The organism is Flavobacterium sedimenticola, from assembly GCF_030053345.1.
Classification (GTDB): domain Bacteria; phylum Bacteroidota; class Bacteroidia; order Flavobacteriales; family Flavobacteriaceae; genus Flavobacterium; species Flavobacterium sedimenticola.
In genome coordinates, this window is record NZ_JASGBP010000006.1 from 115,343 (window position 1) to 173,013 (window position 57,671).

At 39.5% G+C, this 57,671-nt stretch carries 50 protein-coding genes and 1 tRNA gene (2 of these 51 running past the window's edge); 20 read left to right on the plus strand and 31 right to left on the minus strand.

The features are described 5' to 3' along the window. The 7 genes from QHT84_RS10410 to QHT84_RS10440 all read right to left on the minus strand — a co-directional run. Positions 1-292 carry the 5' end (the start) of a sodium/sugar symporter gene (locus tag QHT84_RS10410; protein ID WP_283239500.1) on the minus strand. It extends 1,379 nt beyond the left edge of the window, so the window shows 292 of its 1,671 coding nt (coding positions 1-292); its start codon is at positions 290-292; the stop codon falls past the left edge of the window. Between the two features lies 1 nt (position 293). Then, positions 294-1,346 carry a UDP-glucose--hexose-1-phosphate uridylyltransferase gene (locus QHT84_RS10415; protein ID WP_283239501.1) on the minus strand — a complete coding sequence of 351 codons (1,053 nt, stop codon included), beginning with the start codon at positions 1,344-1,346 and terminating at the stop codon, positions 294-296. A 149-nt stretch (positions 1,347-1,495) separates the two neighbouring features. Then, positions 1,496-2,665: a galactokinase gene (gene galK / locus QHT84_RS10420; RefSeq protein ID WP_283239502.1), complete on the minus strand. Its 1,170-nt coding sequence runs from the start codon at positions 2,663-2,665 to the stop codon at positions 1,496-1,498. Further along, positions 2,665-5,073, minus strand: coding sequence for a beta-galactosidase GalA (galA, locus tag QHT84_RS10425; RefSeq protein WP_283239503.1), 2,409 nt, complete (start codon positions 5,071-5,073; stop codon positions 2,665-2,667). The genes galK and galA overlap by 1 nt, the downstream gene beginning before the upstream one ends. A 5-nt stretch (positions 5,074-5,078) precedes the next feature. Further along, positions 5,079-6,098: a glycoside hydrolase family 53 protein gene (locus tag QHT84_RS10430; protein ID WP_283239504.1), complete on the minus strand. Its 1,020-nt coding sequence runs from the start codon at positions 6,096-6,098 to the stop codon at positions 5,079-5,081. Then, complete coding sequence (locus QHT84_RS10435) at positions 6,098-7,168, minus strand: glycoside hydrolase family 53 protein (protein ID WP_283239505.1); 1,071 nt, start codon at positions 7,166-7,168, stop codon at positions 6,098-6,100. Before QHT84_RS10435 ends, QHT84_RS10430 begins: the two co-directional genes overlap by 1 nt. Positions 7,169-7,170: 2 nt before the next feature. After that, positions 7,171-8,217 carry an aldose epimerase family protein gene (locus QHT84_RS10440; protein WP_283239506.1) on the minus strand — a complete coding sequence of 349 codons (1,047 nt, stop codon included), beginning with the start codon at positions 8,215-8,217 and terminating at the stop codon, positions 7,171-7,173. 104 nt (positions 8,218-8,321) lie between these two features. Here QHT84_RS10440 and QHT84_RS10445 point away from each other — a divergent pair, with 104 nt between their 5' ends. Beyond that, positions 8,322-9,320 (plus strand): GntR family transcriptional regulator, encoded by a 999-nt coding sequence (locus QHT84_RS10445; protein ID WP_283239507.1) that lies wholly within the window; start codon positions 8,322-8,324, stop codon positions 9,318-9,320. 5 nt (positions 9,321-9,325) lie between these two features. On the opposite strand, the gene rpe is transcribed toward QHT84_RS10445, so the two are convergent. From rpe to QHT84_RS10490, 9 genes are all read right to left on the minus strand, one after another. Continuing rightward, a complete protein-coding gene (gene rpe / locus QHT84_RS10450) occupies positions 9,326-9,988 on the minus strand; it encodes a ribulose-phosphate 3-epimerase (protein ID WP_283239508.1) in 663 nt (220 codons plus the stop codon). Positions 9,989-10,373: 385 nt separating this feature from the next. Next, complete coding sequence (locus tag QHT84_RS10455) at positions 10,374-11,237, minus strand: sigma-70 family RNA polymerase sigma factor (protein ID WP_026711939.1); 864 nt, start codon at positions 11,235-11,237, stop codon at positions 10,374-10,376. Between the two features lie 174 nt (positions 11,238-11,411). Next, a complete protein-coding gene (locus QHT84_RS10460; RefSeq protein ID WP_283239509.1) occupies positions 11,412-12,833 on the minus strand; it encodes an outer membrane beta-barrel protein in 1,422 nt (473 codons plus the stop codon). After that, the gene (locus tag QHT84_RS10465; protein WP_283239510.1) at positions 12,826-13,377 is read right to left on the minus strand and encodes an RNA polymerase sigma factor; all 552 of its coding nucleotides are present in this window, start codon (positions 13,375-13,377) and stop codon (positions 12,826-12,828) included. The genes QHT84_RS10460 and QHT84_RS10465 overlap by 8 nt, the downstream gene beginning before the upstream one ends. A gap of 10 nt (positions 13,378-13,387) precedes the next feature. Continuing rightward, the gene (locus QHT84_RS10470) at positions 13,388-14,695 is read right to left on the minus strand and encodes a hypothetical protein (RefSeq protein ID WP_283239511.1); all 1,308 of its coding nucleotides are present in this window, start codon (positions 14,693-14,695) and stop codon (positions 13,388-13,390) included. A 226-nt stretch (positions 14,696-14,921) separates the two neighbouring features. Next, positions 14,922-16,193 carry a hypothetical protein gene (locus QHT84_RS10475; RefSeq protein WP_283239512.1) on the minus strand — a complete coding sequence of 424 codons (1,272 nt, stop codon included), beginning with the start codon at positions 16,191-16,193 and terminating at the stop codon, positions 14,922-14,924. A 122-nt stretch (positions 16,194-16,315) separates the two neighbouring features. Next, entirely contained in the window at positions 16,316-18,493 is a 2,178-nt protein-coding gene (locus tag QHT84_RS10480; RefSeq protein ID WP_283239513.1) for a polyribonucleotide nucleotidyltransferase, read from the minus strand. A 139-nt stretch (positions 18,494-18,632) separates the two neighbouring features. Further along, positions 18,633-18,902 (minus strand): 30S ribosomal protein S15, encoded by a 270-nt coding sequence (gene rpsO, locus QHT84_RS10485; RefSeq protein WP_129464726.1) that lies wholly within the window; start codon positions 18,900-18,902, stop codon positions 18,633-18,635. A gap of 106 nt (positions 18,903-19,008) precedes the next feature. After that, positions 19,009-19,464 carry a GAF domain-containing protein gene (locus tag QHT84_RS10490; RefSeq protein WP_283239514.1) on the minus strand — a complete coding sequence of 152 codons (456 nt, stop codon included), beginning with the start codon at positions 19,462-19,464 and terminating at the stop codon, positions 19,009-19,011. A 70-nt stretch (positions 19,465-19,534) separates the two neighbouring features. Here QHT84_RS10490 and xrtF point away from each other — a divergent pair, with 70 nt between their 5' ends. The 9 genes from xrtF (at position 19,535) to QHT84_RS10535 (ending at position 27,231) form a co-directional block, all read left to right on the plus strand. Further along, entirely contained in the window at positions 19,535-20,092 is a 558-nt protein-coding gene (gene xrtF, locus QHT84_RS10495) for an exosortase family protein XrtF (protein ID WP_283239515.1), read from the plus strand. Then, entirely contained in the window at positions 20,067-20,513 is a 447-nt protein-coding gene (locus tag QHT84_RS10500) for an exosortase F system-associated membrane protein (protein WP_283239516.1), read from the plus strand. The genes xrtF and QHT84_RS10500 overlap by 26 nt, the downstream gene beginning before the upstream one ends. A 44-nt stretch (positions 20,514-20,557) precedes the next feature. Then, entirely contained in the window at positions 20,558-21,388 is an 831-nt protein-coding gene (locus QHT84_RS10505) for a restriction endonuclease (RefSeq protein ID WP_283239517.1), read from the plus strand. Between the two features lies 1 nt (position 21,389). Further along, on the plus strand, positions 21,390-22,745 hold the full coding sequence (locus QHT84_RS10510) for an MBL fold metallo-hydrolase (RefSeq protein WP_283239518.1): 1,356 nt from the start codon (positions 21,390-21,392) through the stop codon (positions 22,743-22,745). Positions 22,746-22,796: 51 nt separating this feature from the next. Continuing rightward, positions 22,797-23,237, plus strand: coding sequence for an HYC_CC_PP family protein (locus tag QHT84_RS10515; RefSeq protein ID WP_283239519.1), 441 nt, complete (start codon positions 22,797-22,799; stop codon positions 23,235-23,237). A 55-nt stretch (positions 23,238-23,292) separates the two neighbouring features. Then, positions 23,293-25,314 (plus strand): TonB-dependent receptor plug domain-containing protein, encoded by a 2,022-nt coding sequence (locus tag QHT84_RS10520; RefSeq protein ID WP_283239520.1) that lies wholly within the window; start codon positions 23,293-23,295, stop codon positions 25,312-25,314. Positions 25,315-25,334: 20 nt separating this feature from the next. Next, positions 25,335-25,676, plus strand: a complete 342-nt coding sequence (locus QHT84_RS10525; RefSeq protein WP_283239521.1) for a heavy-metal-associated domain-containing protein — start codon at positions 25,335-25,337, stop codon at positions 25,674-25,676. Positions 25,677-25,743: 67 nt separating this feature from the next. Continuing rightward, positions 25,744-26,463 (plus strand): DUF2490 domain-containing protein, encoded by a 720-nt coding sequence (locus QHT84_RS10530; RefSeq protein WP_283239522.1) that lies wholly within the window; start codon positions 25,744-25,746, stop codon positions 26,461-26,463. A 78-nt stretch (positions 26,464-26,541) separates the two neighbouring features. Further along, positions 26,542-27,231, plus strand: a complete 690-nt coding sequence (locus tag QHT84_RS10535; protein ID WP_283239523.1) for a DedA family protein — start codon at positions 26,542-26,544, stop codon at positions 27,229-27,231. A gap of 26 nt (positions 27,232-27,257) precedes the next feature. Here the strand turns inward: QHT84_RS10535 and QHT84_RS10540 are convergent, their stop codons facing one another. From QHT84_RS10540 to miaB, 9 genes are all read right to left on the minus strand, one after another. Further along, complete coding sequence (locus tag QHT84_RS10540; protein WP_283239524.1) at positions 27,258-29,627, minus strand: hypothetical protein; 2,370 nt, start codon at positions 29,625-29,627, stop codon at positions 27,258-27,260. A 113-nt stretch (positions 29,628-29,740) separates the two neighbouring features. Further along, positions 29,741-31,372, minus strand: coding sequence for a chaperonin GroEL (groL, locus tag QHT84_RS10545; protein ID WP_283239525.1), 1,632 nt, complete (start codon positions 31,370-31,372; stop codon positions 29,741-29,743). A gap of 51 nt (positions 31,373-31,423) precedes the next feature. Beyond that, positions 31,424-31,699, minus strand: a complete 276-nt coding sequence (locus tag QHT84_RS10550; protein WP_283239526.1) for a co-chaperone GroES — start codon at positions 31,697-31,699, stop codon at positions 31,424-31,426. A 141-nt stretch (positions 31,700-31,840) separates the two neighbouring features. Continuing rightward, positions 31,841-32,152 carry a preprotein translocase subunit SecG gene (secG, locus tag QHT84_RS10555; protein WP_283239527.1) on the minus strand — a complete coding sequence of 104 codons (312 nt, stop codon included), beginning with the start codon at positions 32,150-32,152 and terminating at the stop codon, positions 31,841-31,843. Between the two features lie 12 nt (positions 32,153-32,164). Further along, positions 32,165-32,989: a tetratricopeptide repeat protein gene (locus QHT84_RS10560; RefSeq protein WP_283239528.1), complete on the minus strand. Its 825-nt coding sequence runs from the start codon at positions 32,987-32,989 to the stop codon at positions 32,165-32,167. Between the two features lie 51 nt (positions 32,990-33,040). After that, positions 33,041-33,547, minus strand: a complete 507-nt coding sequence (locus tag QHT84_RS10565; protein ID WP_283239529.1) for an LptE family protein — start codon at positions 33,545-33,547, stop codon at positions 33,041-33,043. Between the two features lie 37 nt (positions 33,548-33,584). Then, positions 33,585-34,424 (minus strand): hypothetical protein, encoded by an 840-nt coding sequence (locus QHT84_RS10570; RefSeq protein ID WP_283239530.1) that lies wholly within the window; start codon positions 34,422-34,424, stop codon positions 33,585-33,587. A 54-nt stretch (positions 34,425-34,478) separates the two neighbouring features. Beyond that, positions 34,479-35,741, minus strand: a complete 1,263-nt coding sequence (locus QHT84_RS10575) for a sigma-54 interaction domain-containing protein (RefSeq protein ID WP_283239531.1) — start codon at positions 35,739-35,741, stop codon at positions 34,479-34,481. 29 nt (positions 35,742-35,770) lie between these two features. After that, positions 35,771-37,219, minus strand: coding sequence for a tRNA (N6-isopentenyl adenosine(37)-C2)-methylthiotransferase MiaB (gene miaB, locus QHT84_RS10580; RefSeq protein ID WP_283239532.1), 1,449 nt, complete (start codon positions 37,217-37,219; stop codon positions 35,771-35,773). Positions 37,220-37,549: 330 nt separating this feature from the next. Between miaB and topA the strand changes: the two genes are divergently transcribed. The 7 genes from topA (at position 37,550) to QHT84_RS10615 (ending at position 47,271) form a co-directional block, all read left to right on the plus strand. Then, positions 37,550-40,081 carry a type I DNA topoisomerase gene (gene topA, locus QHT84_RS10585; RefSeq protein WP_283239533.1) on the plus strand — a complete coding sequence of 844 codons (2,532 nt, stop codon included), beginning with the start codon at positions 37,550-37,552 and terminating at the stop codon, positions 40,079-40,081. Positions 40,082-40,084: 3 nt separating this feature from the next. After that, positions 40,085-41,236 (plus strand): formimidoylglutamase, encoded by a 1,152-nt coding sequence (locus QHT84_RS10590; protein WP_283239534.1) that lies wholly within the window; start codon positions 40,085-40,087, stop codon positions 41,234-41,236. 262 nt (positions 41,237-41,498) lie between these two features. Continuing rightward, positions 41,499-42,914, plus strand: coding sequence for a T9SS ring complex lipoprotein PorK/GldK (gene porK / locus QHT84_RS10595; RefSeq protein ID WP_283239535.1), 1,416 nt, complete (start codon positions 41,499-41,501; stop codon positions 42,912-42,914). Between the two features lie 53 nt (positions 42,915-42,967). Then, positions 42,968-43,600, plus strand: a complete 633-nt coding sequence (gene porL / locus QHT84_RS10600; RefSeq protein ID WP_283239536.1) for a type IX secretion system motor protein PorL/GldL — start codon at positions 42,968-42,970, stop codon at positions 43,598-43,600. Between the two features lie 49 nt (positions 43,601-43,649). Next, positions 43,650-45,200, plus strand: coding sequence for a type IX secretion system motor protein PorM/GldM (gene porM / locus QHT84_RS10605; RefSeq protein ID WP_283239537.1), 1,551 nt, complete (start codon positions 43,650-43,652; stop codon positions 45,198-45,200). Between the two features lie 49 nt (positions 45,201-45,249). Further along, positions 45,250-46,164: a type IX secretion system ring subunit PorN/GldN gene (gene porN, locus QHT84_RS10610; RefSeq protein WP_283239538.1), complete on the plus strand. Its 915-nt coding sequence runs from the start codon at positions 45,250-45,252 to the stop codon at positions 46,162-46,164. A 57-nt stretch (positions 46,165-46,221) separates the two neighbouring features. Beyond that, positions 46,222-47,271 carry an NAD(P)/FAD-dependent oxidoreductase gene (locus tag QHT84_RS10615; RefSeq protein ID WP_283239539.1) on the plus strand — a complete coding sequence of 350 codons (1,050 nt, stop codon included), beginning with the start codon at positions 46,222-46,224 and terminating at the stop codon, positions 47,269-47,271. On the opposite strand, the gene QHT84_RS10620 is transcribed toward QHT84_RS10615, so the two are convergent. Then, positions 47,261-47,644: a DUF983 domain-containing protein gene (locus QHT84_RS10620; RefSeq protein WP_283239540.1), complete on the minus strand. Its 384-nt coding sequence runs from the start codon at positions 47,642-47,644 to the stop codon at positions 47,261-47,263. The genes QHT84_RS10615 and QHT84_RS10620 overlap by 11 nt on opposite strands. 67 nt (positions 47,645-47,711) lie before the next feature. Here QHT84_RS10620 and QHT84_RS10625 point away from each other — a divergent pair, with 67 nt between their 5' ends. Beyond that, the gene (locus tag QHT84_RS10625) at positions 47,712-49,628 is read left to right on the plus strand and encodes an ABC-F family ATP-binding cassette domain-containing protein (RefSeq protein ID WP_283239541.1); all 1,917 of its coding nucleotides are present in this window, start codon (positions 47,712-47,714) and stop codon (positions 49,626-49,628) included. An 18-nt stretch (positions 49,629-49,646) separates the two neighbouring features. Here the strand turns inward: QHT84_RS10625 and QHT84_RS10630 are convergent, their stop codons facing one another. Both QHT84_RS10630 and QHT84_RS10635 read right to left on the minus strand, forming a co-directional pair. Beyond that, positions 49,647-50,705: a GNAT family N-acetyltransferase gene (locus QHT84_RS10630; RefSeq protein WP_283239542.1), complete on the minus strand. Its 1,059-nt coding sequence runs from the start codon at positions 50,703-50,705 to the stop codon at positions 49,647-49,649. A gap of 154 nt (positions 50,706-50,859) precedes the next feature. Next, positions 50,860-51,336: a DUF1761 domain-containing protein gene (locus QHT84_RS10635; RefSeq protein WP_283239543.1), complete on the minus strand. Its 477-nt coding sequence runs from the start codon at positions 51,334-51,336 to the stop codon at positions 50,860-50,862. A gap of 212 nt (positions 51,337-51,548) precedes the next feature. On the opposite strand from QHT84_RS10635, the gene QHT84_RS10640 reads away from it, so the two are divergent. Next, entirely contained in the window at positions 51,549-52,403 is an 855-nt protein-coding gene (locus QHT84_RS10640; RefSeq protein WP_283239544.1) for a leucine-rich repeat domain-containing protein, read from the plus strand. A gap of 148 nt (positions 52,404-52,551) precedes the next feature. Then, positions 52,552-52,624: transfer RNA gene (locus QHT84_RS10645), tRNA-Met, on the plus strand. A 445-nt stretch (positions 52,625-53,069) separates the two neighbouring features. Here QHT84_RS10645 and QHT84_RS10650 read toward each other — a convergent pair. The 3 genes in view from QHT84_RS10650 to QHT84_RS10660 are tightly spaced (at most 36 nt apart) and all read right to left on the minus strand, a layout consistent with a single transcriptional unit that may run on beyond the window. Then, positions 53,070-56,132: a T9SS type B sorting domain-containing protein gene (locus QHT84_RS10650; RefSeq protein ID WP_283239545.1), complete on the minus strand. Its 3,063-nt coding sequence runs from the start codon at positions 56,130-56,132 to the stop codon at positions 53,070-53,072. A 10-nt stretch (positions 56,133-56,142) separates the two neighbouring features. Further along, positions 56,143-56,589 carry a hypothetical protein gene (locus QHT84_RS10655; RefSeq protein ID WP_283239546.1) on the minus strand — a complete coding sequence of 149 codons (447 nt, stop codon included), beginning with the start codon at positions 56,587-56,589 and terminating at the stop codon, positions 56,143-56,145. A gap of 36 nt (positions 56,590-56,625) precedes the next feature. Further along, positions 56,626-57,671, minus strand: partial view of a T9SS type A sorting domain-containing protein gene (locus QHT84_RS10660; protein WP_283239547.1) — the 3' portion only. 352 nt of this gene lie beyond the right edge of the window; only the last 1,046 of its 1,398 coding nucleotides appear in the window; its start codon lies off the right edge, out of view — the gene reads right to left on this strand; it ends in the stop codon at positions 56,626-56,628.

Consider the following 57,671-nt stretch of genomic DNA (forward strand, 5'->3'; position numbering starts at 1 on the left):
AGAAAATAGCCACTATGATTAACGTGGCGGCTGCCATCCATTCGTAGGTTGCAATAGCCAGTCCCATTTTGAATCCGCTGCCGCTCATCCCGATAAACTGTTCGGCACTGATGTTACTGGCAATTAATGACGCGCCAATTGCCCACCAGGTCAAAGACCCCTCGGCCAAAAAATAATCGTTACTGCTGGTTTGCGCTTTCTTTTTTCGGTTGTAAATCCATAAGCCGTATCCGACAATGATGACAAAATACGCGAAGAAGACAATGTAATCCTGGGTGGCTAAAGTTTGCATACTATTGGTTTTTGGTTTTATAATGTTGGTTAGGCAATTCTCTTAAAATTTTGGCGCTTTGTTCCGGTGCAATATCACGCTGGGCTTCGCCCAGCATTTCGTAGCCTACCATGAACTTTTTGACAGTAGCACTGCGCAGTAACGGCGGGTAAAAATGCATGTGGAAATGCCACTCGGGATGGGCCACTCTGTCGGTTGGTGCTTGATGAATACCGGAGGAATACGGGAAAGACGTTTCAAAAAGGTTGTCGTATTTTGTGGTAATACCTTTGATGATTTCGGCAAACGCTCGGGTTTCTTCTTGTGTCATGGCGATGATATTGCTGAAATGCCTTTTAGAGATAATCAAGGTCTCGTAGGGCCAGGTTGCCCAAAACGGAACCAAAACGACAAAGTGCTCATTCTCTAAAACGATGCGCTCTTGCTGTTTTAATTCTTGCTCCAAATAATCTTTGAGCAAGCTGGTTTTGTTTTTGTCATAGTAAGCACGCAGATTTTTTTGCGTTTTTTCGATTTGCGTCGGTAACGACGATTGGGCCCAAATTTGCCCGTGCGGATGCGGATTGCTGCAGCCCATGACACTGCCTTTGTTTTCGAAAATTTGAACGTAATTGATAAAGTCGTGGCTGCCCAATTCGAGGTACTGTGCTGCCCAAGTTTGGACTACTTTTTCGATGGCTTCGACTTCCATTTCGGGTAAGGTGAGGTTGTGTTTGGGTGAAAAACAAACCACTTTATTGATACCGCGTTCCGGTTTTAATTGGAAAAGCGATGGTTCTTTGCTTTCAAAATTAACTTCGGTAGTAAGTAGCGCTGAAAAGTCGTTTTCAAAGACATAACAATCTGTGTACTCCGGATTTTTTTCGCCGTTGGCACGGGTATTTCCGGCACATAAGTAGCAATTGGCGTCGAGTTCCGGCCTATTATCTTCGGGTAGGGTTTCCTTTTGTCCTTGCCATGGTCGCTTGGCACGATGCGGAGAAACCAGTATCCATTCGTCGAGTAACGGATTGTATCTTCGGTGCGGATGTTCGTTAGCGTTGAATTGTTGCATATTTGCTTTTGTTTTGCGTTAGGGATTGTAGCTTTGTTTGAGCTCTTTTTGTTTTGTCCTTCGGCAGGCTCAGGATGACAAAACAAAAAAGCGAGTGCGGAAAGCCCGACCCCTTTCGGCAGGCTCAAGGCAGGCCGAGGGGTAACGCCCTATTTCATTTTATATTTTGTTGTTCCTTTTGAAATCTTTACTTTATAGGCTTTTAGTTGGATGCCGAATTGGTTTCGGTATTGTTTTGTGATTTTGGCGATGACCTCTTTTTCGGTCCCTTTTTCAATCAGATTGATGGAGCAGCCGCCGAAGCCACCACCCATCATGCGTGCCCCGAGCACGGATTTTTCTTCTTGTACGGCATGGACTAAAAAGTCGATTTCGGGGCAACTTACCTCGTACTCTTCGGACAATCCTTGGTGGGTTTCCGATAGTAATTGGCCTAATTTTTTAAAATCGGAATTCTTTAATGCCTCAGCGGCCTCTTGAACCCTTTGAATTTCTTTAACCACAAAATGACAGCGTTTGTAAATAGTTTCACCGAGTTGATCTTTGAGACCAAGTAGCATAATTTCTTGGCAATCGCGGAAGGTTTTGACCTCAGGAAAGTTTTGTTTGATGATGGTTAAGCCTTGTTCCACCTCTTGTCTTCTATCGTTGTAGCCCGAAGTTAAGTGTGTGTGTTTGACATTGCTGTCCAATAAAAGTAACGCATATTTTTTGAAATCGGCCTTGTAGTATTCGTATTCCAGGGTATTGCAATCGAGTTTGATGACACGGTTTTTTTTTCCGAAAACGGAAGCAAATTGGTCCATGATACCACAATGCACACCCACGAAAGTGTGTTCCGATTGTTGACCGATGTGCGCCATATCTTGTTTGGTTAAACCTAAGTCGAATAGTTTGTTCATGGCATAAGCCACACCACATTCTAAAGCAGCGGAAGAGGATAAACCGGCGCCCATCGGAATCGTACTGCTGAAAACAATGTTACAACCCGAAGATAAGCCTTTGCTTTTTAATTGATGGAGCACGCCTAAAATGTAATTTACCCACATGGTATTCACAGGTTTTAGGTTGTCATTCAAATCCAATTGGTAAGCTTCGTTGAGATCTTGGGCAATAAGGGTGAAGTGGGTATCGGCGTTTTTTGAAATGGCAAAACAAATGTATTTATTGATGGCGGCGGGCATCACAAATCCGTCGTTATAATCGACGTGTTCCCCGATGATATTGATGCGTCCTGGAGACAAGAAAATATGCTCGGGTGCTTTTTGAAATACGTTCTGAAAGTGTTCCGAAGTATGTTGGATAAGCTTTTTCTTCATTATTGGATTTGTATGGTTGCAGAAGCTGTAAATAATCCGTTAGACTTGGCTTCGAGGGTAACTGTTCCCGGCGTTTTTCCGGCCAAAAGAATCACTTGACATTTGCCGTTAAATGCACTGCGTTGCCAAGCGCCTTCGGCACATTTATCGGGTTCGTGCGAACTTGGGTCGCCGTTGCCGACCCCAATGATTTTAGCATCTCCGGAGAGAGCGAATAGCACTCTGTTATCCGCTACCGGTACTTCTCGGCCTTTATCGTCTACTATGGATACGTTGAAAACGGTCGCATCTTTTCCGTTGGCTGTGAGTATACTTTTATCGGTATTGAGTACCACTTTGTATGGTGTGCCGGTGGTTTCTACTTTTGAGGTGATTTTTTTACCTTTCTTATAGCCGATGGCTTCCAGTGTTCCCGGTTCGTAGTTGACTTGCCATTTGAGGTGGCTGTTTCTTGGCATGACTTTTTTGCCTACCGTTTTTCCGTTCAGGAAAAGTTCGATTTCATCAGCATTGGAGTTGACCCAAACTTCTATAGGTTGGCCTGTTTTTTCCGGCCAGTTCCAATGCGGTGAAATGTGCAAAACATCCTTATCGGTCCACCAACTTTGATAGTAGTAGTAAATGTTTTTCGGGAAGCCACACACATCCATAATGCCGAAATGCGAGCTGATGTTAGGCCATTTGTATGGCGTTGGTTCGCCGCGATAATCGAATCCGGTCCATACAAATCCGCCTAACCAATAATCGTTTTCGGCGGCGAGTTTCCACCAAGTTTCGGCTTTGCTGGCCCACCAAGGATGTGTAATGTCTTGGTCGGGAACATAAGCCCTGATTTCGTCTTTTTCGTAAATGCCGCGCGTGGTTACGGTGCTTCCCATTTCGGTTCCTAATAACGGTTGGTTGGGATGGTCTCGGTGGTAATCGGCTACGGCGTATTCGCGGTAGTTGAATCCGCGAATCGGGATGACTTCGTTGACGCCTTTAAATTCGTTGGCCATATCGGCCGCATAGGTACTGGTTCGGGTTGGATCTAACTCTTTTTGAATGGCGAGTAAGGTTTGTGCAATTTTTTTGCCGTAGTCATTGCCTTGAATGTTTTGCTCTTCGTTACCAATAGACCACAAAAACACGGAAGCATGATTTCTGTCGCGTTTGATTAGGCGTTGGAATTGGTCGATATACTCCGGGCTGCTGTTCAGCAAACGTTGCTCATCGATAACCAACATGCCCAAACTGTCACAAGCTTCCAAGAGTTCAGGTGTTGGGGCATTGTGACTAGCTCTGTAGGCGTTAGAGCCCAATTCTTTTAACAGTTTGATGCGATAATATTGCAAGTAATCGGGTAGAGCGCTGCCAATGCCGGCGTGGTCTTGGTGGTTGTTGGTGCCCTGAATTTTGAGGTGTTTTCCGTTTAAAAAGAAACCTTCATTGGCATCGAAGCGCACTGTTTTGATACCGAATCGGGTTTGAGCTTGGTGAACGATATGGTTTCCCGACTTCACTACAGTAATGACTTTGTACAAATACGGGTCGTCTACAGACCAGAGTCGGGCATTGGTCAATTTCATTTTTTGTTTTATGGTGATGTTTTTTCGGATACCTAAGTTGATTTTATGCTCCGAAGTTTGGACCAGTATTTTTCCGTTTCTGTCGGTGATTAGGTTGTAAACGGTGCCGTTGGTTGTAATGAGATTGTTATTTTGCAAAGTAGTTTCTATGGTTACCGAGGCGTTTTTGCCTTGAACTTCCGAATGCACAAAAATGCCGTCTTGAGGAATATGGAATTTATTAGTGACATTAAGCCAAACGTGGCGGTAAATCCCGGCACCTTCGTAAAACCAACCTTCAGCTTGGGTAGCATCTACACGAACCACCAAAACATTATCGCTTTCAAAATTCATATAGTCGGTTACATCGAACGAATTACCGACATAGCCGCTGAAGTTGGTACCCACATAAAAGCCGTTAATCCAAATAGTCGCATTTCTGTAAATGCCGTCAAATTGGAGTTCGAAACGCTTGTTCGCATCTTTTTTATCAATGGAAAAATGTTTTCGATACCAACCGATGCTGGTTTCCGGATAAGCACTACCAACCGGTTTGTAGCCGTGCGTGTCCATTTCATGAGTGGTCGATTTTACAAAAGGCAATTCGACAACCCAATCGTGTGGTACATTGATTTTACGCCAAGTAGTGTCGATGAATTTAGGGTTGACTACCGTAGTTTCAAACACATTGGATTTGTGGAATAGTAGTTTATTGCCATAGTCAAAGTCTTTGTCCGGATTGGCTGCGTGGCCGAACTGGAATCTCCAGTCGTCATCAAGACTGATTTTTTGCTGAGCTGATGTTATAAAACTCAGTGCCAAAAATAAGGCGGTGAGGTATTGTTTTTGAAAGTTTTTCATTGCGATTAATTTTCTTTAAAAGCGTTTAATGCCGGAGATGGTTTGCCGTCCGCTTGCCAAGCGCTCAGGGCATAATGACTCCAGCTTCGGGCGCCTTGCGGTTCCCAATAAAGCACGCCGATGCCTTTATTGTTCGGTACGTTTTTAACGGCTTTAATGGTGGCTGTTAATAGTTCATAGGTGTTTTGTACTTGATTATCTTCGCCGCCCACTTCTACGACCATGACTTCTTTGCCGTAGCGTTTCGCCATATCATTGAGATTGAACTCCAGATCGGCTATGGTTTCGGTATAATCTTTTTTAATCCAATACGGATAATAAGACAAACCAATTACGTCATATTTTACTTTCTGCGCTGTAGCATTGTCAAAAAAGATTCTGAATTTTTCGTTGTTGTTGCCTTCGTCAACGTGTACAATGACTTTGATGTTTTTATCGACTGCTTTTACCGCATCATAACCTTTGTTTAATAGCTGTCCGAGTTGCGGCCAATTGTCGGTACTGCCGTCGGGCCACAGCATACCGCCCGGAATTTCATTGCCTACTTGAACCCATTCGGGTGTGACGCCGGCTTGTTTTAAAGAATTGATAACGTCATACGTATGGTTGTAAACATCGTTTAACAATTCGGCAAAGGAATGTTTTTCCCAGTCTTTCGGTTTGAATTGTTTGGCCGGATCTGCCCAGGAGTCGGAATAATGAAAGTTAATCATGATTCGGAACCCCAATTTTTGAGCGCGTAAGGCCATGACTATAGTTTCTTCTTTACTGCAATGGCCGCTCGTTTTATCATTTGAAGGATTGACCCAAACCCGTAAACGGATGGAGTTCATGCCTAAGTCTTTTAGTATTTGCAGGCAATCCGCTTCTTTACCGTTGGTGTCGTAGAATTTGTATCCTGTGGCTTCCATTTGGGGTAGCCAACCTACGTCGGCACCTTTAGCGAAAACTGTTTCTTTTTTTTGCCCGAAATTTAATCCGGTAATTAAAAGCAGGAGTAAGGTTATTGCGTTTCGTTTCATCATCAATTAGCATTAAATACTTCCAGGGTTGGAAGCGAATTGTTGTTAAAATCCCATAAAGCTTGATTTTCCCAGGAAGAACCGTTGGTTGCTGTTGGCCCTCGGAAAGCGACCCATTCGCTACCCCAATAACAAAATCCTAAGCCGTAATTGCTTTGTGTGACGGTGTTTTTGATGGCAGAAAGAAATCCTTTTTGACCAGTTGGAGTAGCCGGGAAAGCCGGTAAAATTTGGTTGGGTAAACCAATGATGTTGTTGGTGTAATCGTTGTAATCAAAGGTAAACGGATAGGCTGTTTCCGCAATAACGACCTTTTTGTTGTACAATTGGCCCAAAGCGTTCATCGTATTTTGTAGTGTTACCAAATTGGTTCCATGCCAAATAGGGTAATACGACAAGCCGATGTAATCATAATCGATGTTGGCGACTTTACTGAAATACCAATCCGAGCCGGATATACCGGCGTGGTGTAACATGATTTTTGCGGTTGTTGATTTACTTCTGATGGCCGCACCGGCAGCAGAAACGAGTTCCAAATATTGATTTTCATTAGTGGAAAGTTTGCCTTCCGGCCAAAGCATACCGTCGTTGGTTTCATTGCCGATTTGAATGATATCAGGATTGATTTCGGTCATGACCAAATTCGTATAATCGGTAACGGCTGTTTTCAAAGCAGCAAACGGTAAACTTTGCCAAGCTGCAGGTTTGGTTTGATGTGCCGGATCGGCCCAAGTGTCCGAATAATGTACGGTTAACCATACCTTAAGTCCGGCTGCTTTGACTCTTTGAGCAAAAGTTTTTACTTCGGCCATCCCCGAATGCCCGTCGGATGGATTTTGCCATAAACGAATTCGGATGGTATTGCAGCCAGCATTTTTTAAGGTTATGATGGCGTCTTCATTGTTACCGTTGTGTTTGAAAACCGTGCCTTCGCTTTCAATTAAAGGAAGATAAGACATATCGGCACCACGGAGAAAAACATCTTCATTCACCGGTGATTGCGTATCTGAATTGCTGTCGGAAGAACAGGAAAACAATGAAACGGATAACAGGAGTAATACTACCTTTTTCATAGCTATAGATTTTCAAATTTGAATATAGTTTGATGGGAGTACCATTCGTTTTTCCCTAAAACAGCAGTAGGGAAATGACTGTGGTTGGGAGCGTCCGGAAAGTTTTGAGTTTCAAAACAAATCCCGCTGGTTTTGTGATACTCCGTAGCTTCTTTTCCTTTAATTTGATCAAAGCAATTGCCGCCAACATAAACATGGACTGCCGGTTGGTTGGTGATAACTGTCATTTTAATTTTTGATTTTTCACCATACATTGTAGCTGCTTTTGTATCGTTTAATACAAAGGTGTTATCAATGATTGCCGGACAATCTTTGGTTGTTGAAAAATCGTAATCATGATTTTTTAAAGAGATAAATTTACCTGTCGGGATTAATTCTTCGGTTGTTTCCAGCATGGTATCGGCATTAATAGTAATTTTTTGATGGTTGATGTTTTCTTGATGACCATTTAAATTAAAGTAACTGTGTTGTGTGAGGTTTACTATGGTATCTTCGGTGGATTTTGCAGAAAATTCCACTTTTAGTTCATTTTGGTCAGTTAAGGTATAAGTTACTCTTACGCTTAATTCTCCCGGAAAATTTTCTTCATTGTCAACGCTCAAATACTCTAAAATAATGGATTGCGTTTCCTCTGAGGGAATGCTTTTGACTGTCCATACTTTTTGGCTGAAACCAACTGAACCACCGTGAATTTGATGTCTGTTGTGGTTACTGGTCAATTGGATTTTTTCCCCGTTTAATATAAAAGAGGCATTGTTAATTCTGCCGGCATATCTGCCTACAACGGCTCCCAAATAAGGTGCGCTGGGTAAGTTAAATGAATTGATATAGCTTTCCAATTTGTCGAATCCCAAAACCACATCGGTTTTTATACCATTTGAATTCGGAATTTTTATTGAGGTTATTGTTGCTCCGTAATTAATTACACTTACTTCCATACCCTGTTTATTGGTTAATGTGTAGCAAAATACCTCTTGGTTCTCCGGTGTCAATCCGAAGAATTTTTCATTTAGACTTGGGTTGTTTTGTGAAATATGGTTTTTAAACATGGTTTTTTTATCAATCTTATAACGAAAGTATCGTTTTATCTTTTTCATCCATACCACTACCTACCGGTTTTTTCGTAACTTACCACCAGTTAATTGTATGGAGTATGAAAATCATCACGATAAACAATCAATCGGCACAGCCTAAATACAAACAAATCGTACTGTCTGTTGAAATGGCCATAGCGGAGAAGCGATTAAAAAGAGAAGATAAATTACCGTCGGTAAACAAAGTCAGTTTGGAATTTTCTATTTCAAGAGATACCGTTTTATTGGCCTATGATGAATTAAAGAAGCGCGGCATTATTTATTCGGTTTTGGGAAAAGGTTATTATGTGAAGCGTGTTGCCTTTACTTTGGAGCAACGCGTTTTTTTACTGTTTGATGAATTGAATGCGTTTAAAGAAGATTTGTATACTTCTTTTCTCTATCACGTGAATAAGAATTTCCAAATTGATATTTTCTTTCATCATTTTAATTTGGAGATGTTCAAGAAGTTAGTAGAGGAGAGCAAAGGCAACTATTCTAAGTACATCATTATGCCTTCCAACCTGGAAATTCCGGTAGATTTGGTTAGGTCGTTGCCTTTGAACGATACTTATATTTTAGACCAAACGAATGAAAGTTTCAAGGAGTTTCCGGCGGTTTATCAGGATTTTGTGGCCGATATGTATGATGCGTTAACTTTCGGGTTGGATAAGGTGAAAAAATATACCGAGTTGATTTTGATTTTTCCCGGAGAGAAAGAACCGACCGGTATGGTGAGTGGTTTTTTGAAGTTTTGTGTTGAAAATAACAACAAGCATTCTGTTATTTCTTCTTTTGAAGACAATGAGATACAAAAAGGCAGTTTGTTTATTATTCCCAATGACCGGCATTTGGTAAACGTGATAGAACAAGCAAAGCGGCAGGGTTTCATTTTAGGGGTTGATTACGGCATCATATCCTACAACGATACTTCGTTGAAAAAAGTGGTAGAGAATGGTATTACAACCATTTCCACAGATTTTAATGCCATGGGAAAAACATTGGCACAAATGATTAATACCAATTCGAAATCAAGTATAAAAAATATCTCTAGGTTGATTATGAGAAATTCACTTTGAGATGCTTATAAGGCAGTGATTTTTTTTAAATCGGCTATGGTTTGTATTGGGTTTTTAGCCCCGAAAACAAAACTTCCTGCTACCAAAACATCGGCTCCGGCCTGAACTAATTGTTTCGCATTTTTATCGGTTACACCGCCATCAATTTCGATGACTGTCGGAGCATTTTTACGGATAATAAGTTCTTTTAACTTCTCGACTTTGATATAGGTATTTTCGATAAAGGATTGTCCGCCGAATCCGGGATTGACACTCATCAGACATACTAAATCGATGTCTTTGATTACATCCTCAAGTAAACTGACGTTGGTGTGCGGGTTTAGTGCAACGCCGGCTTTCATGCCTTCGGCTTTAATGGCTTGTAAAGTTCGATGCAAATGAGTACAAGCCTCGTAATGAACGGTTAATATATTAGCGCCCAACGAGGCAAAAGTTTTGATGTATCGGTCGGGATCCACAATCATTAAATGCACATCAACGGTTTTTTGGGCATGCTTTGAAATAGCTTGTAAAACCGGCATTCCAAACGAAATATTAGGAACAAAAACACCATCCATAATGTCGATGTGAAACCAATCGGCTTCACTCGTATTAATCATTTCGATGTCGCGTTGTAAATTGGCAAAATCGGCTGCCAGAACTGATGGTGCAATAAGGGTGTTTTTCATTTTGATCATGTTGTGTGTTGTTGGTGCAAAATTAGTTTATTCACCGCAAAGTCAGCAAGGTTTTTTTCCGAAGTTCGCAAAGAAAGTTTTGGGTTAAATTACGGCAGAGCTTGCGTTAGGGATAGGAACGGAAATCCTTTTTTAGGATTACCCGAAGCTTGCGTAGGGAAATACAATACTAAAAAAGATTGTAGTGGATAGCCCGGCCGTAGGCAACGCCCAAATAAGAGGGTGTTTAAAAAATAAAACTCCGGGAAATCGAGCAAAGCGAACAGACCGGAGTTTTATTCCTCATACAAAAAATAAAACTCCGGTAATCAGCCGGAGTTTCAATCATCAATCAAAAAACGAACAGTTAATCAGACTGTTGTTGCGGTTATTGGGATTATCCCAAGTATGTTTTTAATATTTTACTTCTGGAAGTGTGTTTTAGTCGACGTATGGCTTTTTCTTTAATTTGACGCACACGCTCGCGGGTTAAATCGAATGTTTCTCCGATTTCTTCTAACGTCATCGGATGTTGGTCGCCTAAACCGAAATACAAACGTACAACATCTGCTTCACGTGGCGTTAAAGTTTCCAAAGATCTTTCGATTTCCGTACGTAATGATTCGTGAATCAATTCTCTATCGGGATTTGGAGATTCTCCGGAACGCAATACGTCGTATAAGTTAGAGTCTTCTCCTTCTACTAATGGCGCATCCATGGATAAATGACGGCCTGAGTTTTTCATGGACTCTTTTACGTCGTTTACGGTCATATCAAGCTCTTTGGCAATTTCTTCAGCAGAAGGGGCGCGTTCGTTAGATTGCTCTAACAAGGCGTACATTTTGTTGATTTTATTGATAGAACCGATTTTATTCAATGGCAAACGAACAATACGCGATTGCTCGGCCAAAGCCTGAAGGATGGACTGACGAATCCACCATACAGCATAAGAAATGAATTTAAAACCACGGGTTTCGTCGAAACGTTGTGCCGCTTTAATCAATCCTAAATTCCCTTCGTTAATCAAATCCGGTAACGTTAATCCTTGATTTTGGTACTGTTTAGCCACCGAAACCACGAAACGAAGATTGGCTTTGGTTAATTTTTCTAAAGCTCTTTGATCTCCGGCTTTGATGCGTTGTGCTAATTCCACTTCTTCATCTGCTGTAATCAAATCTACTTTCCCGATTTCTTGTAGGTATTTGTCTAAGGATGCGGTTTCACGATTGGTAACCTGTTTGGTGATTTTGAGCTGTCTCATCTAAATTTCTCCTTTTCTTTAAAGTATTCAGGCTGTTGTACGTTGTGAGTTTCAAAAAAGTTACAATATGTGAAATATTTTTTTCTTTTATTGATTTCGAAATCAAGCAGCATGAGTATTCCCTGCATAGGGTAGATGGAATTTCATTAGAAATGTATGGAATAAGTTTAAAAATTATTTGTTTAAGAAAGTATACCGAATGCCGGTGTGAATCCCAAAATAGTAAGACTTGTAATTGTTATTGTCAAACGATTTGACCTGATAATTGAATCTTGGTTCTGCAACTATTTTGGTGTTTTTGAAAAGTTCGTAAGACAGTCCTACTCCGAGGTTTACGGTAAAAGACATTTGAGACAAATATTTAGACTTTCCGATTTCTTGTGAAAAGCCATTGTCGGTTGTAATGCTTACAACATTTTCGCTCAATGCCAAATAGCTAAAGCCTGCTATACCGTCGAGTCTTAATTTGTTGTCTGAAATATTGTAGTTCACTTCAAGTGGAATTTCCGTGTAGGCTATTTTTTGACTGATATCCATTTTTTCGGCGTTCCCCGATTGGGTGTAAATGGAATTGTTGGTAATATTTGATTGATAGCTGATGCCGCTGTAGTTTGGGGTGTTTACGGGTGCATTTTTGGTAACGTATTGTAAATTGGTTTTGGTATAGCCAATGCGTACAGCGATTTGATCTGTTAATTGGTAGCTCAATCCAATGCCGTAGCTCCAGGAAATTTCTGTTTTTTTTGTCAGAGAATCAAGATCTCGGTCCAACGTTGATTTTTTAGCGAAATAGCTGTAATACGTTGGTGACACAAAAACATCAACGTCAAATTTCCGATAGGTTTTAGTGCTGTCCTTTTCTTTTTTGTCTTCAGGCCGCATGGTGATGTTTTTTACTTTGTCTTTGTTTTTTTGAGCCACAAGAGAATCTTTTTTTGTTGTCGGAATATGTTCTTTACCTTCTGTTTTGTTTCCGTCTTGTAAGAGTGACAAATTGGGAGAAGCTATAATTCTTTGAAGTATAGCATCGCCCTTTTTGCTTATATTTTCATCAGAAGTTTTAAACTTTGTTTTTTTCTTGCGGGTCGTTTTTTTGAACTTTGTTGTAGAATATTGACCCGATTTTCCTTTAGAAAATTTTGATTTTTTTGAAACGGTAGTTTTCTCCGAAAGAATAGGGTTAGAAGTGCTTTTATTATTGATGGTATTTTGATTATTTGTGGGATTGAGATTTAAGTTTTTAATATTGTCATTTTCTAATGCTGAGTTGCTTTCTTTGGCCGACGTATCGTTAGGGAACACATTTTCTTGGTCCTGAGCCGTTTGGGGATGGTTTTCATTAACTGTGATGTTTTCTTTGGAGCGGTTTGGAAACGACGAATTGTTTGATTGATATCGGTATACATACCAGATTGTCAAGGCGCCGAAGATAAAAAATCCGATAATTTTTGTCCAAAAGAAAAAGAAACCGATTCTTCTTTTTCTCTTTTTCTGAAGCTCAATGCTGATATTGTTCCATACGTTGTCACTTGGAGATTTTTCCAAGGCCCGTAACTTCTCATTAAAGATTTTACCGATGTCTTTTTTATTATTCATACTTCATATTCACTTTAGCAACAGGCTTATTCGATTTGATTTGCTCTTTCAAAATCATTTTGGCCCGGTGTAGGTTTGATTTGGAGGTTCCGACAGAGATTGACAGCATCTCGGCAATTTCGGCATGCGAAAAATGATCGAGTTCATATAAACTGAATACTAACCGGTACTGATTTGGTAGTTCCTGAATTAGCGATAAAATGTAATCTAATGAAAAGTTTTCCATCTCACTTTCGTCAATCTCTGTGTCCGGAAAGGTATGATTGCTGATGGGAATCATTTGACAGGCTTTTTTATAACTATCAATGGCTTTGTTGATGGTAATGCGTTTCATCCAGCCTTCAAACGAACCCGTGTGGTTGAACTTTTTGATGTTGTTGAAAATCTCTAAAAAAGCATTTTGCAGATTGTCTTCTGCTTCTTCTGTGTTTTTACAATATTTAAGACTAAGTACAAAGAGAGTATCCTTGTAACGATTGTACAATTCTTGTTGGGCCACAATATCGTTTTTGGCACACTTTTTTATGAGCTGCTCTAAGTTCAAAAAAGGGTGTTTAGAAATAGCGAATACATCTTGTTTTTACAGAACCGCTTACCGGTGCTTTACTGGTGTTATACATTTGTCCATCCGAAAAATCTATGGTTTTAACCGTAGCGGCATCATTCTCGGTTGAACTCCAGTATACCGTATTGCTGAAATTTCCCAGGTTTTGCTGATGCAAATTAGTATAAAGCAACAACAATTCATAATGACTCGGTAAAAACCAGTCTTTTACGCCGTTAATTTGATAGCCTAATGTTTCTCTTGCGGCAACAGTTCCATTGTTAGCGACATCGCAAACGGATGGATTTGTATAAAAGTTAAGTATCGTATCGTGAAAGTTTAGGATACTACCGGAGTTGTACATTCCCTTTCCTATGTTGTTGTTTTGTGTGTTTGTAATCGATGACGTAACACATCCCCATTGAAAGTCGGCTAAATCTGCCGTGGCGGTTTCGGCATAACGCCAACCGTCGCTATACGAGCCTTTGTCATAAAATACGATGCCTCCGGCCGGACCAACATCACCAATAACATAGGTGTTTATAGTTTGACAAGATTTTTTCAGGTGAATGTTTTTAGGCAGGTTATCTATAATAATTTCATCGCCGGCAATAATGACTTTTCGGTCTATATTCCAATCCAAGGCCACCTGAGAAGTTCCTACCAAATTGATGTTGATATGGAATTCATCATTGACAAATAAAAATGTCCAGCTGCCTAAGTATTGTTGGCCGTTGTAATAAAAATTAATTGTTCCGTCAACATTGGCGTCAAAATATCCGCTTAGATAGCGATTGTCTCCATTGATGTCATACTGTATTTTCCAAACGCAGGGAGTGGTTATGCTTGGGCTCGAAGTGCAAAAAAAACCATTGCAATAACTGATAATGTCTTCTCTTGAACAACTGTCGATGGCCAGTTTGAGTTCGGAATTATTGTTTACCGTAAACTCAGTTCCATCCTCTAGTGTAGTCGAAATAGGGTAGCTGATACTCAGGGATTGGTCGGGTTGCAGGATGCTCAGGAAAGCGCTGAAATTGTCATCGCCTATAATGGTCACGGAGCCTATTGAATTTAAATTGGCATCATAAATCACCAAATGCAGCGGGTAAATAAAGTCGATGCACACAATGTCTTGCAAGGGGTCATCTTCCTCTTTGGTGACACGCTCCAAAAGATTAAAAAGTTCCGAATCTTTTTGAATTAAATCTTCGGCATTAGGTAGCGATATTGTATCATCTATGTCTTTGCAGCTATTGATGCATAATGTCAGCAACAATAAAAAAGGTACTCTGGCAAGGCGAACTAAGTTTTTCATACGGTTGGTCTTTTTAGTGAAGTCTGAGGTAAATGAAAAGGTTGCGTTGTAATCCTAAAAAAATATTCTAAAAACGACTTTTTGTCACATTGCGCATCTGTTTTTTGAAGATTGATGAGCTATTGGTCTTGTGATGACAATTTTTTTTCGGTGCAAAATAAAACCTCAACTGATGAAAGTTGAGGTTTTGAAAAAGAATTAACCTAAAATATAATAATCAATACGATTAGAAATAACGAATAAGCCTGGTTTTTATATTGGCATCATTTTTTAAAGCAGTATTGGATTCCCCAACAGAGAAATTAAAGCATTTTGCTTCGGTTGAACTAAATTCAGATGAACTCCAGTAGTTGGTGTTTTCAAAATTACCTAAATTCAAAGGGGTTAAGTTTTCATGAATTTTTTCGAGCTCCCCGATAGATGGAATAAACCAATCATTAGTGTTTACTGTTTGCATTAATGCAGTTACAGCGGTAACTGTTCCGTTGCTGGATATACTGCAAACGGACGGATTAAGATAAAAGCTATTCAGATTGTTATGGAATTGAGCAATTGCTATAGTGTTTTGATAACCCGTTCCGATATTTTCGTATTGAGCGCCTTCAATCTCAGCGTTGTTACAGCCCCATTCCTCGATTATCAAATCGCTAGTAGCGACTTCTATATATCGCCAACCATTGGAGTATTCTCCTTTGTCATAGGCAACAATACCACCATTCGGACCAACTTGTCCTAATTCATAGATGATATTGTTAGAACACACTTTTTTAAAGTTTCGCGGAGTATTATTGTAGCTTATTTGCATGGTGCTTCCGTAAAGTGAGTTAATCAAGTAATTATGATTCCATTCCTGAGCAACGGTAGAAGTTCCTTCGAGGTTAATGTTGAGATAAAGACTGTTGTTTAAAAATAAAAATACCCAAGTGCCTAAATAATCAGAGCCTCGGTGGCGAAAGGTAATCGTGCCGTCATCATTTGCTTTAAAAACCGATTCCGCAAATTCGCTATTGGAGTTTTGCGGATAGGGCATTTTCCAAACACAAGTTTGATTGCTAAACAGACCATTGCAATGGGCTATAATATCTTCTCTGGAGCACGAGTCCAATGCCAGTTTCAGTTGTTGGTCATTGTTAACGCTAAAAATAGTGCCATCGGGTAATGCAGTTTGTATCGGATAGCTGATGCTTATGCTTAGATCGGGGTTTAAAGTGCCCAATAGTTGGCTGAATTCATCGTCACTGTGTACGCGAACAGTGCCTTGCGGATGAAAAGCGGCGTCATATAGAAAAAGAGTGAATGGGTAAACAAAATCGATACAAACGGTGTTTTCAACAGGGTCGTCTCCCCGTTGTAATACGGCCTCAATTAATTGGAAGAGTTCACTGTCTTGTGGTATGGTGACACGGGTCAAATCGGCAGGTTCATTCTGGTCATTACAGCCGGATGTGATAAAGAATACGGCTAAAATTAGTAAAATGATTTTCTTTGGTTTTTTCATAGATTAGGTCTTTAGTCGTTAGTAGTCAGATAGCCCTATCGATTAAAGGTTGCGTCTAAGTCCAATAAAAAATCCGCTTCTTTTGGAAACGGATTTGATATGAATTAATAAAAAAATGGGTATTAACCTTTCGGAGTGTCTTTTTTATCTTCCCTCGGCGGACGATTTTCGTCTCTTGGCGGTCTTGGTAAAAGTGCTTTTTTAGACACTTTCTCTTTGCGTGTTTTAGGGTCGATACCTAAGTATTTTACCATAAACACATCACCCAATTTTACCACATCAGATACATTTTCGGTTCTTTCCCAAGCCAATTCCGATACGTGAAGTAATACTTCGTTACCCGGTGCTTTGGTATATTCTACAACCGCACCGAAATCAAGCATTTTAATTACTTTTACTTCGTAAGATTCTCCTACTTCCGGTTTGAAAATAATAGAATCGATTTTGGCTAATACTGCAGCAATTCCGTCCGGATCGGTACCTAAGATTTCCACGACACCTTGTTCGTCTACTTCATTGATTACAATGGTAGTTCCGGTAGCTTTTTGTAATTCTTGAATCACTTTTCCGCCCGGTCCGATTAAGGCACCAATGAAGTTGCCCGGAATAGTACGCATGATGATTTTCGGAGCGTGTTTTTTAACATCCGGTCTTGGTGTAGCAATGGTTTCCACCAATTTGCCCAAGATATGCATACGACCTTCACGAGCTTGGTTCAACGCTTGCTCCATGATATCATAACGCAATCCGTCGATTTTGATATCCATTTGACAGGCTGTGATTCCGTCTTTGGTTCCGGTTACTTTAAAGTCCATGTCACCCAAATGATCTTCATCCCCTAAGATGTCTGATAAAACAGCAAACTTTTGACCGTCGGTAATTAATCCCATAGCGATACCCGAAACCGGTTTAATCATTTGAACTCCGGCATCCATTAAGGCCATAGTTCCCGCACAAACGGTAGCCATGGATGATGAGCCGTTAGATTCTAATACTTCAGATACAATACGTATGGTATACGGACAATCAGCAGGAACCATGTTTTTCAAGGCGCGTTGTGCCAAGTTTCCGTGACCTACTTCTCTGCGGGAAGTACCTCTTAAGGGTTTGGCTTCACCGGTTGAGAATGGTGGGAAATTATAGTGTAAATAGAATTTTTCTTCTCCTTGCTCTGATGGTGAGTCGATTTGGTTGGCTTCTCTGGAAGTTCCCAAAGTTACTGTGGCTAAAGCTTGTGTTTCACCACGGGTAAATAAAGAAGAACCGTGTACAGAAGGCAAGTAATCCGTCTCACACCAGATGGGTCTGATTTCGGTCGTTTTTCTACCGTCTAAACGAATCCCTTTTTCCAAGATCACATTACGTACGGCTTCTTTTTGTGTTTTGTAGTTGTATTTGCCAACCAATTCGGCCAAATCCGGATTTTCGGCATACTCTTCTTCCGTAAATAAAGCTTTTACTTCTTCTTTTACTGCTGCGAATTTTTCACCTCTTTCACTCTTGGCCGAAGCTTCTTGCGCAATCGCATAATATTTGTCGTAAGCAGCTGCTTTCACTTTTTTGTAAACCGCTTCATCCTCTTTTTCACCTTCATATTCGCGGTAAGCAGGCGAACCCACAGCAGCTCTTAATCGTTCTTGTGCTTGGATTTGTATTTTGATAGCTTCGTGAGCAAATTTGATGGCTTCAACCATTTCATGCTCTGAAATCTCTTTCATTTCACCTTCTACCATACAAACGGAGTCGGCAGAAGCACCAATCATCATGTCGATGTCGGATCTTTCTAAATCAGCTTTGCTTGGATTAATCACCAATTTTCCGTCTACACGGGCTACGCGTACTTCAGAAATTAAGTTGTAAAAAGGAATATCGGAAACCGCTAGGGCAGCAGAGGCAGCCAAACCGGCTAAAGCGTCAGGCATTACATTTTCGTCATGCGACATTAATTGAATCATCACCTGAGTTTCAGCGTGATAATCATCGGGGAAAAGCGGACGCAAAACGCGGTCCACCAAACGCATCGTTAATACTTCGCTGTCGCTGGGACGCGCTTCTCTTTTGAAAAAACCTCCGGGAAAACGTCCGGCGGCGGCAAACTTTTCACGGTAATCTACGGTTAATGGTAAAAAATCAACACCAGGGTTGGCTGTTCTGGCCGATACGGCTGTGGCTAGAAGCATACAGTCGCCTAATCGTACTACTACAGCACCGTCGGCTTGTTTGGCTAATTTGCCGGTTTCGATTAAGATGGTTCTCCCATCTCCCAAATCGATTGTTTCTTGGGTTACTTTTGGAATCATAAAAATTAATTCGTTTAAACTATTAGGTTAGTTGTGTTGTTGTTGTGTGTGCTAGTAGTTGTTGTAACCCAATGAAAAACCGAAACTTTCTTTTTTGTTTAAAACAAAAAGAGGCGCGCAGGCACCTCTTTAGTATTGATTATTTTCTAATATTCAATTCTTTGATGATCTCACGATATCTGTTGATATCTTTTTTCTTTAAGTAGTCAAGAAGGCTTCTTCTTTTACCCACCAATAGAACTAACGAACGCTCTGTGTTGTAATCGTGACGATTTTTTTTCAAGTGCTCAGTTAAGTGTGAGATTCTGTAAGTAAACAACGCAATTTGCCCCTCGGCAGATCCCGTGTTTTCCGCTTTTCCTCCGTGTTTTGCGAAGATTTCAGCTTTAGTTTCTTTAGTTAAATACATTCCAATATTTATTTAAATGATTATTATGTATGAATTAAGGCTTTCTCAATTCGTGTGCAAAGGTAATTTTATTTTTTGATTGGGCAAATAAAAATACGACTGCCTTTTAAAAAAGTTTGGCAACTTCCTTATTTACAAACTCTAAAAATCGTTCATCTGCCTCGGTAAACGGATCGAGGACGTGACTGTCGATGTCAATTTGACCAATATTCACTCCATCGACAAACAACGGCACCACGATTTCTGACTTCACAGTGAAGCTGCATGCAATATAATTGTCTTGAGCCGCTACATCAGGCACCACAAAGTTAGCATTTGATTCGGCTACTTGACCGCAAATCCCTTTTCCGAACGGAATTACCGTGTGATCGGTTTCGGCACCAACGTAAGGGCCAAGGTGCAAGGTTTTGGTTTCGTGATTGGCAAAATAAAAACCTACCCAGTTGTAGTAGGGAACACTATCGGAAAGAAATTGACACAGTTTCTTTAACTTCAAATCTCTCTCAGCGTTTGATTCGGAGAGGATGCGGATGACTTCCAGATGTAAATTTTCAAAATTCATTTTCAATTTTTTCTGCAAAAGTAACGACTGCACTTTTTTTATTTTGTATAAATTTGTTAAAAATTTAGCCTTGAAAAACCTATTGTTGCAATACAAACCCTTTTTGCTTTTTTTGGGAAAGTTTCTGTTGACGTATTTGGTTTTGACGATGGCGTACCAATGGTATTTGAGTCGCTTTGACTCCCACAAACAAGAGGTTGATGCATTTACGCAATCGGTAGCCCAACAAACGGTCGCGGTATTGCAATGGTTTGGTTCCGAATCCTACACCCAACCGCATCTTAAGGAACCCAGCGTAAAATTAGTTTACCAAGGGAAATATGTTTCCCGGATTATTGAAGGGTGTAACGCCATCAGTGTGATTATTTTGTTTGTTTCTTTTGTAATGGCGTTTACCGGGAAATTAAAAAGCACATTACTCTTTATACTTTTCGGAACAGTCCTGATTCATTTGTTAAACATTGCTCGTATAGCCTTACTTAGTGTTGCTTTATATCATTATCCCCAATATGAACACCTACTGCATGGGGTCATTTTTCCATTAATCATTTACGGTACCGTATTTTTGTTATGGGTGCTTTGGGTAAACAAATTTTCATTACATGCTACAACAACTCCTACAAAATAAAAAGAGGGTATTTTGGTCTATAGTTTTGGTTTTCCTGATGGTGCTTATCAGGGTTTTTGAAGACCAATTGTTTTACGATCCGTTTTTAAATTATTTCAAGGGTGAATATGCAAATATGCCGTTACCACCCATCAATATCTATAAACTATTCTTCAGTCTGGGCATTCGCTTTTACCTCAATTCGGTGCTTTCGTTGTTCTTGCTGTATGTTATTTTTAAAGATACTCAAATCGTTAAGTTTTCGATATTATTGTACATGATTCTCGGTTCCATATTGATGATTAGTTTTGTTTTTGTATTGAATTTTTTCGGAGAAGAACACAAAATGACGCTTTTTTACCTTAGACGCTTTTTGATACAACCTATTTTTATTCTGCTTTTTATTCCTGCTTTTTATTATCAGAAACGACAAAAGCCATAATAACTTTCGTAACTTTATCCTAATCAAAGCCAAAACAACCGATTATGAAAGTGGTCAAACATTCGGGTTCTATAGTCGATTTTAACCGTGATAAGTTAAAAGCGTCTTTGCTCAAATCGGGGGCTTCAATTCAGGTTGTTGAGGATGTTTTGGCGGCTATCGATAAAGAAATCTACGAAGGAATTTCAACCAAAAAAATTTATAAGCTGGCTTTCGGATTGTTAAAAAAGACTTCAAGTTCTCATGCCGCTCGTTATAATCTGAAATCGGCTTTGCAAATGCTGGGTCCGACAGGATTTTTCTTCGAAAAATTTGTGGCTCGTTTATTCCAGGCTGAGGGCTATCTTACCCAAACCAATCTTTTTCTTTCCGGTAAATGTGTGGGTCATGAAATAGATGTGGTCATTAATAAAAATGATTACCTGGAAATGATAGAGTGTAAATTTCATGCCAAAAACGAAACCAATTCCGATGTCAAAGTACCGATGTATATTCTGTCCAGATTTAATGATATTAAAGACAGAAAGCATTTGATTTTTACCAAGAATGATACGTTGTCGGGGTGTTGGATTGTCACCAATAATCGATTTACCGGCGACGCCATGGCTTTTGCGCATTGCTCGGGTTTGCAATTGTTAAGTTGGGATTATCCGGTTAAAAACAACCTTCGAAATCGCATCGATCAGCAGCAACTTTATCCGGTAACGTGCTTAACTACCTTATCATTAGCCGAAAAAGATAAATTGTTGGTGTTGGATGTCATACTGGCGCGTGAAGTATTGGATAATTTTGAGGTTCTCGAACAAATCGGATTGAGTTCCAATCGCATTAAAAACGTGGTCAAAGAAGTGTCTGAACTCTGTAAATATATTTAGAATGAAAATCAAATTCCTGGGCGGTGCCGGTACGGTTACCGGTTCCAAAACGCTGATTGAAACCAACGGAGTCCGAATCCTGATTGACTGCGGCCAGTTTCAAGGGATCAAACAATTGCGTGAACTCAATTGGGAATCGCTGCCCATTGAACCCAAAAGCATCGATTTTGTGTTGCTTACCCATGGTCATTTAGATCATTGCGGCTGGTTGCCTCGATTGGTTCATCAGGGATTTGAAGGAAAAATTTATTGTACATCACCTACCAAAGATATTGCCAAGTTAATTCTTCTCGACAGTGCTAAAATACAGGAAGAAGAAGCCGAAATGGCCAATAAAAATCATTTTTCAAAACACAAAATAGCCGAGCCGTTATACGATGTAGCCCAAACCGAAAAAGTATTTCCGCTGTTCAGAGTCATCAAAGAAAAGGAGCCTTTTGATTTAGATCCGGAAATCACAGCGGTTTTTCAAAATGCCGGTCATATTTTAGGCGCTTGTTCGATAACGCTCACCATGGAAGGGAAAACTTTGGTTTTTTCGGGAGACATCGGGCGCGATGACGATGTGTTAATGTATCCGCCGACAAAGCCTCAAAAAGCCGATTATATTTTTCTGGAAAGTACGTACGGCAACAAACGGCATCCCGATGAAGACGTAAAACTGTCTTTGGAAACCTACATCAACAATACGTTCCGAAAAGACGGAACAGTTATTATACCAAGCTTTGCTGTTGAAAGAGCGCAAACCATAATGTACTTGCTTTGGCAATTGATGCGAGAAGGCAGATTGCCCGATATTCCTTATGTTATCGATACACCCATGGGTATTGATGTGCTTAAACTGTTTCAAACAAACTCGAGTTGGCACAAATTAAGACCCGACGAGTGTATCGAAATGTGTCAAATGTTCACCATGGTTTCCGATTATGAAGACACTATAAAAATGATTTACACCGTTCAGCCTAAAGTTATTATCGCCGCAAGCGGTATGATTACCGGAGGAAGAGTGCTCAGTTATTTGGAACGATACATCGGAAAACCGGAAACCACGGTTATTATTGTAGGGTACCAAGCCGAAGGAACCCGTGGAAGAAAATTATTGGAAGGAGAAAAAGAGATTAAAATGCACGGTAAAATATACCCGGTAGAAGCTACTATTTTAGAAATAGAAGGATTATCGGCACACGGAGACCAACACGATTTGTTGCATTGGTTGTCCGCGTTGGAAAACCGTCCGGAAAAAGTCTTCTTGGTTCATGGGGAGAATGAACCGGCCGATGCATTGCGTTTTCAAATTCAGGAGAAATATGGCTTCGACTGTATGGTTCCTTTTTTGGGACAAGAAATAACATTGTAACTTTAATAGTATTTTAAGTTTTTTATTATTCTAATTCTATAATTTTGCAACATGATTCTAAAGAAGCAACTTAGTGTTTTAATTGCCTTGCTGGTTTTGGTTTCCAATTCCGGTTTAGCTTTTAACGTACATTACTGTGAGGGCGAAATTGCTTCCATCTCTTCTGTTTTTACCCAAGAAGAGATTTGTGATACGGATGCGGAAAGTCAGGCTAGAACGATAACCGTTGAAGATACTTGCTGTGCCAAAATTGAAATTACTCATAATAAATGTTGCTCAGACAAAAAGGTAGACCTCAAAAGCAAAACCGAAAAAATTGTTATTAAAACCATTTCATTCGACTTTGAGCCTGCTTTTTTTGCTGAATATCACAATCCTTTTTTTGTAGCGGCTAACACCGTAAGCACCACTAAGGAACCGGTTGCTTTTTACTGTGATTCTAATGCGCCGCCGCTCTACCAACTATACTGCCAATATACTTTTTACGCCTGATTTTAGTATTCGTTAGTTACATAGTCTCTATTTACGAATATTAAAATCTTGTATAATGAAAAAAATAATGCAAATTGCTGTGTTGCTGCTTTCTGTGATAGGATGGTCACAAGAAGCTGTAAAACAAGACACCCTGAAAACCGTTACGGTGCAAGGCAGCAAAAGAAGTATCAAAAAATCACTCAATCTTACGGCCAATACTACTTTGGTCACCAGCAAAGAGTTGCTCAAAGCAGCCTGCTGTAATTTGGCGGAAAGTTTTGAAACCAATCCGTCTATCGATGTCAACTTTTCCGATGCGCTCACCGGTACCAAGCAAATCAAAATGCTCGGATTGACCAGTCCGTATATCATGATTACCGAGGAAAATATTCCGTCGGTTCGCGGCGCCTCTCAGGCCTATGGGTTGTCGTTTACACCCGGAACGTGGATAGAAAGTATTCAAATTACCAAAGGCGCCGGCAGTGTGGTGAATGGTTACGAGAGTATTTCGGGGCAAATTAATAGCGAGCTAATCAAGCCGATGAACGACATTCCGTTTTTTGTAAATGCGTATGGTGATACCGGAAGTCGTTTTGAACTCAACACCCATTTCAACAAAAAAATATCCGATAAATGGGCGACCAGTTTGTTTGTTCACGGCAATGCCCGTGTGGCCAAAAATGATATGAATGACGACGGCTTTATGGACAATCCGTTAGGAAAACAATTCAATGCGGTCAATCGTTGGCAGTATTCCAATCCCGAAACCGGTTGGGTTTCGTTTTTGAATGTTCGTTACATGAACGACCAAAAGCAAACCGGACAGCTTGATTTTGATCCCGACAGTCATCGATTAACCACCAATTATTGGGGTTCTGAAATCAACACAGAACGTATCGATTTGTCCACTAAGATTGGCTATGTTTTCAAAGACATGCCGTATCAAAGCATCGGTTTTCAGAATGCCTTCAGCAACCATAATCAACAATCCTATTTTGGGTTAAACCAATACGATATCAAGCAGCAAAGCTATTATTCGAATCTGATTTTTAATTCCATTATTAATAACACCCGAAATAAATTTGCGACCGGATTGAATTTTACGTATGATAAGTATTCGGAGTTTGTGAATTTGGCGGATGTGAGTCGAATAGACAATTCGGTTGGCGCTTTTTTCGAATTTACCCATGATAATAACGATAATTTCAGTTACATCTTGGGTGGTAGATTCGATTATCACAACCGACTGGGCGCATTTTTTACGCCGCGTTTGCATGTAAAATACAATCCTTGGGATAAGGCTGTTTTGCGATTCTCGGCGGGAAGAGGGAAACGTGCCGCGAATATTTATGCCGAAAACCAAAATTTATTTGCCAGCTCCAGAGTTTTTTCAGTACTGGATTCGAATGGCAAAATCTATGGTTTAAATCCGGAGATTGCTTGGAACTACGGCATAAGTTTCACGCAAAACTTTTTGCTGTTCGGTAAAAAAGCCGATGTAACCGTCGATTTTTATCGTACCGACTTCCAAAATCAAGCGGTAGTCGATGTGATGAATTCACCACAGCAAGTTTTGTTTTATAATTTAGACGGTAAATCCTATGCCAACAGCTTACAACTCGATTTTAATCTCGAGATTATCAAACATTTCAACCTAAGAACAGCCTACAAATACTACGATATTACAACCGATTATCTTTCGGGAGCTTACCAAAGACCGTTGCAGGCCAAGCATCGTTTTTTCGGGAACTTGGAGTATGAAACGCATATTGTAGAGAAAGGGAAGCAATGGAAATTCGATTTTACCTGGAATTGGTTAGGGAAACAGCAATTGCCTTTTACAGAGAGTAATCCGCATCACGACCGGTTACCCGAGTTTTCGCCGTCATTCTCTACGATGAATGCGCAAATCACACGAACTTTTTCGAGTACTTTTGAAGCGTATATCGGTGGTGAAAACATCGGAAATTATACCCAGCACAAGGCTGTTTTAGGTGCCGACGATCCTTTTGGCCCCAATTTTGACACCTCCATAGTGTACGCTCCTGTTTTCGGAGCGATGTATTATGCCGGAATACGATTTAAAATAAAATAAAAACAATAAAAACAGAAAATATGAAAAGTATACTTTTAGGAGCGCTGTTGTTTTTGGTTACGCTACCATCAATGGCACAAGACAAAAAAAACAAAAACGCGAAGTACGAAATAGAAGTCAACGGTAACTGCGAGATGTGCAAAAAGCGTATCGAAAAAGCCGCGTTTTCGGTTGCCGGTGTTAAAAGTGCCGAATGGCACATTGATAATCATATGCTGCATTTGATTGTTAATGAGGAAAAATGCTCTCTTCTTGAGGTGAAAAAGGCTATTGCAAAAGTAGGACACGATACTGACGATGTGAAAGCCACTCAGGAAGATTACAACAAATTGCACGGCTGTTGCCAGTATGAACGAAAGTAATTAAAAAAAAACTCCTTGCCGATGTAAGGAGTTTTTTTATGCTTACTTTTATCAAAATTTTGATGCCTTGAAGATAAAAATTCTTTTCCTATTGATGATTTTCTGCCACGTCAGCTTTTCTCAAACCCAACAAGATCAGCGTGTATGGATGGCTTATACCGGTCAGTATAAGGCTTCGCCTAATTTGGGTTATCATATGGAAGCTCAGTTTAGGATGGATAATCAGCTGGAGCAAAACCAACAAAATTTATTTCGGGTCGGGGTTATTTATCACTTTTCCGAATCTCAAAACGCAACTGCCGGTTATGCATTAGTGAACACTTTCAGTGCTGCACGGGATGATTTTTTTAAAGAAAACCGTATTTGGGAGCAGTATCAAATCACGAAGAAATGGTCTAAGGATATTCTCATTAATCGATTTCGATTGGAACAGCGCTGGGTAGAACAGCTACGGTTCTCTGAATTGGAAGGCGTCACCTCCGAAACAGCGTATCAAAATCGATTTCGGGTTTTGAATCGGTTTTTATGGTATATGACGCACTTGAAATCGGAAAAAGAATCCTTTTATTTTGTTTTGCAAAATGAACTTTTTGTCACTTTGGGGGAAAACGAGGTGAATTCAAAAGTATTGGATCAGAACCGACTTTTGGTGGGATTCGGACTCAATTATAACAATACCATTCGATTAGAATTGGGCTACCTGAACCATTATATTACCTCTTCAACGGCAAACGATTTGATGAATCATACGGTTTCGATTTCCTTGTTTCACAATATCGTGTTATAAAAACCCTAAAGTAGCCGCTATCCCAAAAAATATCCTTAATTTCACGCTCGAAATTTTTACCCTTAATTTGAATACTCCATGAGTGATTTTGATTGGATGCAATTGCTGAATCCCGAGTTTTACATAACCATGTCTATTGGCGGTGTAAAAGTTGGTTTGTGGATTGTGTTGTTTATAGTATTTGCCGAAACCGGTTTGTTTGCCGGATTTTTTCTGCCCGGAGACAGTTTACTTTTTTTAGCCGGAATTTACAGCCGTGATTTGGTGGAAAACTTTACCTTTATTGAAAGTGACCTTTTGAATGTAACCCTATTGGCAGTTTTAGTAGCCGTAGCCGGAATTTTAGGGAATATGGTCGGTTATTGGTTTGGTGCCAAAAGCGGTTACTATTTGTATAAAAAAGAAGACAGTTTTTGGTGGAAGAAAAAATACCTAATCCAATCGAAAGATTTTTTTGAAAGATATGGCGGAAAAGCTATCATATTTGCTCGTTTCTTGCCTATTGTAAGAACTTTTGCGCCTATTGTAGCCGGAATTGTGACTATGGATAAAAAGAAGTTTATGTTTTATAACATTCTTAGTTCTTTTTTATGGTCGTTTATTTTGATTTTTTCCGGTCACTATTTATACGGAATGTTTTTGGATAAATTCGATATCGATTTAAAACATCATATTGAGAAAATCGTCATCGGAATTATTTTGATTTCTACCTTTCCGGTGTTCCTTAAAATGATTAAGAAAACACCCAATACAGAATCACAAGAATAAAAAAAGCCTCTGAAAAGAGGCTTTTTTTATTGTAAGTCAATCACTCTTTCTTCGTGAAAAAACTGACCTTCAGCGGTCATGCCTTCAATAATAAATTTACCGGTTTTGAGGTTGTAATTGCCAATTTCAAAATAGAACTGTCCGTTGTCTTCGCTCTTTATCTTCGGAATCCAATGTATTAAGCCGAAGTTTTCAAAACCCACGCTTTGTGTGTTGCTGTAATCAACATTATGAAAATCGAAATAACGAGCAAAACCATCTTTAATATAAAATGAATTTGGATCTGTTTTTTGAATATAACTGTTCTTAGTATTGGTCTTTCTGTAGATTTTAATAACACCTTGATTGTTATTCATGCTGGCAACAATAGCATAAGGATCCAAATAAACTTCGTCAACTTCGTCACTACTCATCATATCTAACTCGTCTAAAGACAATACTTTTCGTTCATCAATATAAACCTCAGGAGTTGATTGTGCAGCATTCAAAGAGCTTCTGATTTTTGAATAAATTTGCACATCTCCTCTGTTTCTGATAACGGTAAAGCCATTCATCTCAATAAAACTAAGAATATCTCGAAAATGAACTGATTCGTCAATTTTATAAGATCTCAGATTGCCGTTACCGATTCTGTTTTCATAGGTTAGTTTTCTTTTCTTATTCTGCACTTTAACTTCCTCCAGTTGAATAATTCCGGCGCTCAACTTTGGGAGGTCAAAATCGGTTATATATTCGATGTTCTCTTCATCGGCACAAAGTGACAAGGTGTTTTTGAAAGGTTTGTTAAAGCTTCGTTTTCGGCCGATTACCTGCGGTCGAATTTCTGTTTTAATCGATTCAAAATCGGGAAGTTTTTGCAAGGACATGCTCACATACGTCGAATCGGCCAATAGAATATGGTCAAAGTGATACTCTCCCAGTTCCGTAATGTCGGATTGCATCATGATAAAATCTTTGAATGAAACTAATTTGGCCTTGTGATAGGTTTTTTTTGAGATTGATTCGTCAATTTTTCCTTTCAGGGTTATACCGACATCAAAGGAGTAGTGGGTTTTTGGAGCGCCAATTTTCATGGTTTCCCAATCGTATTTGGTTTTTTCCTGATGGAGTAACACCAAGTCCAATTCGTAGCGCTGTAAGCGCCCGGGATTGTTGAGGTAATAACTGGCATTTTCGAGCGCAGCGGTCAAATACGGATTTACAGTGAGTCCGGCAATGATGGAGTTGTTGTGGTACGATTTCGTTTCTTCGGGTAAAACCGAAATGCTCAGGGAGGAATTTTGATAGGCGCTGTACCCAACCAATTTAATTTTCCCTTCGGCATTTTTATTTTTGGCTACCGAAAAAGAAGTATCTCTTTTCGGAGTGATATAAATGAGTCGTTCCGCCCATTGTTTTAAATGGCTGTCAATGATTCTGACGGTGTTAATACCTTCAAACAATTCGGTGTTGTTCAGTACAATTTCAGCCTCATGCGTTGTCGGATTAAGTGCAATATCGTATAAGCTGTATTTTTGATCCTGATGCACGGCGAGATATAATGTATTCGAAACAAGAGAAGATACAGTGTTCTGATTTGATCTGATTTTGATGATGGTTTTTCCTTCTACGGTAAAATTGTTGATGTCTAATATGCAACCTATGGCTTCGGGACTTGGCAACCGTTTTTCGATGATTTTGTCTTTGAAACTCAGGCTGATTTTCAGATTGTCCTGCGTCGGAATAATTTCAAATTTTCCGTATCCGAATTTGTTGAGTTTTATGGTTTTCAGTATTTCATTTTTGTCGTTTTGTAATTGTACTTCTGTGTTTTCCGGAGCATTTCCTCTGCAATCCTGCAATTGAATGGCCATTTGATTCGGAATTCCCAAAACATAACTATTGCCTTCAGGAGTTAATTTTAGCGTCAAAGTTTCAGCGTTAATTTTAGCATAGTTTTTTAATCCTTCGTTAGGGTTAATGACGTGTATTTTAGTAACTGTAGATTCGTTTTCACTAAAATTATTCATCCAATTGGTGTAGGCCTGAATGTAATAAAGACCCGATTTTAATTTGGGTCCGAGCTCGATCTTTCCAAAAAAAATACCATTGCTGGCGTATTGCAATTTCTCAGAAACTGGATTCCCGTTTTCGTCATACAACACCATAAAAACATTGGTGGTAAAGTAAGGTTTATTGGTTTTTCGATTTATAATATAACCTTGATACCAAACGGCTTCGTTATTGATGAAGGTTGATTTGTCCAAATGCAAGTGTATGGCTTCTCGCTCCAAATCGAAATAATTTTCCAATACCGATGCAATTTTAGCTTTGTCGTCAGTGGCATTATTTTGAGCGCATAATGTGCCCAAAGCGGTAAGCAGGAAGAAGAGCGAGAGGTGTTTTTTGAGCGGCATAAAGTTGTATTTAACAGCTAAAATATAAAAAAATAGTTACAAAAATAAAAACGCCTCGAATTTCGAGGCGTTTTTGTAAACCTAATCAATAGGCCTTATTTTGAGTGGAATTTTTACATCATTCCCGGCATTCCGCCGCCCATTGGCATTCCACCGCCGGCGTTTTCTTCTTTAATTTCCACCAAAGCACATTCGGTGGTAAGTATCATTCCTGAAACGGAAGCCGCGTTTTCTAAGGCAACACGCGTCACTTTTTTAGGGTCGATAATACCGGCTTTAAGCATATCTACATATTCATCGGTTTTGGCATTATATCCAAAGTGGTCTTTTCCTTCCGATACTTTGGCTACTACTACAGAGCCTTCCAATCCGGCATTTTCCACGATGGTTCGCAACGGGGATTCTACCGCACGGGACACAATTTGAATACCGGTTGCCTCATCAGCGTTGTCGGCTTTTAACTGACTTAAAACCGATTTGGCTCTCAATAACGCCACACCGCCACCGGCTACAATACCTTCTTCTACAGCGGCACGAGTGGCATGCAAAGCATCATCCACACGGTCTTTTTTCTCTTTCATTTCAACTTCAGAAGCTGCACCTACGTACAATACGGCCACACCACCGGCTAATTTAGCCAAGCGCTCTTGGAGTTTTTCTCTGTCGTAATCAGAGGTTGTAGTCTCCATTTGGGCTTTGATTTGGTTCACACGGTTTTTAATCATATCGGCATCGCCGGCACCGTTAACCACGGTAGTATTGTCTTTGTCAATTGTTACTTTTTCGGCAGTACCCAACATTTCCAAAGTGGCATTTTCAAGGGTATAGCCGCTTTCCTCCGCAATTACGGTTCCACCGGTTAAGATGGCAATGTCTTCTAACATGGCTTTTCTTCGGTCACCAAATCCGGGTGCTTTTACCGCTGCAATTTTCAAGGCACCGCGTAATTTGTTTACTACCAAAGTAGATAAAGCTTCACCGTCAACATCTTCGGCAATAATCAATAATGGTTTCCCAGATTGGGCTACCGGTTCTAACACCGGTAATAATTCTTTTAAAGAAGATACTTTTTTGTCGTAAAGTAAAATGTAGGGTCTTTCTAATTCCACTTCCATTTTCTCCGGGTTGGTCACGAAATAAGGTGATAAATAGCCTCTGTCGAACTGCATTCCTTCTACAACATCCACATAAGTATCGGTTCCTTTGGCTTCTTCTACAGTAATCACCCCTTCTTTACCAACTTTACCGAAAGCTGTAGCAATCAAATCACCAATAACTTCGTCATTGTTGGCTGAAATAGAGGCTACTTGTTTGATTTTTTCGGAAGAACTTCCTACTTCTTGAGCTTGTTTTCCTAAGTCGGCTACAATGGCTTCCACAGCTTTATCAATCCCGCGTTTTAAATCCATTGGGTTGGCACCGGCCGCTACGTTTTTCAATCCTTCTTTTACAATGGCTTGTGCTAAAACGGTGGCGGTGGTGGTTCCGTCCCCGGCCAAATCATTGGTTTTAGAGGCCACTTCTTTTACCATTTGAGCACCCATATTTTCGAGCGCATCTTTCAATTCTACTTCTTTCGCCACAGAAACACCGTCTTTTGTTACGGTAGGTCCGCCAAATGATTTTGAAATGATAACGTTTCTGCCTTTTGGGCCTAAGGTTACTTTAACCGCATTGGCTAACGCATCTACACCGCGTTTTAAACCATCGCGTGCTTCAATATCAAATTTTATATCTTTTGCCATTTTTTTATTGTTTTTTGTCTTACTAATTAATACTCAAATCTTAATACCAACTTAGATGATGGCAAGAATATCATCTTCACGCATAATGAGATAATCTTTACCGTCGAATTTCAAATCGGTACCGGCATATTTTCCATACAATACCGTGTCACCAACTTTTACGGTTAACGGTTGGTCTTTTTTGCCGTTACCAACAGCCACTACAGTGCCTTTTTGTGGCTTTTCTTTGGCTGTGTCCGGGATGATAATCCCTGAAGCTGTTTGGGTTTCTGCCGGAGCAGGCTCCACAATGACTCTGTCTGCCAGAGGTTTAATGTTTAATGCCATAATACTATATTTTTAATGTTATTATAATTTTGTTGCCATCGGTTTTTCAGAAATTATGCCAATGGGTTTTTACTGTCATTTTTTCCTAAAAAAAATGCCAGCATGTCAGCGCTGGCATTTAAGAGAGAACCTTATGGGTTCTTATTTTTTCGGTTGCTCTACCGGTTTGGCAGGAGCAGGAGCTGCTTTTTCGGTTTGATCAATTACTTTGGAATCTGATTGACCGCCCATGGTTGGGAAACTCAAACTGGATAATAAAATCAAAATAATCAAAGCCGCACCTAATGTCCAAGTACTTTTGTCTAAGAAGTCGGTTGTTTTTTGAACACCACCCAACATTTGGGATCCGCCTAAAGAAGAAGACAATCCTCCGCCTTTAGGATTTTGCACCATGACAGCGATGATTAATAAGAAACAAACCAATGTTATTAATGCTAAGAAAATGGTAAACATAATGTATTGTAATTAATTATTATTTTGTTGTAAAACTTTAATGTCTGAAATTCGGTCTGCAAAGAAACTACTTTTTTCCGGATATTTCAAAATTAATATTTCATATGCTTGAATTGCCTTCGAATATTTTTTTTGTTCCAGATACACTCGGGCTAAGGTTTCGGTCATCAAATGAGACGTATCCTCAATTACAGGCTCTATTACCGGAGTTGTAGCTTCTTTTGAAACCGCAGGAATTTTCGGGTTGCTTTCAATGAATTTATCGATTAACTCCAATTTTCGCTGTTTTTCATCTTGCTGCGGAAAAGTGTTTTTCGGAATTTCTTCTCTTTGAATCGGTTTCAAACGCGATAATTGTAACCATTCTTGAAAAGAGTGTTTTTCGTTTTTAGAAAATTCCAATGGTTTGCCAATAGACAGTTTTTCTGATGCTTTTTGCTCTTCCTCGCCTCCGGCTTCTTTGATAGAAGTTAAAATAGATTGCTCCAAGGAATTAACCGCTTGTGGTTGAGAGGCTACAACGACATGTTCACTGCCGATAACACGCATATTCATTAACTCTTCGAGTTTTTTTTCGTACAAGCCTTTTTGAACCGATACAAAAGAATCAGAAGTGATAAAGTCAAATAAAATACTTCGATCTGTGGTGTAAGCAGCCGTAACTTTCAAGGCATAATTGTATTGAAAACTGTCTTGATTGTACAAGTGTTTTAACTTCAAGACACGCGCACTCTGGAAATAAGGGAAACTGCTCAAAACATCATCCAATGTTTGGGCATAACGATCGTTAATCGCTTCCGGTTTGTTGAGTAAATAAGTGTAATCGGTTAAATTCACAATCTTTTGTTTTCAATATTCTGGATAGGACGAGAATTGATAAAAGTCATTCTACCATTTGGCCAACGATTCATTAAAAATATCTTGTGTAATACGCTCAAAAATAACATCTAAGGCTTCCGACAATTGTGAGCCTACTAATTGATTATTACCACTGTAATCGTAAAAGAAAGAAAATCGTTTTTCAAAATTATCGGCTTCTTTGTTTTTATTAATAAAACGAACGTTCACGGCAATAGACAATCGGTTTTGTGCTGCTTTTTGATCAGCGGTTGCTGTCATGGGAGAGACACGGTATTCCACAATTTCGCCTTCATACAGCAAGTCACCGTTGGAATTGGTTAAATTGAGATTGGTTTGATTCTGAATCAAATCCTGTAATCGGAGCGTAAAAGTTCGTTCAATACCGGGTTCCACCAATTGGGCGTTATTTTGAAAATAATTCACCTGAAAGGTTTTGGCATTAATGCTGCCGGTGGTTCCGGTCAAATTGTATACGCCGCAACCATTTAGGCTGAATATAATGAGTAAGAGTAAGAAGCTTTTGAAGAATTTCATGAACAGATAAAAAGCAAAAGTAATTTTTTATTTTCGATTACGGTAAAATATCACCTTGATAGTAGAATTTGGCAAAGGTTGTGGTATTTTCATAAACCCCCAAATAATAATTATCTCGGGTTAGTGTTAGTGGCAATTGATTCGCATTGTACGTGTAATTGAAAACCTCGCTTTCAGGATCTTCCGAGCAATAGTCGTGTGATAACGGATTGTTGATGGAATTGTAATGACCGTTTATCCAAGGCGCGCTTTCCACAAAACTAAAGGCTCTGCAAATGGCCAGCGTTGCACTTCGTAACGGATTGGTGGTATTATCATAGGTAAAAGAGTTACAGCTGTTATTGGGTGAAAACCCCAATATATTATTGTTACTTGAGTAATTAACGGATACTTCATCCCAAACCACTTCATAGGCATTGCCATTGTCGTCATAATCTATAAAAGCTGTTTTTCCGTACGTTATCAGCTTCTCACTGTTAATTTTTGTCAACCTGTAGTTTTGAGTTAAATCTCCGGTGTAATAGGCGTCTAAGCCGGCATCATAAGTCAAAACTTGACCGTTTACACTAGTGACAAAGTTAGTGTTATCGTAGGTAAAAGTGTAGGTTTGATTGGCGCCAACGTCATTAAAAATTGTCGAACTGATGAGTCTGTTGTTGGCATCATACGTAAAATTTTGTACTACGGTTCCGTCGGCTTTTGTAATGTTACTCAATAAACCATCCGTATTGAAGTTCCATCGTCTTTCAATGGTCAATCCGGGATGAAAATCTACTCTTTGGAGTAGGTCGGTGTTATCCGGATTTTGTTCTGCGGTGTCATTGCTGCAAGACAGAATTGCAAATACCGAAAATAAAAACAAGCATAACTTTTTCATAATGAATAATTTCGTGCTTTAAAACTAACAAAATAATTTAGAATAAGGGTCGACTTACAAATCAAATTGTTTAATTTTTCGATACAAGGTTCGTTCCGAAATGCCTAATTCATCGGCAGCGGCTTTGCGTTTGCCTTTGTTGCGTTCCAGTGCTTTTTTAATCAGCTCCAGTTCTTTGGCTTCCAAACTCAAGGTTTCCTCTTCCTCAACCGTTTCGGCATCCAAGAAGTTGTGGTCGTCTTCATCGTCAAAATCGGTTTGCTGCGTTGGTTGAACCGAAGGAATCACATTCACACGAGGTGGTTCTTCGAATACAATTTCACTGTCATTGTTCGCCGAACCGTATACTTTTTGAATCAAACTCGGATTAATATCCTGTACTTTAGCGCCGTTTTTCATCAGTTCTAAAGTCAGCTTTTTCAAATCGTTTAAATCGCTTTTCATATCGAAAAGCACTTTGTATAAAATATCCCGTTCCGTAGCAAAATCACTTTCCGATTTTTTGCCGCCAACTACCGATGGCAACGTACTGCCTTCCATCGGCAGATAAGATTGTAAGGTTGCCAAAGAGATGTCGCGGTTGGTCTCTAAAACCGAAATCTGCTCCGCTACATTGCGCAATTGACGAATGTTTCCGCTCCAGCGATAGCGTTGCAAAAACTGAACAGCCTCATCACTTAACTTAATCGGTGGCATTTTGTATTTGTGTGCAAAATCGGATGCAAATTTTCGGAACAACAAATGGATGTCGTCTTTGCGATCCCGCAACGGCGGTAACGTAATATCTACGGTGCTTAAACGATAGTACAAATCTTCGCGGAATTTTCCTTTTTCAATCGCATCAAACATATTGACATTGGTTGCTGCTACAATGCGCACATTCGTTTTTTGGACTTGTGAAGAACCCACTTTAATAAACTCACCGTTCTCTAATACACGAAGCAATCTTACTTGAGTCGTCAGCGGCAATTCGCCTACTTCGTCCAAGAAAATGGTTCCGCCATCGGCCACTTCAAAATAGCCTTCGCGCGTGTTGGTCGCTCCGGTAAAAGCGCCTTTTTCGTGCCCGAATAACTCACTGTCAATGGTTCCTTCAGGAATGGCACCACAGTTAACGGCGATGTATTTGCCGTGTTTTCTGTGGGACAGCGAATGGATAATTCTAGGAATACTTTCTTTACCCACACCGCTTTCACCTACTACCAATACCGAAATGTCAGTCGGAGCGACTTGTATGGCTTTTTCTATAGCGCGGTTGAGTTTCGGGTCGTTCCCGATAATCTCAAAACGTTGTTTGATGCTTTGAACGGATTCCATGTTTTTTGTTTCAGGTTTCAGGTTTCAAGTTACTGCATTGGACTATAACCTACCGCTTCCCCAATTAAAGTGGCTGTGGTACAATCGGTGACTTTTACCAACACAAAATCACCTTCTTTGTAATGTTCTTTCGGGAAAACGGTAACTACATTTTCTGAGTTTCTGCCACTCCAGTGTTTGTCGGACTTCTTCGATTCTTTTTCAATTAACACTTCTACGGTTTGGCCCAAGAAACGCTTGGTTCTTTTTTCGCTTAATAGTTGTTGTAAGTCTACAATTTCTTGTAAACGTCTTTTCTTTACTGCTGCAGGAACATCGTCTTCCATTTTACGCGCCGCCAAAGTACCCGGTCTTTCGGAGTAGGCAAACATATAGCCGAAGTCGTATTCCACATATTCCATCAAACTCAAAGTGTCTTGGTGGTCTTCTTCTGTTTCAGTAGGGAAACCGGCAATCATATCTTGTGAAATCGAGCAATCCGGAATAATGCGTTTGATTTTATCCACCAATTCCATGTATTCTTCACGGGTGTGCTGACGGTTCATTTCTTTTAAAATTCGGGTACTTCCGCTTTGTACCGGTAAGTGAATGTAGTTGCAAACGTTGTCGTATTTGGCAATCACATGCAACACTTCTTCGTGCATATCCTGCGGATTCGAAGTCGAAAAACGAAAACGCATTTTCGGGAATTGCACGGCGCACATTTCTAACAATTGCGCAAAATCAACGGCCGTGGCTTTTTGCATGTCGGTGGCTTTGTCAAAATCTTTCTTCAAACCGCCGCCGTACCAAAGGTAGCTGTCCACATTCTGACCCAATAAGCAAACTTCTTTAAAACCTCTTTCCCATAAATCTTGGATTTCGGCCATGATACTTTGAGGTTCTCTGCTGCGTTCACGACCACGAGTAAAAGGCACTACGCAAAACGTACACATATTGTCACAACCTCGTGTAATCGAAACAAAAGCATTCACACCGTTGCTGTTCAAACGCACCGGAGAAACATCGCCATAGGTTTCATCTTTCGAAAGAATCACGTTAATCGCGTCGCGACCTTCTTCCACTTCTTTTAATAAATTCGGTAAGTCTTTGTAGGCATCCGGGCCAACGACCATGTCCACGATTTTTTCTTCTTCGAGGAACTGACTTTTCAACCGCTCGGCCATACAACCCAAAACACCCACTTTCATCCCCGGATTAATACTGCGTTTTACCGCTTGGTATTTTTCCAAACGCTTGCGCACGGTTTGTTCTGCCTTGTCTCGAATAGAGCAGGTGTTGACCAAAACCAAATCGGCTTCTTCTAATTTTTGAGTGGTGTTATACCCTTGTTCGGTTAAGATGGAGGCTACAATTTCGCTGTCCGAAAAATTCATCGCACAGCCGTAGCTTTCTATAAAGAGTTTTTTGCTGTTTCCTTCTTTGTGTTCTAAAACCAAGCTCGTGCCTTGTTTTTTCTCGTCAATTTCCTTTTCCATAAAATGATTTTCGCTTAATCGGATAGCAAAGATAATACTAAATTCGGAAATCTGACAAGTTGACAGTAAGGGTTTAACAAAAGTTTTGGAGCGAATGATTAGGGTTTACTTGGTAGCGGTATTCCCGCTGTTCGCTTTGCGCGGCATCGCTTCCATCGGGGCTAAAAAGGGTTTGTCTTTTGTTTCAGGAAACTTCCGGAAAAGGAACTTTTTAAAAGCAACATATATTAAGGTATACGCATCTCTTATTTGTCAATCACCGTTAAAAAGTAACACTAAATCGATATTTTAAAAAAAACGTTTACTTTTGTCCGCACAAACAATTGGGCTATGGCAAAGAATTTAGTTATCGTGGAGTCGCCGGCAAAGGCAAAAACAATCGAAAAATTTCTCGGAAGTGAATTTCAGGTAGAATCGAGTTACGGCCACATAGCCGACTTACCTTCCAAAGAAATAGGAGTAGACGTTGCCAACGGGTTTAAGCCCAAGTATGAGGTGTCTTCTGATAAAAAAGCTCTGGTCAAAAAACTGAAAGATTTATCTAAAAATGCGGAAACCGTTTGGTTGGCTTCCGATGAAGACCGCGAGGGAGAAGCCATTTCGTGGCATTTAGCGGAAGAATTGAAATTAGACAAAGCCAAAACCAAACGTATTGTTTTCCACGAAATTACCAAATCGGCCATTCAAAAAGCGATTGAAAATCCGCGCGGAATTGATTATAACTTAGTCAATGCGCAACAAGCCCGAAGAGTACTGGACCGTTTAGTAGGTTACGAACTCTCGCCGGTATTGTGGAAAAAAGTTAAAGGCGGATTATCGGCCGGACGGGTGCAATCGGTTTCGGTACGTTTGATTGTAGAACGCGAGAGAGAGATTCAGGAATTCAAGGCTGTAGCATCGTATTCGGTTACCGCTGAATTTACCAACGAAGCCGGAAAAACAGTCAAAGCCAAATTGCCGAAAAACTTCGCCACCCAAAAAGAAGCAGAAGACTTTTTGCAACAAAATATAGGTTCTATATATAAGGTAGCCGATTTGGAAACGAAGCCCACCAAAAAATCTCCGGCGGCACCGTTTACCACATCCACTTTACAACAGGAAGCTGCTCGTAAATTATATTTACCCGTAGGGATTACCATGCAAATTGCCCAGCGCTTGTATGAGGCCGGACTCATCACCTATATGAGAACCGACAGTGTGAATTTGTCGCAAGAAGCCATGACGGCAGCGCAAGCCGAAATCACTAAGTCTTACGGCCCTGAATTCAGCAAACCGCGAAATTTCAATACCAAATCCAAAGGTGCACAAGAAGCACACGAAGCAATTCGCCCTACCGATATGTCGCGCCATTCGGTAAACCTGGAGCGCGACCAAGCGCGTTTGTACGATTTGATTTGGAAACGAACTTTGGCTTCACAAATGAGTGACGCCGAATTGGAGCGTACCAATGTCAAGATAGAAGCCAACAACCATTCGGAAGTGTTTCAGGCCACCGGAGAAGTCATTAAATTCGAAGGATTCTTAAAAGTATATTTGGAAGGTAATGACGATGATGATGAAGAACAAGAAGGCATGTTGCCGGCTTTAAAGGTAAACGAACGTTTGAATAATGTTCATATCACTGCTCGTGAGCGATTTGCACAACCGCCAAGTCGCTATACCGAAGCATCCTTGGTGAAAAAATTGGAAGAATTAGGTATCGGTCGACCGTCAACCTATGCGCCAACCATTTCGACCATCATCAGTAGAAATTATGTGGAGAAAGGAAGTTTCGAAGGAGCCGAAAGAAAATACCATCATTTAGTATTGCAGAATGGTCAAGTTAAAAGTCAAGTATTAACTGAAACGACCGGTTCCGACAAAGGGAAGTTAGTGCCAACGGATATCGGAACCATTGTAAACGACTTTTTGGTGAAAAATTTTGCAGCCATTTTAGATTATAACTTTACGGCTAAAGTAGAACAGGATTTCGACGAAATTGCCGAAGGCAATATCGATTGGGCTACGATGATGCAGGATTTTTACAATAAATTCCATCCCAACGTAGAAGAGGTCGAGAAAAATGCAGAGCGTGAAAGCGGTGAACGCATCTTAGGAACCGATCCGAAAACCGGTAAACCGGTGTCGGTACGTTTGGGGAAATTCGGGCCTATGGCGCAAATCGGAGATGCAGAAGACGATAACAAACAATTTGCCAGCTTGCGTCAGGACCAAAATATTGGAAATATTACTTTAGAGGAAGCGTTGAATTTGTTTTTACTTCCCAAAAATTTAGGGACGTATAAAGGAGCAGAAGTAGAAGTGAACAATGGCCGTTTCGGGCCTTATGTCCGTTTCGGAAACCAATTCATTTCGTTACCCAAAGGAACCGATCCGTTAGATGTTACCATGGAAACGGCTCAAGAACTCATCAATCAAAAAGCCAAAGCCGATGCGCCGATTGCTACCTATAAAAATATGGATGTGCAAAAAGGAGTAGGGCGTTTTGGTCCTTTTATCAAGTGGAACGGGATGTTTATTAATGTCAATAAGAAGTACAATTTTGATAATTTATCGCAGTCTGATGTTGCTGAACTGATTGAAGAGAAATTACAAAAAGATATCGATAAAGTGATTCACAATTGGGTAGAAGAAGGCATCGTGGTGGAAAAGGCCCGTTGGGGAAAATCGGTCATTGTTAAGGGAAAAATCAAAATCGAATTGAATAAAGATGTTGATGCTTCAAAACTGACTCTGGAGCAAGTGAAAGAAATAATTGCTCAAAAGACTCCGGAAAAAAAGAGTGCTGCCAAAAAAGCAACCCCCAAAAAGACGGCCGCTAAGAAAACCACCACTAAAAAAACCGCAACCAAAAAGAAATAACACATGGAATTCGATTTTCTAACACCTTTAAGTCAGGATATCATTCAGTTTATCAAAGGATTATCTTCTCAGCATTTGGGCAGTAAAGTGGCTTTTCATACGGATAAAGAGTTTCCGGAAATTGATAAAATAAAAGTTGCTGTAATTGGTGTTTTAGAAAACAGAGGTGATGTACATGCTTTTGAAGAAGTCGATTTGACGTTAATTCGCAAAGAGTTGTATGCCATGTATCCGGGAAATTGGCAGAGCTCGATAGCCGATTTGGGGGATATTTTGCCGGGAAATTCTTTAGAGGATACCTATTTTGCGGTTCAAAAAGTAACGGCTAAACTGATTCGAAATGGGATTATTCCTGTTGTAATAGGAGGAACACAAGATCTAACATATCCCTTGTATAGGGCTTATGATAGTTTGGAGCAAATGGTAAATTTGGTGTCTATCGACAGTAAATTTGATTTCGGCAAGCAGGAAGATGGCATTTCTGCTCATTCCTATTTGTCCAAGATAATTTTAGATGAACCCAATAATCTTTTCAATTTCAGCAATGTCGGTTATCAAACGTATTACAACTCACAGGAGGAAATTGATTTGATTGAAAAACTTTACTTTGATGCCTATCGATTGGGCGAGATCTCAAATAATATTGCCTTGTCTGAGCCTGTTTTTCGCGATGCAGACATTGTTAGTATCGACTTGAATGCTGTAAAGTCTTCAGATTCAGGAAATTTGATTAATTTTACACCTAACGGATTTGACGGAAAAGAAATTTGTAGTCTGTCAAGATATGCCGGCATTAGTGATAAGGTAAGCTCGTTAGGAATTTTTAATCATCATAGCAGCAAAGAAGAAGCTGTTTTAGCAGCACAAATCGTTTGGTATTTTATAGAAGGAGTTAACTACCGTTCAAATGAATACCCTTTTGGGACAAAGGAGAATTATTTAAAGTACATTGTTCCGCTGGAAAATGAAGAATTGATATTTTACAAAAGTAACAAAACAGATCGCTGGTGGATTGAAATAAACTTTTTTGCAGGACAACACAATAAATTGAAAAAAAACACGTTATTACCTTGTTCGCATGAGGAGTACCTGATTGCCTGTAATCATGAAATTCCTGAGCGATGGTGGAAAGCGCAACGAAAAAATAGTATTTAATAAAAAAAAAGGGCATCGATTTAATATAAAATTATAAATTTTAACTTACAAAACAATCGATAAAGTGTATTTAGACAGATAAAAAGTGCATTTTATCGATAAAATGTTTTTTTAATAACTTTTTAAATTCTATTTTTGGAAAGTGAAAATTTATATACAAGGCATGCATAATAAAATTTAATATTATTTAATTGCTTTTTTGAAAAATAATAAATAGGTTTACGCCCTTAAAAAATAAAACATTCAAATAACCCCAATTTATATGAAGAAGGTCATTGCATTTGCGTCAGTTTTAGCTTTATTAACGAGCTGTGGACGGTCAAGCGACAAAGGTGAACTAGTAGGAGTTAAAGGAAAGAAATGGCATCCGGAGAAACCATTCGGAATGACTTTGATTCCTGGAGGCGCCTACATCATGGGTAAATCCGATGATGATTTAGCCAACGTTCAAGATGCGCCCACCAAAACAGTTACTGTGAGATCGTTTTATATGGACGAAACTGAAATTACTAACAGTGAATACCGTCAGTTCGTAGAGTGGGTTAAAGATTCTACGATTAGAGTTCGTTTGGCTATTTTGGCAGATGAAGTGGGTCAAACCTCAACAGGAAAAGGCGGTAAAGGCGGCAAAGCAGGCAGTATCGGTGATTTCGCGTTTAACGATACAGATCCGGCTAAAATGACCCCATACGATAAATATATGTATGAGAATTATTACAGTGTTGGGACTGATGATGATCCTTATGCAGGAAGAAGATTGAACAGAAAAGTTAAACTGATTACCGATACCAGCAAATATCCTGATGAATATTATTCAGAAGTAATGGATACTATGTATCTTCCTGTTGCTGAGTCTTTTAATGGTTTGAGAACCATAGATGTTAAAAAATTAAAATTCAGGTACTCATGGATGGACATTCAAGCCGCTGCTAAAGCTAAAGTAGGTAAGAGAAGTTCATTTATCAGAACAGAGCAACAAGAGGTTTATCCGGACACCACAGTATGGATTAAAGACTTTGCTTATTCATACAACGAGCCGATGCACAATGACTATTTCTGGCATCAGGCTTACGGAGAGTATCCGGTTGTAGGTGTAACTTGGAAGCAAGCTAAAGCATTTTGTGCTTGGAGAACCTTGAATAAAAATGCCTATATCAAATCGAAAAAGAAAAAGAACAGACCGGATTTGATTAACTCGTTCCGTTTGCCTACAGAGGCTGAATGGGAATATGCGGCTCGTGGTGGTCTGGAGTCAGGGACTTATCCTTGGGGTGGTCCATATGCTAAAAACGACAGAGGTTGTTTCTTGGCTAACTTCAAGCCAAACAGAGGTGATTATGCGGCGGATCAGGCATTGTATACTGTAGAGGCGAAGTCTTACGAGCCAAACGGATACAATTTATATAACATGGCCGGTAACGTAGCCGAATGGACAGATTCTGCTTATGATGCAGCAGCTTACGAGTATGTGTCTACCATGAACCCTACGGTACAAGATAACAAAAACATGCGTAAAGTAGTTCGCGGAGGCTCATGGAAAGATGTGGCTTACTTTTTACAAGTAGGAACCAGAGATTTTGAATACGCTGATACAGCCCGTAGTTATATCGGGTTCAGAACCGTTCAAGATTATATGGGAACTCAAGTAACAAAAAACGGTAAAGCACCAAGAAAGTAATTTCAAACCAACTTAATTATATTTAACTTAACTAACTAAAAATTTTTATTATTATGGCATTATTAAGCAAAAAAACGATGAATTTCGCTTACGGTATGGGAGCGGCGGTTGTAATTATCGGAGCATTATTTAAATTGATGCACTGGCCAGGTGCAAGTCTTATGCTTATTGTTGGATTAGGAACTGAGGCTCTAATCTTTGGTTTGTCAGCTTTTGATCCGGTTGATAAAGAATTAGATTGGTCATTGGTTTACCCTGAATTGGCAGGTGGTGAAGCCAAACCAAAAGATAAAAAAGAAGATCCAAAAGATGCACAAGGTTTATTGTCTCAAAAATTGGATAATATGCTTAAAGAAGCAAAAATTGATGGTCAATTAATGGAGAGCTTAGGAAATAGTATTCGTAATTTTGAAGGTGCTGCCAAAGCAATTTCTCCAACAGTTGATTCAGTAGCTTCTACAAAAAAATATGCTGAAGAAATGACTAAAGCAGCTTCACAATTAGAAACATTGAATGGTTTGTATCAAGTACAATTACAAAGTGCTGAAAGAAATGCTCAAATCAACAATGAAGTGGCCGAAAACAATCTTAAATTGAAAGATCAAATGCAGTCATTAACTTCTAACTTACAAACATTAAACAATGTTTACGGAGGTATGTTGTCTGCTATGAGTAACAAAGGATAATTAGTTTTTTGAACTATTTTTATTAACAAAACAATAAACTAATTAAGAAATGGCAGGAGGAAAATTAACCCCTAGACAGAAGATGATTAACCTGATGTACTTGGTTTTCATCGCGATGTTAGCATTAAATATGTCCAAAGAAGTATTGTCTGCTTTTGGTATTTTGAATAATAAAATTGTGGAATCTAACTCTATTGCAGATATCAGAAATGATTCTTCTTTCCAGCAATTAGCTCAAAAAGCCCAAGATCAGCCGTTACAGTTTGGTGCTAAAAAAGAGAAAGTGCAAAAAATCAGAGCACTTTGTAAAGAATACACCACTTACATTGAAAACTTAAAAACGGAGTTCACCAAAGAGTATCCTAAGGACCAAGATGGTAATTTACCTTTCGAAGCAATGGATAAAGGAGATAAAGTTGATGAAAAGTGGTTTGAAGGTGATAAACCATCTAAATCAGGGCAAGAGTTCTTAGATAAAATGAAAGACTTTGTAGCTCAGGTGAGACAAATCGGAGGAAGCGCTATTGCTGAATCGGAAATGAAAAAAATCGAAAAAAGATTTGCTGCTGAGCCTGTAAAATCTAAAAGTGCCGGAACAACTTTGAATTGGTTAGATTATAACTTCAAAGGCTTCCCACTTATTGCTACAGTAACTAAGTTATCACAATTACAAGCCGATATTAAAACAACTGAAAGCGATATCATTGCCGGTATGTTCCAAACGGACTTGGTGGCCGCGGCTTCATTAACGGCTTATCAACCGATTGTGGTGCCGGACAAAACCGCTTTCTTCCAAGGAGAAGCTGTAACCGGTAAAATTATCTTAGGTAAATTCGACCCTAACTTAGTGGCTAAGTCTGTTATAGTTAACGGGTCTTCTGTAAAAGCAGAGGCAGGACAAGCTAAGTTCTCTTTCGGCGCCGGAAATGTGGGTGAGCATGAAATTAACGGATCATTCAACTTTGATGAAAATGGTAAAGTGGTAAGTTTGCCTATAAAAGGAAATTACGTAGTAGTACCTAAGCCAAAGTCAGCTAACATTTCTGCTGATAAAATGAACGTAGTATATCGTGGTTTAGATAACCCAATGACTATCTCATTTGCCGGTATTTCTGATGATAAAGTGAAAGCAACTGCGACTGGTTTAAGACCTGCCGGTGCTCCTGGTAAATACAATTTGAATCCTGGTTCAGGTACTGAAGTTACAGTTAGTGTAAGTGCTACATTACCGGATAAATCTACAGTGTCTGACAAAAAGGTATTCCGTATTAAAAACATCCCTGCTCCGGCCGGTGCTATCGGTGGAGTAGTTGGAATTCAAAAAGGAGCTAAATCACGTTTAGAGGTTTCTACGGTTAGTGCAGATCTTCAAGATTTTGTGTACGACTTGAAATATGAAGTAACACGTTTCAGCTTTAAGGTTCCTGGTCAGGCAGCCATCATTGTAAACGGAAACAAAGTTAACGCACAATGTAAAGCGGCTTTAGCCAGAGCAGCCAAAGGCGATCAGATTTCTATTTTTGACATTAAAACTAAAATTATTGGTGCCTCAAACATCGTTCCGAAAGATGCTGCGCCGGTAATCTATGAAATACAATAAAATAATTTAAGTTGATAAAAACCTACTTAAATAACTTATATTATACAATATGAAAATTAAAAACCTTTTATCAGTCGTTTTTGCTGTGTCAGTAAGTGTTACTGCTTTTGCTCAGTCAAATTTGTTGAATGCCAAAGTCCCAAGTGAGATTGGTAAAAAAACACCTGCTCAGTTAATTTCTGACAATGATAAGCCATTACCTTACGGCTATGTTCATGATAGAGATGTATTGATGGGTAAGACTATCTGGGAGTTTGTCGATATCGATGAAAGAATTAATTTTCCGTTGTATTATCCTATTGATACTGCATTCGTGGGTAAGGAGAGACGTTCTTTATTCGATGTATTGGTGAAGAATATCAAGAATGGTAAGATAACTGAAGTGTACGTGGATGACTATTTTAATACTAAAAAGACATTCAAAGACATGGAAACTTCTTTTACTTATATCGATACAACCGATGCCGGTAAAGATGAAATCAACAATTACTATGACGAGTATATGTCAGGTAAAAGAGTTTTAGACCCGCAGTATATCAATAAAAAAGAATTAGATGCCAGTTACATTTCAGGCTACAAAATCAAAGGCTATTGGTATTTTGACAAACGTCAAGGAGAATTAAAATATCGATTGCTAGCTATTTGCCCGGTAACACCGGAAGCAAGAGATGCCGGAAATGAAAACGCTGACGTTATCGATTTGTTCTGGGTGTATTTCCCGGCTGTAAGAGACATATTGCACGAAGCAAAAGCTTTTAACGATAAGAACTCTGCGATGCCGATTACGTTTGACCATTTGTTAAATTCCCGTAGGTTTAACGGACAGATTTACAAAGAAGAGAATGTATACGGTGACCGTGAAATTCAGCAGTACATGAAGGACAATTCACAAATGCAACTTTTAGAGTCTGAACGTATCAAAGAGAAAATCAGAAGCTTTGAGTCAGACATGTGGAATTACTAATTCAATTTCAAAATACACAAAAACTCCCACCCAAAAGTGGGAGTTTTTTAATGCACTATGATAAGGACTGATTATATTATTGTTGGTTCGGGACTGGCCGGTATCGCTTTTGCAGAGACATTGTTGCAAAATGATAAATCATTTGTAGTATTCGACAATCACTCTCAAAACGCCACCCAAATTGCGGGAGGTTTATACAATCCGGTTATTTTAAAACGATTCAGTGAAGTTTGGAATGCCAAATATCAATTAGAATTGGCGGATGTCTTTTACCAAAGAATAGCTACCAAACTTGGCGTATCAATCGATTTTAAGACCCCTATTTACAGAAAGTTTTTTTCGGCAGAAGAACAAAACAATTGGTTCACAGCTTCCGACAAACCCAATTTAGCTCCTTTTTTATCCATAAAGGTTGTGCACAAAAAGTACCAAGCTATTGAAGCCCCTTTCGGATACGGAGAAGTACTGCATACCGGTTATGTAGACACCGAAAGTTTGCTCAAGCATTATCATGATTATTTAAAAAAATCGGAGAGATTGTTTGAAGATACTTTTGATTACGCTAAGTTGCAAATAACAGAAAATCAAGTGAGCTACGAAAACCTGTCAGCCAATCATATTGTTTTTGCAGAAGGATTTGGGTTACATCAAAACCCGTTTTTTAACTATTTACCGCTCGATGGTACCAAAGGTGAATTACTGCTGATTAAAGCACCCGATTTGGATATTGATGTTATTGTTAACACCAGTGTATTTATACTTCCTTTAGGGAATGATTTGTTTAAAGTGGGCGCTACCTATAATTGGGAAGACAAAACCAATACACCTACGGAAGAAGGAAAAAACGAATTGATTGAAAAACTCAAAGAAATCATCACCTGTGATTTTGAGATTATAGAGCACTGGGCCGGCGTTCGCCCGACGGTAAAAGACAGAAGACCGTTGTTAGGCACACATCATTTGCACAAATCGATTCACATTCTTAACGGACTCGGAACCCGAGGCGTTATGTTAGCTCCGGCCATGGCGTTGGATTTATTCGATTATATCGAGAAACAAAAGCCTCTTGATAAAACAGTTGACATCCGTAGATTTCCTATTTCTTAAGTGCTCCTTTGTCGTAATGCACAAATATGTTAATGTAAATATTACGCGCTAAACGTGCGGTCACCGGCATCAAAATGACTAATGCAGTAATAATGGCGGCAAAAGAAGTAATTAAATCCAATCCGATAAATACCTTGGCTATAATAAATGCCGCCACACCAATGGCTACTGTTAGTGCATAACTCACATACATAGCGCCATAAAAGAAGGAAGGTTCTATTTTATAATGCAGACCACAATGGCTGCATGATTCATGCATGTTGTAAATAGCTTTAAGATGGTACGGGTTTTTGTCCACATACATGTTTTCTTCATGGCATTTTGGACAACTTCCTGTTAAAATGCTATAGAGTTTGGTTCCTTTTTTTAACATTTGCAAAAATTTTATACAAAGGTAATTTTTTACATTCCTTTTAACTGTAACTTTTGTCACATTAATTATGTTAAACATACACAATTTGTCGGTTTCGTTTGGTGGTACCTTTCTTTTTGAGGAAGTCACATTCCGATTAGGAGCCGGCGATAGAGTGGGCTTAGTAGGCAAAAACGGAGCCGGTAAATCAACCATGCTCAAAATTTTAGCCGCAGATATCAAACCCGATAGTGGCAGTATAGCGACCGAAAAAGAACTCAAAATTGGTTTCCTACGTCAAGACATCGATTTCGAAAAAGGCAGAACGGTGCTGGAGGAGGCGTATCAGGCTTTTGAAGAGATAAAGCGCGCTGAACTCAAAATAGATGAAATCAACCATCAGTTGGCTACGCGAACCGATTACGAAAGCCAATCCTATTCTGATTTAATAGAACAATTAAGCGACGTCACGCATCATTACGAAATTTTAGGCGGCTATAACTATGTAGGTGAAACGGAAAAAATTTTGTTGGGTCTCGGATTCAAACGGGAGGATTTCAATAACCAAACGGATACTTTTTCGGGTGGTTGGCGCATGCGTATCGAATTGGCCAAATTGTTATTACAGTCCAATGACATTCTGTTGCTCGATGAGCCTACCAATCACTTGGATATCGAAAGTATCATTTGGCTCGAAGGGTTTTTGAAGAATTTTCCGGGTGTTGTGGTTATCGTTTCGCATGATAAAATGTTTTTAGACAATGTTACCAATCGCACTGTAGAAATTTCATTAGGTAAAATTTACGACTTTAATAAACCTTACACGCAGTATTTGGTACTGCGGGAAGAAATCCGTGAAAAGCAATTAGCGACACAAAAAAACCAACAAAAGAAAATCGAGGAAACCGAAAAACTCATCGAGAAATTCCGAGCCAAAGCCTCTAAAGCTTCCATGGCGCAATCCTTAATTAAGAAGTTGGACAGGGTAGAGCGCATTGAAGTCGATGAAGATGATAATTCGGTAATGAGCATCTCTTTTCCGGTATCGCAAACCCCGGGAAGGGTAGTTATTGAAGCGGCGCACGTTACCAAATCCTACGGTGATAAAACCGTCTTAAAAGATATTTCGCTTTTGGTAGAACGCGGCAGTAAAATTGCCTTTGTAGGGCAAAACGGTCAAGGAAAATCAACGTTGATAAAAGCCATTGTAAACGAATTTCAATACGATGGTTCCATAAAGCTGGGACACAATGTGCAGTTGGGTTATTTTGCCCAAAATCAGGCCGAATATCTCGACGGAGAAAAAACCTTGCTCGATACCATGCTCGAGGCCGCTACCGATACCAACCGAATGAAAGTGCGTGATATGCTTGGTGCTTTTTTGTTTCGTGGCGATGATGTCGAGAAAAAAGTAAAAGTACTTTCCGGCGGGGAACGAAACCGCTTAGCCTTATGTAAGTTGTTGCTGCAACCCATCAATGTGTTGTTGATGGATGAGCCCACCAACCACTTAGATATTAAATCCAAGAACGTACTCAAAGCAGCGCTTCAAAAGTATGAGGGGACCTTATTACTGGTTTCTCACGATCGTGATTTTCTTCAGGGAATGGCCAATATTGTATACGAATTTAAAGATCAAAAAATTAAAGAATACTTGGGCGACATTAACTTCTTCCTCGAGCAGCGCAATGCTGCCAATATGCGCGAGTTTGAAAAGAAAGATGTTGTGGCTCCTTCAACTTCAATTTCCAAAAAGGAAAGCAAGAATCTTTCTTATGAAGAACAAAAGAAAAACAAATCACTGCAAAATCGCCTGAGTAAAATTGAGAGCCAAATCCAACAACTTGAAAAAGAAATTCAGTCCGACGATAAAGCCCTGGCTTCCAACTACGACAAGCATATTGAAGATGCTAATTTCTTTGCGGCTTATGAAAAGAAAAAGCGAGCACTCGATCAATTGCTGGAAGATTGGGAAGTTGTTCAGGGAGAAATAGACAATTTATAAGCAATGTCTCTTTTGATTTTATGACATTTGTTGTTTAAACGGATGTCGCTGCTGCCAAACCAAGGTAGGTTCTAAATTAGGGAAAATGCGTGGCATCCATCGGTTAATCCACGAGTTGGTATGGTAAATGAATCCCGACATTATATTTGGTTCGGCGCCTACTGAACTTTTGATTTCCAAAGCGGTTCTTCCGAAGATGATTTTTTCAAAGTGGTTTTCAATGCCAAATTCGGTCATGTTGTATAACATGTTCAGGTATAGCATTTTATCTTTTTGATAGTGTTCGTCATAGCCTAAGAAGTAAGTTTCCAAAACGGTTCCGTTTAGTAAAAGGGAGTGAAATCCGATTAGGTCATTGTTTATAAAATACCCCATTACCCTAAACCGGTCGCCACACTGTTGTTTGAAAACAGAAAAGTGATTTCGAGCCAGAAAGAACGTATTGAATGGGGCATTTTTGGCCACATGATGATACAATTCATAAATCCGGCTTTCCCAAGAACAAATTTCCTCCAGCGATAATTCTCGTACCGATAGTCCTTCCGATTTTTTGCGGGCTCTTTTGTATTGGTCCCGGTATTTTTTGGAAAAAGCCGATACATAATCGCCTGAATTCTGCCAACTTTTATGAAGTGTAAAAATCATATTGGGCTGGGTATTGAATTCGTAAATGGAACTAAAATGAAACTTTTTTAATTCGGCAGCACAATGTGAATAAAAATCTTTAAAGGAAACAATGTGAATCTTGATGTTTTGTTTCTTGAAATAGTCAATTAAAGCGTTTGCCGCTTGATGCAATAGCATGGAAATAGCTTCAAAGTTCATTTCCTTACAAAAAATATAGCCGTTTTGTCCGGTTATCATATTATTGCCCAAAAATAAAACATGCGAAGCTAAATTTTTAAAGACCAAATTTCGAACGGTGGTTTTTAAACATTGATCGCGTTCCCCGAACGATTCTAATTTGTTTAGATTAAGATATTGCGACAAAGCAACCCCGACCAAGAGATTGTCTTCAAAAATCCCTATAAAAAAACACTGCATGTTGGTAGGTGCCGAGCTTTCAAGAACTTTCAAATAGTGCGTTTGCAGAAACACATTGTCATGAGCTACCCTGTCCCAATTATCAGGGAGTTGTTGTGTTGACGTATAAATATGAAAAGAATGGTGGCTCAAAACAAAAAAAATCGCTCCACAAATGTAGAGCGATTGTACTATAATAAAATGTTAATTATTTCATCATACAAATGATACCTCCCATGATAGCCGAGCATACGGCCCAATAGCCGCCCACGATAAAAACGTACTTAAAACTTCTTCTCTCAAATAAGGAGTTGGTACCAACTACAGGAAGTATCAGAAAGAGACCGGTCATAAAGCCATGCAAAGCGCCGTGCTTGAAGGTGCGAAAGGCATCTCCATGGGCTTCCATGAACGCCTTATACTGCGGGTCGTTAACATTACCTTCCACAGTTCCGAAAACACCAAATTGGTGAATCACCAAGAATTGTAAAATAAAAGCAATAAAAAAGGCATACACCAGAGCCAGTCCAAATATCTTGGCCATGTTAGCTCCTTTGGCATCTGCTTCAGTCATTCCTACTTCTTTCATCCAGGCATTACCGAAAACTTTAGGGTTGTACCATATAAATCCGACGACTAAAGTCGACAAAGCGGCTAGCACCAAGGCTAAAAAATTGACATTCATAATTTTAAGTTTTATGGTTAGTACATCAAATATAAAAAAATATTTATAATTCAATTTGCCTTACAAATGAAGTCAAAATGTTAAATAAATTCAACGTAATGTAAGATAAATAGCTAAAAAAAATCTTAATAAATGCATTTCGTCGATTATTTTTGTTTTTAAACGACCTTTCTGCTAGTTTTACTTCGTCAATAACCCCAAATGTAAATAATATGAAATCTATTTTTACCTATCTAGCAGTTCTTTTGATTTCTACCTCAATGTGGGCAGATATATCTCCTAAAGAAAAAAATGCTTTAGTGAAATTGTACAAAGCCACAAAAGGAGCACAATGGACCCATAAATGGGACTTAAAAGCGCCGGTTGCTTCGTGGTATGGTGTAGAGATCAAAAACGATAAAGTGACTTCTTTGAAACTAATGAATAATAATTTGGTAGGCGAACTGCCAACCGAAATAGGCGATTTAACTTCGTTGGAAGTACTTAACCTCTTCCGAAATGACATCTCCGGGACATTACCGGCTTCTATCGGGAACTTAAAAAGTTTAACCAAATTGAATATTGCTTTCAATAAAATATCAGGGGCGTTACCGGAAACCTTGGGTAATGCCACCCAACTAAAATCTATTGAAATGCATATGAACCGTTTAACAGGTGTATTGCCTAACAGTATCGGAAGTTTATCCGCTCTTGAAACGCTTTCGTTATTTAATAATGAAATTGAGGGTTCTATTCCGGCTTCATACTATCAATTAAAGTCGCTTAAAGTGTTATTGCTAAACAGCAACAAACTTACCGGGAAATTAGAAAAAGAGGTGTCTAACCTTTCTTCTCTGGAAACCTTAAGTTTATTCGAAAATAAAATGGATGGTCAAGTGCCGTTTGATTTGGAAAAATTACACAACCTGAAAGAAATGAACATCTCTTACAATATGTTCAACGGGTTTGTATCGCGTAATTTAGCCAAATTAGACACGCTCAATATGACGATGATTAATGAAGAGGGCGTGGCAACCACTTTAAAAGTAAGTATCGATAAAAATTCAGCTTTTGCCGCTGATGAATAATACGTTTTGTGTTGGTTTTTTTGGAAAGAGGTCTCAATGCTCCCATTTGAGACCTCTTTTTTATATCCTACTTACCCGGTTAAATGTAGTTTTTTTAAAAAATAGCTTGCGTTTATCAATAATCGTTGTATATTTGCACTCGAAACAGCGCGGGATAGAGCAGTAGGCAGCTCGTCGGGCTCATAACCCGAAGGTCACAGGTTCGAGTCCTGTTCCCGCTACTAAGATTAAGCCATTCCAAAGGAGTGGCTTTTTTCATTTCCTCCTTTAGGTAATACGTTGTTCTATTTGACATAATGCATGTTTTGATATAGTATTCATATAGTAAGTAGGGCGCAGGTAGGACGCAGATAGGGAGTTACTCCTAAGGCGGGTGTAAACTTTATATTATTGATAAATACATCCAGGATAAAAGTAGAATTAAGTCAAACTTTTATTTAGTTTAATACTTTTGAATTGTGGGTTTATAGTAGTTTTTCAGGATTCAATTTGAAAGCTCTAACCAAGGTTGTTTACGACACAAAAACCTCGACAAACCGGTAAAGAGGAGAATGATTAAGGAGGAGGAGTCGATGAGGTTTATTTTAAAGACGGTATTTAAATGCAATATTTAAACGTTAGCAATATAACCAGTATTGCAGTTCCTGAATAAATAACTTTATTAAACTATCGTAAGAGCGAAAAATGACCTTTGTATTCTTTTCCGTTTTGTCTTTTTACAACAAACCAATAGTCATCGGCAAATACCTCTTTGCCATTATAAGTGCCATCCCACCCGAAGTCAGTGCCTTTAAAAGCAGTAATTAACTTACCGTATTTGTCAAAAATGAATAATTCCATTTGAGGCTCTACAAATGAAAATTTTATCTGCCAAGTATCATGGTATCCGTCTCCGTTAGGAGTAAAGTATTTGGGATACATCAAGAGGAAAACTTCGTCAGCGGTGGTTCCGCATCCTTTTTTATCTCGAACGTAAACAAGATACTGACCGGCAGGTAATCCTGAGAAAAAATGACTGTCTTGAAAGGTAATATTGTCTAAAGAATATTCATAGTCTCCGTCTCCGGTAACCGAAATTGTAATGTTGTTTTGATTGTCTGTCCAATCTCCTATTTCAATGTTGGTTATCGTTGCGACATTGGAATTATACACAACAAAATCTTCTGTAGTTCCGCATTGGATTTGCCCGTAATCTTTCAGCACCGTAACAGAATAGTCTCCTGCAACCGGAATTGAGGTGCTTGATGTGATACTGCCGGTTGTCCAGTTATAGCTGAAGAAACCACTAGGTGCTGTTACCGTTATCGGATGCCCTTCACAAATGGTATAACTATCGGCTATATTCAAAACAGGCTCAGGATTTACCGTAAGCATAAATGAAGTTGTTGCAAAACAAGTACTGCTTGCACGGTTTGTTATTCTGATATAAATGGTTTGAGGTGAGACGGTATTGGCAAAAAATAGAGGTATTGCATTGCTACCGGTATTGGCATCGTTTATTGAGGTGTGATAAGTAACATCGAAGTCTGTTAGTGACTGACTGCCTAAAACAAGGACTGTTTGTTGATTTAAATCGAAAATTTCAGCACTATCACTTCCACTATCACAAGCATATAAATTATGGGGTTGCATAGCAACTATGGGCATAGCAAATAAACCTATTTGAAAAGAAGTGGTCGCAAAGCAATTACTGTTTTGGTTGTTCTCTACTCTAACATAAAGCGTTTGCGGGTTGCCGGTATTCTGATAGTTTACAGGTAAGGGGTTGCTGTTGGTATCAGCATCATTCTGATTGGAATAGTAATTAACAGTGTAAGTATTTGGATTCTGATTGCCTAAAACAATTGTTTTAACATTTTGCAAATCAAAGATTTCAACACCATCATTGGTTGAATCATCACAAACAAAAATATTATTAGGCGTGTTGGCAATAGGCGTGTTGAATAAAGTAAGTGTAAAATTGGTGATGGCAAAACAATTTGTATTGACCAAATTGTATACTTTGGCATAAATTATTGTAGCACCAAGTGATAAAGTATAATTATTGGGCAAAACATTTATGTGGCTATCAGCATCAGAAGCACTTAAAAAATAGGCTACACCAAAAGTAGTTGCTGCTTGGTTACCTAAAAGAGTGTTGTTATATTGAGATAAGTTGTAACTCGTATTCATGGTACCGCAAACAGACTGGTTTGCAATGCTGTTGGCAATAGTTGGAACAGCAGCTATAGTGATGATTTTTGATTTTGATGAAGTCCCGTTTATTGAGGTTGCGGTTAAGGTAACGGTATAATTACCCGGCGCAGCATATAGGTGTGTTGGATTCATAACGTTTGATGTTGGACTACCGTCTCCAAAATCCCAGTTGATAGAAGTTATTACTGAAGCGTTGTAGGGTGTGAATTGAGTGGGGCTACCCAAGCAAAAGTTCTCTGCTGTAAATGAAGTATTAAAAAAAGAGGTGATAAAAGGCGGAAGGCCGGATTTAACAATTTTGTTAGGTGCCAAAGGTTGTCCGTTATGAATATAATTACAGGCTAGGCCTAAACTATCCGGATTGTTTATTACTCCTATCGTACCAAGGTATCCTGTGGCACAATAAATTTTACCATTAGGGGCTAATTGCAACGCAAAAAGATAATTGTAGGTATTGTAAATAACTGTTTTAGATCCCGTAATATTAGAACTCAGTAAGTCAAATTGTCCCAATTCCATATGCTGATTTACTCCAATGCGATAGGTAGCATATAGCTTTTCGGAATCGGGTGAAAACTCAATACCGTATGCTTGTATATTGGGTATTACATCTATTGGATTACTTACACTTCCAGTGAGCGCATCAAAATCAAACAACTGAATACTCCCGCTACTGAATGCGGCCTGACCGACAACGTTTCCGTTTTGTTGATGGGCTATAGCCAATTTTTGTCCATCCGGTGACGCTTTAAGATAGCCAATTGCATTTCTTCTGTAGCCATCTAATGTTTGATTTGAGCCTACAGCAGAAATTACCGGCGTTGTCATAACACCTCCGGCAGTTACTTTGAAAGCGTAAAATTTGTTAATGAAATGGGTAATTACCCAATAACTGCCGTTACCCTCATTTTTAATGGCGGTTATTTTTTCAGCACATTTATATTTTATTTCTTCTCCATTGGGGTTGGTGTCGTAGGTTATTAAGTGATTATTACGGGAGATAACATTCCCAATACTTCCGTTGCTTCCCAAAACACTTAAGTCAACAACACTGTAATTGAACCCGTTGTTTTTTCCGTCATCGGTGGTTGGAGTTTGGCCACTATCTAATTCGGTGTAAGTGCCGCTGAATGCATTGGGGTAGGCTGCTGCATTTTGATAGTGTGGTTCATCAACGGTAAATATATAATAAATGTTTGGGTCGTCCGGTTTTGGGACTATTATGGCCGATTGAGTGCTCGAACTGTCGCCAAAGAGTTCGGTTCCCAGATCAAAGCTGCCATTAGGCATCTGAATATGATTGCGATCCCAAACTGTTCTGCCGTCAGTATAAAATAATACATTGCCATTGGCATCCGCAATGGAACTGCAACCCTCCTCGGTATTAAGCTGACCGTCTGATAGGGGAGTGACAGTTCCCGTGTTTTGAAATTTCAGTCCGGCATTTTGTCCAAAATACCAAACACTCGCCTCTTGTTGTGTGAAGGCGCGTGAGGATATAAAAAGAAAAATAATCAAAACTGATTTTTTCACTTGAAACGGTCTATTCTTTGGTTAATATTATAGCTTTTACAGAAGAAAAATGATTGCTCTGATAGGGAAAAGATTTTGCGTCATCATATTCAATCTTCATCTTTTTAGATGTCAGTTGAGTAATTCTGCCATCCCTAAAAATAGAAGATAATGCTATAATGCGGTATTCATTAGGTGTTAAGTAATAATCGGTACAGTCGCTTCTTAAAAAAGCTTCACAAGTGTCGTAATGGCTAAAATATTCAATGTCGGGGTAGTTAAAATCCACAAAGTCTCTTTTAGTTGCGCACAAGTTAACATAGGGTTCAATGGTTCCGTCCGGTTTTATTGATTCTTTGATATGCCAAACCCCTTCCAAGGTTTGGAAAGACGGAGTGAGGTTGTTTTCTCCACCTTCGCCACTGCATGACGAGAATACTATTCCCGTAAATGCAAAAATTAGAATTGTTTTTTTCATTGAAATATTTAATTTTCATTTTATTTTTTCACTCTTTCACTCTTTCACAAACCGTTCGCTAACCACCACCTTGCCATGAGCATGCAATACCAGCAGGTAAATCCCTTTGGGCAAAACCAGGGGCAATGTAGCCTGCAACCGGCTACTCGCTACCGGGTTACTGCTATACACTACTTTACCCGTCATATCATATATTTTCAACCCATCCACCACCGCATTGCCACGATACGCAAACTGCAAAGTCTCACCCACCGGGTTAGGGGAGATGACCATTTTTACTTCTTCAAAATCCTCATTGCTTAGGGTACACCCCGGCACGGTGATAGCGGTAGGTTCACTCACGGTTGTCGTTCCGCCATTACCCAGTTGGCCAAAGTCATTTGACCCCCAGGTATAAATGGCACCATTGGCCTTTTGAGCCATACCGTGAAACCAGCCACCGGTAACTCTTACCCAGTCGGTATCGGTACCTATTTGCACGGGTTGGGTTCTATTAGTGGTGGTACCGTCACCCACTTGTCCGGTATCATTACGTCCCCAGCCCCACAGGGTACCGTCACTCTGTATTCCATAAGAGGTGCTGTGTCCGGTGCCTATATACACCCAGTTGGTATTGGTGCCTACTTGCACCGGGGTATCTCTAAAATAAATAAGAGGAAAACTATCACCCACTTGTCCTTGCCCTCCATCGCCCCAACCCCAAAGGGTTCCATTGGTTTTCAAAACCAAGGCATGGCCATAACCGGCACTGATAGTGGCCCAATCGGTTTCCGGGCGCAACTGAGTAGGATATTGTCGTGAGCCTACATTCGAAGGGCCGACCAATCCGGTACCGTTCCCTCCCCAGCCCCATAGGGTACCGTTGCTTTTTAGAGCCAAAGCAGTTCTGACACCTGTAGCTTCAATTTGTGCCCAATCGGTGTCAGTTCCTATTTGACCTGGAGACAAACGATTACTACAACAAGTACCATTGCCCATTTGGTAACTGTCATTTTGTCCCCAGCCCCATAGGGTACCATTTACTTTTAGGGCTAAAGTGAAACTGTTACTGGGAGAGACTTGTGTCCAATTGGTATCAGTTC

Excerpts from the sequence above, each read along its gene's own strand:
- QHT84_RS10550 (WP_283239526.1), bottom strand. The coding sequence starts at position 31,699 with ATGGCATTAAACATTAAACCTCTGGCAGACAGAGTCATTGTGGAGCCT.
- QHT84_RS10655 (WP_283239546.1), bottom strand. The coding sequence starts at position 56,589 with ATGAAAAAAACAATTCTAATTTTTGCATTTACGGGAATAGTATTCTCG.
- QHT84_RS10440 (WP_283239506.1), bottom strand. The coding sequence starts at position 8,217 with ATGTTTAAAAACCATATTTCACAAAACAACCCAAGTCTAAATGAAAAA.
- rpsO (WP_129464726.1), bottom strand. The coding sequence starts at position 18,902 with ATGTATTTAACTAAAGAAACTAAAGCTGAAATCTTCGCAAAACACGGA.
- QHT84_RS10525 (WP_283239521.1), top strand. The coding sequence starts at position 25,335 with ATGAAAAGTATACTTTTAGGAGCGCTGTTGTTTTTGGTTACGCTACCA.
- QHT84_RS10510 (WP_283239518.1), top strand. The coding sequence starts at position 21,390 with ATGAAAATCAAATTCCTGGGCGGTGCCGGTACGGTTACCGGTTCCAAA.
- QHT84_RS10640 (WP_283239544.1), top strand. The coding sequence starts at position 51,549 with ATGAAATCTATTTTTACCTATCTAGCAGTTCTTTTGATTTCTACCTCA.
- QHT84_RS10445 (WP_283239507.1), top strand. The coding sequence starts at position 8,322 with ATGAAAATCATCACGATAAACAATCAATCGGCACAGCCTAAATACAAA.
- topA (WP_283239533.1), top strand. The coding sequence starts at position 37,550 with ATGGCAAAGAATTTAGTTATCGTGGAGTCGCCGGCAAAGGCAAAAACA.
- QHT84_RS10520 (WP_283239520.1), top strand. The coding sequence starts at position 23,293 with ATGAAAAAAATAATGCAAATTGCTGTGTTGCTGCTTTCTGTGATAGGA.
- QHT84_RS10500 (WP_283239516.1), top strand. The coding sequence starts at position 20,067 with ATGCTACAACAACTCCTACAAAATAAAAAGAGGGTATTTTGGTCTATA.
- QHT84_RS10590 (WP_283239534.1), top strand. The coding sequence starts at position 40,085 with ATGGAATTCGATTTTCTAACACCTTTAAGTCAGGATATCATTCAGTTT.
- porK (WP_283239535.1), top strand. The coding sequence starts at position 41,499 with ATGAAGAAGGTCATTGCATTTGCGTCAGTTTTAGCTTTATTAACGAGC.
- QHT84_RS10570 (WP_283239530.1), bottom strand. The coding sequence starts at position 34,424 with ATGAAAAAGTTATGCTTGTTTTTATTTTCGGTATTTGCAATTCTGTCT.
- QHT84_RS10460 (WP_283239509.1), bottom strand. The coding sequence starts at position 12,833 with ATGAATAATAAAAAAGACATCGGTAAAATCTTTAATGAGAAGTTACGG.
- galK (WP_283239502.1), bottom strand. The coding sequence starts at position 2,665 with ATGAAGAAAAAGCTTATCCAACATACTTCGGAACACTTTCAGAACGTA.
- QHT84_RS10565 (WP_283239529.1), bottom strand. The coding sequence starts at position 33,547 with ATGAAATTCTTCAAAAGCTTCTTACTCTTACTCATTATATTCAGCCTA.
- QHT84_RS10575 (WP_283239531.1), bottom strand. The coding sequence starts at position 35,741 with ATGGAATCCGTTCAAAGCATCAAACAACGTTTTGAGATTATCGGGAAC.
- porM (WP_283239537.1), top strand. The coding sequence starts at position 43,650 with ATGGCAGGAGGAAAATTAACCCCTAGACAGAAGATGATTAACCTGATG.
- QHT84_RS10435 (WP_283239505.1), bottom strand. The coding sequence starts at position 7,168 with ATGAAAAAGGTAGTATTACTCCTGTTATCCGTTTCATTGTTTTCCTGT.
- QHT84_RS10515 (WP_283239519.1), top strand. The coding sequence starts at position 22,797 with ATGATTCTAAAGAAGCAACTTAGTGTTTTAATTGCCTTGCTGGTTTTG.
- miaB (WP_283239532.1), bottom strand. The coding sequence starts at position 37,219 with ATGGAAAAGGAAATTGACGAGAAAAAACAAGGCACGAGCTTGGTTTTA.
- QHT84_RS10615 (WP_283239539.1), top strand. The coding sequence starts at position 46,222 with ATGATAAGGACTGATTATATTATTGTTGGTTCGGGACTGGCCGGTATC.
- QHT84_RS10620 (WP_283239540.1), bottom strand. The coding sequence starts at position 47,644 with ATGTTAAAAAAAGGAACCAAACTCTATAGCATTTTAACAGGAAGTTGT.
- QHT84_RS10480 (WP_283239513.1), bottom strand. The coding sequence starts at position 18,493 with ATGATTCCAAAAGTAACCCAAGAAACAATCGATTTGGGAGATGGGAGA.
- QHT84_RS10455 (WP_026711939.1), bottom strand. The coding sequence starts at position 11,237 with ATGAGACAGCTCAAAATCACCAAACAGGTTACCAATCGTGAAACCGCA.
- QHT84_RS10415 (WP_283239501.1), bottom strand. The coding sequence starts at position 1,346 with ATGCAACAATTCAACGCTAACGAACATCCGCACCGAAGATACAATCCG.
- porL (WP_283239536.1), top strand. The coding sequence starts at position 42,968 with ATGGCATTATTAAGCAAAAAAACGATGAATTTCGCTTACGGTATGGGA.
- QHT84_RS10470 (WP_283239511.1), bottom strand. The coding sequence starts at position 14,695 with ATGAAAAACTTAGTTCGCCTTGCCAGAGTACCTTTTTTATTGTTGCTG.
- QHT84_RS10635 (WP_283239543.1), bottom strand. The coding sequence starts at position 51,336 with ATGAATGTCAATTTTTTAGCCTTGGTGCTAGCCGCTTTGTCGACTTTA.
- QHT84_RS10430 (WP_283239504.1), bottom strand. The coding sequence starts at position 6,098 with ATGATGAAACGAAACGCAATAACCTTACTCCTGCTTTTAATTACCGGA.
- QHT84_RS10490 (WP_283239514.1), bottom strand. The coding sequence starts at position 19,464 with ATGAATTTTGAAAATTTACATCTGGAAGTCATCCGCATCCTCTCCGAA.
- QHT84_RS10535 (WP_283239523.1), top strand. The coding sequence starts at position 26,542 with ATGAGTGATTTTGATTGGATGCAATTGCTGAATCCCGAGTTTTACATA.
- QHT84_RS10475 (WP_283239512.1), bottom strand. The coding sequence starts at position 16,193 with ATGAAAAAACCAAAGAAAATCATTTTACTAATTTTAGCCGTATTCTTT.
- QHT84_RS10505 (WP_283239517.1), top strand. The coding sequence starts at position 20,558 with ATGAAAGTGGTCAAACATTCGGGTTCTATAGTCGATTTTAACCGTGAT.
- QHT84_RS10540 (WP_283239524.1), bottom strand. The coding sequence starts at position 29,627 with ATGCCGCTCAAAAAACACCTCTCGCTCTTCTTCCTGCTTACCGCTTTG.
- QHT84_RS10625 (WP_283239541.1), top strand. The coding sequence starts at position 47,712 with ATGTTAAACATACACAATTTGTCGGTTTCGTTTGGTGGTACCTTTCTT.
- groL (WP_283239525.1), bottom strand. The coding sequence starts at position 31,372 with ATGGCAAAAGATATAAAATTTGATATTGAAGCACGCGATGGTTTAAAA.
- rpe (WP_283239508.1), bottom strand. The coding sequence starts at position 9,988 with ATGAAAAACACCCTTATTGCACCATCAGTTCTGGCAGCCGATTTTGCC.
- secG (WP_283239527.1), bottom strand. The coding sequence starts at position 32,152 with ATGTTTACCATTTTCTTAGCATTAATAACATTGGTTTGTTTCTTATTA.
- porN (WP_283239538.1), top strand. The coding sequence starts at position 45,250 with ATGAAAATTAAAAACCTTTTATCAGTCGTTTTTGCTGTGTCAGTAAGT.
- galA (WP_283239503.1), bottom strand. The coding sequence starts at position 5,073 with ATGAAAAACTTTCAAAAACAATACCTCACCGCCTTATTTTTGGCACTG.